General features: G+C 51.1%; 55 protein-coding genes, 2 tRNA genes and 1 pseudogene (2 of these 58 running past the window's edge). 38 read left to right on the top strand and 20 right to left on the bottom strand.

Annotated features, from left to right (window positions below; genetic code table 11):
• Positions 1-414, top strand: partial view of a DUF4230 domain-containing protein gene (locus IPG80_RS21325; RefSeq protein ID WP_345111617.1) — the 3' portion only. Its footprint begins 258 nt before the window's first position; 414 of the gene's 672 nt are visible here — the last part of the coding sequence; the start codon falls outside the window, past its left edge; the stop codon is at positions 412-414.
• A gap of 60 nt (positions 415-474) precedes the next feature.
• Here the strand turns inward: IPG80_RS21325 and IPG80_RS21320 are convergent, their stop codons facing one another.
• A complete protein-coding gene (locus IPG80_RS21320; protein WP_345111614.1) occupies positions 475-627 on the bottom strand; it encodes a hypothetical protein in 153 nt (50 codons plus the stop codon).
• A gap of 8 nt (positions 628-635) precedes the next feature.
• Positions 636-1175, bottom strand: a complete 540-nt coding sequence (locus tag IPG80_RS21315) for a membrane lipoprotein lipid attachment site-containing protein (protein WP_345111611.1) — start codon at positions 1173-1175, stop codon at positions 636-638.
• A 228-nt stretch (positions 1176-1403) separates the two neighbouring features.
• On the opposite strand from IPG80_RS21315, the gene IPG80_RS21310 reads away from it, so the two are divergent.
• The 6 genes from IPG80_RS21310 to IPG80_RS21285 all read left to right on the top strand — a co-directional run bounded on the left by IPG80_RS21310 (position 1404) and on the right by IPG80_RS21285 (position 5630).
• Positions 1404-1973, top strand: a complete 570-nt coding sequence (locus tag IPG80_RS21310) for a DUF5655 domain-containing protein (protein ID WP_345111608.1) — start codon at positions 1404-1406, stop codon at positions 1971-1973.
• Positions 1974-2432: a hypothetical protein gene (locus IPG80_RS21305; RefSeq protein ID WP_345111606.1), complete on the top strand. Its 459-nt coding sequence runs from the start codon at positions 1974-1976 to the stop codon at positions 2430-2432.
• 58 nt (positions 2433-2490) lie between these two features.
• Positions 2491-2853 carry a hypothetical protein gene (locus tag IPG80_RS21300; protein ID WP_345111603.1) on the top strand — a complete coding sequence of 121 codons (363 nt, stop codon included), beginning with the start codon at positions 2491-2493 and terminating at the stop codon, positions 2851-2853.
• A gap of 115 nt (positions 2854-2968) precedes the next feature.
• Entirely contained in the window at positions 2969-3391 is a 423-nt protein-coding gene (locus tag IPG80_RS21295; protein ID WP_345111601.1) for a TIGR03667 family PPOX class F420-dependent oxidoreductase, read from the top strand.
• 4 nt (positions 3392-3395) lie between these two features.
• Entirely contained in the window at positions 3396-4049 is a 654-nt protein-coding gene (locus IPG80_RS21290; protein WP_345111599.1) for an HD domain-containing protein, read from the top strand.
• Positions 4050-4127: 78 nt separating this feature from the next.
• On the top strand, positions 4128-5630 hold the full coding sequence (locus IPG80_RS21285; protein ID WP_345111596.1) for a M1 family metallopeptidase: 1503 nt from the start codon (positions 4128-4130) through the stop codon (positions 5628-5630).
• Between the two features lie 89 nt (positions 5631-5719).
• Here IPG80_RS21285 and IPG80_RS21280 read toward each other — a convergent pair whose 3' ends face one another.
• The gene (locus IPG80_RS21280) at positions 5720-6364 is read right to left on the bottom strand and encodes a MarC family protein (RefSeq protein WP_345111593.1); all 645 of its coding nucleotides are present in this window, start codon (positions 6362-6364) and stop codon (positions 5720-5722) included.
• A 270-nt stretch (positions 6365-6634) separates the two neighbouring features.
• On the opposite strand from IPG80_RS21280, the gene IPG80_RS21275 reads away from it, so the two are divergent.
• The 4 genes from IPG80_RS21275 (at position 6635) to IPG80_RS21260 (ending at position 11907) form a co-directional block, all read left to right on the top strand.
• A complete protein-coding gene (locus tag IPG80_RS21275) occupies positions 6635-7249 on the top strand; it encodes a GGDEF domain-containing protein (protein ID WP_345111590.1) in 615 nt (204 codons plus the stop codon).
• A gap of 363 nt (positions 7250-7612) precedes the next feature.
• On the top strand, positions 7613-8671 hold the full coding sequence (pheS, locus tag IPG80_RS21270) for a phenylalanine--tRNA ligase subunit alpha (protein ID WP_345111587.1): 1059 nt from the start codon (positions 7613-7615) through the stop codon (positions 8669-8671).
• Between the two features lie 328 nt (positions 8672-8999).
• Positions 9000-11525 (top strand): phenylalanine--tRNA ligase subunit beta, encoded by a 2526-nt coding sequence (pheT, locus tag IPG80_RS21265; RefSeq protein ID WP_345111585.1) that lies wholly within the window; start codon positions 9000-9002, stop codon positions 11523-11525.
• An 88-nt stretch (positions 11526-11613) separates the two neighbouring features.
• Entirely contained in the window at positions 11614-11907 is a 294-nt protein-coding gene (locus IPG80_RS21260; RefSeq protein ID WP_345111583.1) for a hypothetical protein, read from the top strand.
• 40 nt (positions 11908-11947) lie between these two features.
• Here IPG80_RS21260 and IPG80_RS21255 read toward each other — a convergent pair whose 3' ends face one another.
• The 3 genes from IPG80_RS21255 to ablA all read right to left on the bottom strand — a co-directional run bounded on the left by IPG80_RS21255 (position 11948) and on the right by ablA (position 14615).
• On the bottom strand, positions 11948-12577 hold the full coding sequence (locus IPG80_RS21255) for an NBR1-Ig-like domain-containing protein (protein ID WP_345111580.1): 630 nt from the start codon (positions 12575-12577) through the stop codon (positions 11948-11950).
• Between the two features lie 12 nt (positions 12578-12589).
• Positions 12590-13207 (bottom strand): NBR1-Ig-like domain-containing protein, encoded by a 618-nt coding sequence (locus IPG80_RS21250; RefSeq protein ID WP_345111577.1) that lies wholly within the window; start codon positions 13205-13207, stop codon positions 12590-12592.
• A gap of 79 nt (positions 13208-13286) precedes the next feature.
• Positions 13287-14615, bottom strand: a complete 1329-nt coding sequence (ablA, locus tag IPG80_RS21245; RefSeq protein WP_345111574.1) for a lysine 2,3-aminomutase — start codon at positions 14613-14615, stop codon at positions 13287-13289.
• Positions 14616-14802: 187 nt separating this feature from the next.
• On the opposite strand from ablA, the gene speB reads away from it, so the two are divergent.
• From speB to IPG80_RS21230, 3 genes are all read left to right on the top strand, one after another.
• The gene (gene speB / locus IPG80_RS21240) at positions 14803-15693 is read left to right on the top strand and encodes an agmatinase (RefSeq protein ID WP_345111571.1); all 891 of its coding nucleotides are present in this window, start codon (positions 14803-14805) and stop codon (positions 15691-15693) included.
• Positions 15694-15875: 182 nt separating this feature from the next.
• The gene (locus IPG80_RS21235) at positions 15876-16550 is read left to right on the top strand and encodes a CmcI family methyltransferase (protein WP_345111568.1); all 675 of its coding nucleotides are present in this window, start codon (positions 15876-15878) and stop codon (positions 16548-16550) included.
• A gap of 373 nt (positions 16551-16923) precedes the next feature.
• On the top strand, positions 16924-17610 hold the full coding sequence (locus IPG80_RS21230; RefSeq protein WP_345111566.1) for a class I SAM-dependent methyltransferase: 687 nt from the start codon (positions 16924-16926) through the stop codon (positions 17608-17610).
• Between the two features lie 194 nt (positions 17611-17804).
• Here the strand turns inward: IPG80_RS21230 and IPG80_RS21225 are convergent, their stop codons facing one another.
• Both IPG80_RS21225 and IPG80_RS21220 read right to left on the bottom strand, forming a co-directional pair.
• Entirely contained in the window at positions 17805-18281 is a 477-nt protein-coding gene (locus IPG80_RS21225) for a hydrogenase maturation protease (protein WP_345111563.1), read from the bottom strand.
• An 88-nt stretch (positions 18282-18369) separates the two neighbouring features.
• Entirely contained in the window at positions 18370-18624 is a 255-nt protein-coding gene (locus IPG80_RS21220) for a hypothetical protein (protein WP_345111560.1), read from the bottom strand.
• A 282-nt stretch (positions 18625-18906) separates the two neighbouring features.
• Here IPG80_RS21220 and IPG80_RS21215 point away from each other — a divergent pair, with 282 nt between their 5' ends.
• Entirely contained in the window at positions 18907-20598 is a 1692-nt protein-coding gene (locus IPG80_RS21215; RefSeq protein ID WP_345111557.1) for a fatty acid CoA ligase family protein, read from the top strand.
• Here IPG80_RS21215 and IPG80_RS21210 read toward each other — a convergent pair whose 3' ends face one another.
• Entirely contained in the window at positions 20599-21588 is a 990-nt protein-coding gene (locus IPG80_RS21210; RefSeq protein ID WP_345111554.1) for a LacI family DNA-binding transcriptional regulator, read from the bottom strand.
• A 296-nt stretch (positions 21589-21884) separates the two neighbouring features.
• Between IPG80_RS21210 and ptsP the strand changes: the two genes are divergently transcribed.
• From ptsP to IPG80_RS21145, 13 genes are all read left to right on the top strand, one after another.
• Positions 21885-24338: a phosphoenolpyruvate--protein phosphotransferase gene (gene ptsP / locus IPG80_RS21205; protein ID WP_345111551.1), complete on the top strand. Its 2454-nt coding sequence runs from the start codon at positions 21885-21887 to the stop codon at positions 24336-24338.
• A complete protein-coding gene (gene pfkB / locus IPG80_RS21200) occupies positions 24335-25288 on the top strand; it encodes a 1-phosphofructokinase (RefSeq protein WP_345111549.1) in 954 nt (317 codons plus the stop codon). Before ptsP ends, pfkB begins: the two co-directional genes overlap by 4 nt.
• Positions 25289-25318: 30 nt before the next feature.
• A complete protein-coding gene (locus IPG80_RS21195) occupies positions 25319-25618 on the top strand; it encodes a PTS fructose transporter subunit IIB (RefSeq protein ID WP_345111546.1) in 300 nt (99 codons plus the stop codon).
• 17 nt (positions 25619-25635) lie between these two features.
• Positions 25636-26718 carry a PTS fructose transporter subunit IIC gene (locus IPG80_RS21190; RefSeq protein WP_345111543.1) on the top strand — a complete coding sequence of 361 codons (1083 nt, stop codon included), beginning with the start codon at positions 25636-25638 and terminating at the stop codon, positions 26716-26718.
• Positions 26719-26780: 62 nt separating this feature from the next.
• Positions 26781-27767 carry an NAD-dependent epimerase/dehydratase family protein gene (locus tag IPG80_RS21185; protein WP_345111540.1) on the top strand — a complete coding sequence of 329 codons (987 nt, stop codon included), beginning with the start codon at positions 26781-26783 and terminating at the stop codon, positions 27765-27767.
• Between the two features lie 72 nt (positions 27768-27839).
• A complete protein-coding gene (locus tag IPG80_RS21180) occupies positions 27840-28679 on the top strand; it encodes an MBL fold metallo-hydrolase (RefSeq protein WP_345111537.1) in 840 nt (279 codons plus the stop codon).
• The gene (locus IPG80_RS21175; protein ID WP_345111534.1) at positions 28676-29164 is read left to right on the top strand and encodes a carboxypeptidase-like regulatory domain-containing protein; all 489 of its coding nucleotides are present in this window, start codon (positions 28676-28678) and stop codon (positions 29162-29164) included. The genes IPG80_RS21180 and IPG80_RS21175 overlap by 4 nt, the downstream gene beginning before the upstream one ends.
• Positions 29155-30294, top strand: coding sequence for a GNAT family N-acetyltransferase (locus IPG80_RS21170; protein WP_345111532.1), 1140 nt, complete (start codon positions 29155-29157; stop codon positions 30292-30294). Before IPG80_RS21175 ends, IPG80_RS21170 begins: the two co-directional genes overlap by 10 nt.
• Before the next feature lie 95 nt (positions 30295-30389).
• Positions 30390-31385, top strand: coding sequence for a 3-oxoacyl-[acyl-carrier-protein] synthase III C-terminal domain-containing protein (locus tag IPG80_RS21165; protein WP_345111530.1), 996 nt, complete (start codon positions 30390-30392; stop codon positions 31383-31385).
• Positions 31386-31426: 41 nt separating this feature from the next.
• Positions 31427-32569, top strand: a complete 1143-nt coding sequence (locus IPG80_RS21160; RefSeq protein WP_345111527.1) for a carbamoylphosphate synthase large subunit — start codon at positions 31427-31429, stop codon at positions 32567-32569.
• Positions 32570-32619: 50 nt separating this feature from the next.
• Positions 32620-33459, top strand: a complete 840-nt coding sequence (locus IPG80_RS21155) for an alpha/beta hydrolase (RefSeq protein WP_345111524.1) — start codon at positions 32620-32622, stop codon at positions 33457-33459.
• A gap of 82 nt (positions 33460-33541) precedes the next feature.
• Positions 33542-34552, top strand: coding sequence for a uroporphyrinogen decarboxylase family protein (locus IPG80_RS21150; protein WP_345111521.1), 1011 nt, complete (start codon positions 33542-33544; stop codon positions 34550-34552).
• Positions 34549-34680 (top strand): hypothetical protein, encoded by a 132-nt coding sequence (locus IPG80_RS21145; RefSeq protein ID WP_345111518.1) that lies wholly within the window; start codon positions 34549-34551, stop codon positions 34678-34680. Before IPG80_RS21150 ends, IPG80_RS21145 begins: the two co-directional genes overlap by 4 nt.
• Positions 34681-34824: 144 nt before the next feature.
• Here the strand turns inward: IPG80_RS21145 and IPG80_RS21140 are convergent, their stop codons facing one another.
• The 4 genes from IPG80_RS21140 to IPG80_RS21125 form a co-directional block, all read right to left on the bottom strand.
• Complete coding sequence (locus tag IPG80_RS21140; RefSeq protein ID WP_345111515.1) at positions 34825-35589, bottom strand: tryptophan-rich sensory protein; 765 nt, start codon at positions 35587-35589, stop codon at positions 34825-34827.
• 106 nt (positions 35590-35695) lie between these two features.
• On the bottom strand, positions 35696-37669 hold the full coding sequence (locus IPG80_RS21135) for a serine/threonine-protein kinase (RefSeq protein ID WP_345111512.1): 1974 nt from the start codon (positions 37667-37669) through the stop codon (positions 35696-35698).
• A gap of 436 nt (positions 37670-38105) precedes the next feature.
• Positions 38106-38194 (bottom strand) — tRNA-Ser (locus tag IPG80_RS21130).
• A gap of 100 nt (positions 38195-38294) precedes the next feature.
• Positions 38295-38379 (bottom strand) — tRNA-Ser (locus IPG80_RS21125).
• A gap of 154 nt (positions 38380-38533) precedes the next feature.
• Between IPG80_RS21125 and IPG80_RS21120 the strand changes: the two genes are divergently transcribed.
• Entirely contained in the window at positions 38534-40048 is a 1515-nt protein-coding gene (locus IPG80_RS21120) for an FAD-dependent oxidoreductase (RefSeq protein ID WP_345111509.1), read from the top strand.
• A 184-nt stretch (positions 40049-40232) separates the two neighbouring features.
• Here the strand turns inward: IPG80_RS21120 and IPG80_RS21115 are convergent.
• Positions 40233-41412: pseudogene (locus IPG80_RS21115) on the bottom strand (glycine C-acetyltransferase).
• Positions 41413-41502: 90 nt separating this feature from the next.
• Positions 41503-43116 carry a helicase-associated domain-containing protein gene (locus tag IPG80_RS21110; RefSeq protein ID WP_345111506.1) on the bottom strand — a complete coding sequence of 538 codons (1614 nt, stop codon included), beginning with the start codon at positions 43114-43116 and terminating at the stop codon, positions 41503-41505.
• A gap of 115 nt (positions 43117-43231) precedes the next feature.
• Here IPG80_RS21110 and IPG80_RS21105 point away from each other — a divergent pair, with 115 nt between their 5' ends.
• The gene (locus tag IPG80_RS21105; protein WP_345111503.1) at positions 43232-43747 is read left to right on the top strand and encodes a hypothetical protein; all 516 of its coding nucleotides are present in this window, start codon (positions 43232-43234) and stop codon (positions 43745-43747) included.
• Positions 43748-43786: 39 nt separating this feature from the next.
• Here the strand turns inward: IPG80_RS21105 and IPG80_RS21100 are convergent, their stop codons facing one another.
• Complete coding sequence (locus IPG80_RS21100) at positions 43787-44710, bottom strand: diacylglycerol kinase family protein (RefSeq protein ID WP_345111500.1); 924 nt, start codon at positions 44708-44710, stop codon at positions 43787-43789.
• A 60-nt stretch (positions 44711-44770) separates the two neighbouring features.
• On the bottom strand, positions 44771-46027 hold the full coding sequence (locus IPG80_RS21095) for a sensor domain-containing diguanylate cyclase (protein ID WP_345111497.1): 1257 nt from the start codon (positions 46025-46027) through the stop codon (positions 44771-44773).
• Positions 46028-46136: 109 nt separating this feature from the next.
• Here IPG80_RS21095 and IPG80_RS21090 point away from each other — a divergent pair, with 109 nt between their 5' ends.
• From IPG80_RS21090 to lipB, 3 genes are read left to right on the top strand one after another with little or no spacing between them, the layout of a single operon-like run.
• On the top strand, positions 46137-46958 hold the full coding sequence (locus tag IPG80_RS21090) for an SDR family NAD(P)-dependent oxidoreductase (protein ID WP_345111494.1): 822 nt from the start codon (positions 46137-46139) through the stop codon (positions 46956-46958).
• Positions 46959-46995: 37 nt separating this feature from the next.
• Entirely contained in the window at positions 46996-48390 is a 1395-nt protein-coding gene (locus tag IPG80_RS21085) for an FAD-binding oxidoreductase (RefSeq protein ID WP_345111491.1), read from the top strand.
• 45 nt (positions 48391-48435) lie between these two features.
• Positions 48436-49161, top strand: coding sequence for a lipoyl(octanoyl) transferase LipB (lipB, locus tag IPG80_RS21080; RefSeq protein ID WP_345111488.1), 726 nt, complete (start codon positions 48436-48438; stop codon positions 49159-49161).
• Positions 49162-49197: 36 nt separating this feature from the next.
• Here the strand turns inward: lipB and IPG80_RS21075 are convergent, their stop codons facing one another.
• Together IPG80_RS21075 and mutL are read right to left on the bottom strand one after the other, a co-directional pair.
• Positions 49198-50163, bottom strand: a complete 966-nt coding sequence (locus IPG80_RS21075; RefSeq protein WP_345111485.1) for a sensor domain-containing diguanylate cyclase — start codon at positions 50161-50163, stop codon at positions 49198-49200.
• Positions 50164-50226: 63 nt separating this feature from the next.
• Positions 50227-52032, bottom strand: coding sequence for a DNA mismatch repair endonuclease MutL (mutL, locus tag IPG80_RS21070; RefSeq protein ID WP_345111482.1), 1806 nt, complete (start codon positions 52030-52032; stop codon positions 50227-50229).
• Between the two features lie 21 nt (positions 52033-52053).
• Here mutL and IPG80_RS21065 point away from each other — a divergent pair, with 21 nt between their 5' ends.
• From IPG80_RS21065 to IPG80_RS21045, 5 genes are all read left to right on the top strand, one after another.
• On the top strand, positions 52054-52701 hold the full coding sequence (locus IPG80_RS21065; RefSeq protein ID WP_345111478.1) for a pyrimidine 5'-nucleotidase: 648 nt from the start codon (positions 52054-52056) through the stop codon (positions 52699-52701).
• Positions 52688-52930, top strand: a complete 243-nt coding sequence (locus IPG80_RS21060) for a hypothetical protein (RefSeq protein ID WP_345111475.1) — start codon at positions 52688-52690, stop codon at positions 52928-52930. Before IPG80_RS21065 ends, IPG80_RS21060 begins: the two co-directional genes overlap by 14 nt.
• A 148-nt stretch (positions 52931-53078) precedes the next feature.
• A complete protein-coding gene (locus IPG80_RS21055; RefSeq protein ID WP_345111472.1) occupies positions 53079-54341 on the top strand; it encodes a S41 family peptidase in 1263 nt (420 codons plus the stop codon).
• 16 nt (positions 54342-54357) lie between these two features.
• Positions 54358-55050 carry a zinc metallopeptidase gene (locus tag IPG80_RS21050; RefSeq protein WP_345111469.1) on the top strand — a complete coding sequence of 231 codons (693 nt, stop codon included), beginning with the start codon at positions 54358-54360 and terminating at the stop codon, positions 55048-55050.
• Positions 55051-55220: 170 nt separating this feature from the next.
• A complete protein-coding gene (locus tag IPG80_RS21045) occupies positions 55221-55979 on the top strand; it encodes a hypothetical protein (RefSeq protein ID WP_345111466.1) in 759 nt (252 codons plus the stop codon).
• Between the two features lie 200 nt (positions 55980-56179).
• Here the strand turns inward: IPG80_RS21045 and IPG80_RS21040 are convergent, their stop codons facing one another.
• Positions 56180-56985, bottom strand: the 3' portion of a protein-coding gene (locus IPG80_RS21040) for a GNAT family N-acetyltransferase (RefSeq protein WP_345111465.1). It continues 73 nt past the right edge of the window; the window shows 806 of its 879 coding nt (coding positions 74-879); its start codon lies beyond the right edge, outside the window — the gene reads right to left on this strand; the stop codon is at positions 56180-56182.

Genomic DNA, 56985 nt, shown 5'->3' with positions numbered 1-56985 from the left:
ATTGAGAAGGTCATCACTGCCGAAGTAGGGCAGGGTACCTTTGGTTTTGCCTTTGGCGACAAGTTATTGTTTGTGGCGCATGGCATCGTGATCGCGGGCATTGACATGGAAAAACTTCAGCCAACCGACATGACCTTTGATGGCAAGGTATTGTATGTAAATTTACCGCCTTCCGAGATCTTTATTGCCACCCTTGATAATGAAAAATCCTATGTGTATGACCGTGATACCGGGTTGCTTACCCAGGGGCAGGTAGACTTGGAGACTCTGGCGCGTCAATCGGCGGAGGATGAGATCCGCAAAGCTGCGTTGGAGGATGGCATCCTTGTTCAGGCACAAACGAATGCCGAGGCATACCTGATCAAGTTCTTTAGTGCGCTTGGTTTCAGCACCGTCATTTTCCCTGTGGAATAACCATATTAAACGTTCCCCGAAACTAGAGTTTCGGGGAACGTTTGCTTTTAAGTATGGAGTTTATGGTGTGCAACTCACGGGGAAGGTGACCTGTTCCACAAGCTCGTTGGGGGTCAATATTTTTAGTTTGACCCAATATTCGTTGGGGGCATTGATTCGGTAAAACTCGTTGATGACTTGTGTCCCTGCCTCTTCGTAAATAAGCGTTCCCACATCCGAGACTACACCCGTGCTGGCTTCCCATTGCCAGGTGAGGAGAGTGGGTCCGTTTGCGTCGATGGCTGCTTCAAAAAAGACTGTCTGTGGGAATTGGTCACAGCCGACGGAGATGCGGTTCGGTTCGACGCGCAGATCTGCCTTGGTGATGGTAACCAGGGGGCAGCCGCGACGGGCAGTTGTTGCATATCACCGCCTTCCTCTGTAACTTCAGCGGAAATCCAACAGAAGCCGCCTGGGTTGATGGGATCTTCAACCTGCCACCAGGTGGCAGTGTTGTCACGTCCGACGGCAATGAGAGATCGTCCATTGCGGATCTCGCTCAGGCTCAAGTAGACCGTGCCAGGACCAAAACGGCAATTGGCTGTCTCCGAAGTCACCTGCACTGGTATCTCAACCGGGGTGGCGGTTGGAGTGACAGGCAGCAGGGTAGGGGAAGGCATGGTCGTGGGGAATGCTGTTGGTTCGGGGGGAGGCGGGGTGTTGCGATTCGTGCATCCCGCAAGGACAAGTATGAGTCCTGCGAGTAGAACAAGGCGTTTCATCTTTCCTCTTTTCTTGGTTTGATATTTAACTCTCCATCGGCGTTGGAGAAGCAGGGCAACCGGTTCGATCACCCACCATATCTATTTTACTGTAACAAGGAAATCGTCAATTCGGTACGGAAAATGGTACTGGAGGGTGGTTGATTTATTAGAAAATATGTTCTATAATTATAACATTACCCTTATCTATGGAAGCTTTAGCAAACAAACAGTAAAAGGAGTTTTGAAATGAACAGTGTGGATAAAGCGATTCAAACCCAACTTGACAACATCCAAAAGAAGACCGGCAAGTCACTGGCGGAACTGGCGGTGATCGCCCGAAAAAGCGGGTTGACCAAACATGGCGAGCTTCGTGAGATGTTCAAAACGGAACTTGGGCTGGGGCATGGCGATGCGAATATGCTCGTCCATCATGTCTTTCAGTCCGATGGAGCCAGCGTTGCTGAAGGGAAAGATACGGATGCCATTCTGAATGAAATTTATACCGGTGCAAAAGCCGCTCAGCGATCCATTCATGAGGCATTGATGAAGCATATCAATGCCTTCGGGGAGTTTGAGGTCGCGCCGAAGAAAGGTTATGTGAGCCTGCGGCGCAAGAAACAATTTGCCATGCTCGGACCCAAAACCAATACACGCTTCGAAGTGGGCATCAATGCCAAAAACCTCAAGAAAAACGTGCGCCTCGTCGAACAACCCACGGGCAGTATGTGCAATTACATCGTTGCCCTGACCGACGCGAAGGAAGTGGATGCCGAGTTGATCGCGTGGATCAAATCTGCTTATGAAGGAGCGGGGTAAATGTCTGAAGATTTTAGAAAAAACTTATTGCAATTAATGACCGAAACCTTCGAAAAGCCCATGGGGATTTACCTCGACCCAGGCACATCACTTTTTCAAACGCTGGAAACGGTCTCAGCGGCAGAGGCGTCCATTCCTGTTGGTAATAAATGTGCCTCGCTTGCCGCCCAGGTGGCACATGCTACGTTCTTTATTGAGTCCTTCGAACGCTTTGCCCTGCAAGGTGATGCCAGCCCAAGAGATTGGGGCGAGATCTGGCGCACTGTAGAAAAAGTAACACCAGAAGAATGGGAGACATACAAAACAAAACTCCGCGACGCCTATAACCGTATGATCAACCTTTTCACTCAAAACCCAACCTGGAATGAAGACACAATGGGCGGCGCTTTATCGATTGTCGTCCATTCTGCCTATCATCTCGGCGAGATTCGACAAGCGTTGTGTACCTTGCAAAAATAAAGGAGAGCGGCATGACCTTCAAAACTGCCAAAGACCTGAGCGAAGATCAAAGTAACCCATGAAGTGGATCATCACCCTCCTTGTTATTTTGACTGCCGGGTACATGTTCTTCGACGGTGCGCATGCCTTGGTCGTTGGCGATTACATCACGCCAACAGATGGCGAGTACGCCGGTCAGCTCGGACCGTGGGCTGGGCTTGTGGCTTCCATTGGCATTGATCCACGCTCAACCTTTATGAAAGTTATCTTTGTGGTGTATGGATTTTCCACATTGGCTGTGCTGGCGGGGTTCGTCACTCAGCAACCGTGGGGACGGAGTGCATTGCTCGTTATGGTTGTGCTTGGGTTGTGGTATCTGCCGTTCGGTACAGCCATAAATATTATTGTGATGATGCTTTTGTTCTTGAAAAGAAATGGATAAGCATGAAAAAATATTTTCTCCGTAAGAACAGGCTGGGCAGCTTGCCCAGCCTGTTCGTTTATAATGACGAAGATAAGCCGCAACAATGATGACATGAATTTTATGGAGGAAGAGCATGATCGATTTCAAATCCAAACTTGGGCGCAAAGCCTTGCGCCACCTCAAACAGGAATACTTTATCTGGTTCACTACGGTCGATGCGCACGGCACACCCCAGCCGCGCCCGGTGTGGTTCGTGTTGGAAGGCGATACGCTCGTGCTGTATAGCAAGCCGGATGCATTCAAACTCAAGCATATCGTGAACAATCCGCAGGTCTCACTGCATTTCAATACACCCGACCCCAAAGGGGAAGAAGATGTTATTGTCTTTGGCGGGGTTGCGAAGATCGACCCCAAAGCCGAAGCGGTCAATAAGAACAACGCCTATGTACGCAAATACCGCAGCGGTATCAAAGGATTGTCCTCTTCACCGCAGAAATTCGCAGAGGAGTATTCCACTGCGGTTCGCATTAAACTCACATCGCTGCGCGGCTGGTGATATGATGAACGCAGAGATCGTTCAGAAAACAGCTGAGTACATCCGCAAGGAATTCTCGGACGATTCTTCCGGGCATGATTGGTGGCATATTTACCGCGTCTGGAAGAATGCCATTGCCATCTGTGAGATCGAAAAAGCAAATTCTTTTATTGTGCAGCTCGCCGCACTCTTGCACGACCTCGACGATTGGAAGTTTAACGAATCTGGCGATGAAACCCCGCATCGCGCTAAAGCCTGGCTTGACGCTTGCTCCGTAGACTCGGTCACTGCCGAAAGCGTATGCAAGATCATCATGCACATCTCCTATAAAGGCGCAGGCGTCGAAAACAAAATGGACTCGCTCGAAGGCTTCATCGTCCAAGACGCCGACCGTTTAGATGCCATCGGCGCCATCGGCATCGGACGTGCCTTCGCCTATGGCGGCTACAAGAATCGCATGATGTACGACCCGGACTCTCCACCTCAAATGCACGCCAGCTTTGAAGAATACAAGAACAGTAAGAGTGCCACCATCAATCACTTTTATGAAAAGCTCCTTTTATTAAAAGACAGAATGAACACCCAGACCGCCAAACGGATCGCGGAAGAACGTCATCAGGTTATGACGAAATTTTTGGATCAGTTCATGCTCGAGTGGGAAGGCGCAGATATTCAATAGGCGAATCCCTCCGGGAGAGGGTTGCCGTCTGCGTGTGATGTGCTAAAAATAGATATACCCAAGCGTAAAGGAAATTTCATGAACCGTTCCACCCCAAAACTTGCCCTGCTTTTATTTGTGCTCCTTGTGTTTGTGATGCTTGCCTGTCAGACACTTGCGCCAACACCAGCACCATCTACGGCAACAACGATCCCTTCCACACCGCCCACGGAACAAGCCACTGAAGCTGCCATAGACCTGCCCCCCGACCCACTTGCCGGGACGGATGGGATGGGCGACTCGCTTTACCCTGATTTTGGCAACGGCGGCTACGACACTCTGACGTATACCCTCGATATCACCATCAATAATGTCGATACGAGCGAACTCGAAGCGACAACCACCATCGAAGCCATCGCCACACAGGATTTGAGCCGCTTCAACCTGGATTTTGCCGGGTTCGAGATCACCAGCCTCACGGTCAATGAAGAAGCGGCTGAGTTTGAAAGAAATGGTCAGGAGTTAACCGTCATCCCCGCCCAAGCCTTGTCAAAAGATGAAACCTTCACGGTCGCAGTCTCTTATCAAGGCGTTCCTACACCCATGACTTCGCAAGCCCTGCCTTTCCCCACCGGTTGGATCGCTTACGACGGCGGCATTTTTGTGTTGAGTGAACCCGATGGCTCGGCAAGTTTTTATCCCGTAAATGACCATCCGCTTGATAAAGCAACCTATACCATGATCGTCACCGCGCCCAAGCCCTATGAAGTGGCAGCCAATGGTGTACTTGCAGAAACAAAAGATAACGGTGAATCCACTACGTATACATTTACCGTCCGCGACCCGATGGCGAGTTATCTCACTACCATCAACATCAACGATTTCAATATCGAAACAATGGAATCTGATGGCGGTATCCCCATCCGTAATTACTACGCTGCCAGCCTGCCCGACGATATCAACAAACCGTTCGCGCGCCAGGGTGAAATGATCGATTACTTCAGCGAACTGTTTGGACCTTATCCCTTTGAGGTTTATGGCGCACTTGTTATGGATACTGAGTTCGGCGCCGCGCTCGAGAATCAAACCATGTCCATTTTTGGTATCGATATGGTGGATCTTGAGGATATTGAAGGTTCCGAAGCAGTCGTTGCTCATGAACTCGCCCACCAATGGTTCGGTGATAGTGTCAGCGTCGCCGATTGGGGCGACATCTGGCTCAATGAAGGCTTTGCATCGTATAGCGAAGGGTTATGGGTCGAATATGATTATGGAAAAGATGGGCTCGATGAATGGGTCACTGCTGTTTACAATGAAGTAAAAGAATACCCCGATTTCTATCCTCCGCCCGGCGACCCTGCCGCGAACGATCTCTTCAACGGCGGCGTGTACTTGCGCGGCGGGTTGACCTTGCATGCCCTGCGTCTTGAAGTCGGCGACGATGCCTTCTTCGAGATCATCCAAACGTATTACGACCGCTACAAATTTGGCAACGCCACCACCGAAAATTTTATTCAGATTGCGGAAGAGGTCAGTGGTGAAGACCTTGGCGATTTTTTCGATGCCTGGTTGTTCGATGAACAACTTCCGCCCATGCCATAGGATTAAACGAATGACGGTCACATAAAAGGTGACCGTCATTCGTTTAACGCATCTAACTTAACTCGCGCCTGATCCAGCGCTTCTATCTTTTAGCCGCCTGAAAGCATCCTCTGTACGATGGGTGTCAGCCCGGCAAAGAAAAACTCCACGGCGATGACCATTACGATCAAGCCCATTAATCGCAGCATAACTTTATTCCCATTTTCGCCAATGATGTGAGTAACTTGTTTTGCACCAAGCAACAACAAATAGGTGAACAGCATAATGCCGACGATGATGCCCAACACAATGCCCTGCTCCATTGCAGACTTGGACTCGTTCATCAGCAGGATCGAAGTGGTAATAGCGCCCGGTCCACAGATGATGGGGATACCCAATGGTGTAATAGAAATATCGTTGATATATTCGTGATTGGTCTCATCGTCAAACTGGGTTCGGGTGAGGCGGGCTTGCAACATTTCATAGCCCATGAAGAAAAAGATCACTCCGCCTACCACCCGCAGGCTATCCACTGAAATGGAGAAGAAACGGAATATCCACTGTCCAGTCAGTGCAAAAGAAAGCAAAATAGCCGCCCCAGTGAATGTTGCTTTGCGTGCCACCCGGTGAGACTCCTGAGGAGACAGTTTGGCGGTCATGGCTGTGAAAACGGGCACGACACCGATGGGGTTGACCATGGTGAACATTGAAATAAAGCTCAATAATGCAAACTCAAATAAGGGTGAAACGGTCATAATTCTCCTGGGACATTTGGGTGGTGTGATTTTATTCAATTAGGTGTAAGATGATAACCCGTTCATCGAAATTCCACCGACAAATATACCAAATAGCTATGAAACCATCTGTTGGCACACTTCCAAGAAAGAACACATTGCTCACCCTGCTCCGCCGGTTCGGGGTTTGGCGCATGACCGTTGCTGCCACCTTTCTGGCAGTTTTTGCGTCGATTTTTATAGCCGGAGCAACCCTCCTGGTATTTGAGAGGGAACTTTTCTTTAATTGGCATGCTACTTGCCGTAATAATCCCGCTTCTGCTTGCACCAATTTCCTTATATAACAACTTCTCGTTGGTTCATCGCTTGGATAGTGCAGAAGAACAACTCCGGATGCTGTCTCATATGGATGAACTTACCGGCGTTTTTAATCGGCGTTATTTCTTTGAGCAGGCTTCGCGTGAATTAGAGCGTGCCAAGCGACATAAAAATCAGTTTTCGGTCGCTATTTTAGATTTTGATAATTTCAAAGACATCAATGATGTATACAGTCATTTGGCTGGCGATGCAGTTCTAAAGCATGTGGCGCAGATCTGTGTTGCGGGGCTTCGTCAGATGGATACATTTGCCCGTTATGGCGGCGATGAGTTCATTTTCCTCCTGCCAGATACCAATGCCCAGCAGGCAAAGGAATGCCTTGACCGTATTTTGGAGCAGATCGGCGCTTCGGGTTTCCAATTTGCCGGGCATAATATCTCGATCCGTGTTAGCGTTGGGGTTTCGGTGTTTCGCGGGAATATGTCAGATTTCAATGCCCTGATGCGTGAAGCGGACTTTGCTTTATACGCTGCCAAACATCAGGGCGGGATGCGCGTCATTGCGCATCGCACCTTGACAGAAGTCTGATTCCGCAGATAATAACCGCATCAAGGCTGTGACAGAGGAAAGTAGGCTGACGGAAGCCGCCAGAGATGTGCAAAGTAGTTGGTGAAATTGCACTCGACCGAACCCAGTTGAAGTTCCCTCTTGAGCCGTGAAGGTGAAGAGCGTGTCAGGTGTCAAGTTCCACGTGTCACGTTTGGTAGTCTGAACCGCAATCCCAGCGTTATCAGGGAAGCCGATGTTAGTCGGCACAAAGTGGCACGCAGAGCGTGCAATTTGGGTGGTACCACGGGAATCTTCCTCCCGTCCCATTGTGGACGGGAGGTTTTTGTTTGTATATAAGTAGGGGCGACTCGCGAGTCGCCCCTACCAAAAACGGAGGCATGTATGCAGGACAAATTAAACGAGATCGAAAAAACTGCGCTCGCTTCGCTGGCGGAGGTCAATGACCCCGCCGCGGTGGAAGCCTGGCGTGTGACCCACCTGGGGCGCAGTTCGGAATTGATGGGAGTCTTTTCCGGCTTGGGCAAACTCTCGAAAGAGGAGCGACCCGTTGTCGGTCAGGCTGCGAACCGTGTCAAGGTGGCGCTTGAGGCTGCGTTGGAAGAAAAAGCCGCAGCGGTGAAACAAGCCGCGTTGGCGAAATCCCTCGCCGAAGAAAAATTGGATGTGACCCTGCCCGGGCGTAACAAACACGTTGGGCGTTTGCATCCGTCCACGCAGCAGTTGCGCCGCGTGTTAAGCATTTTGGCGGAGATGGGTTTTCAGGTGTTCACCTCGCGCGAAGTGGAAACGGACGAGTTCAACTTTCAGCATTTGAACTTCCCGCCGCATCACCCCGCGCGCGATATGCAGGATACGTTTTTTATTGAAGCTGAAAATCGCGGTGACAATCCGATCCTGATGCGCACGCATACCTCGCCGGGACAGATTCACGCGATGCGATATTTCGCAGCGACTGACCCGAACAACCCGCCTCCTATTCGTATCGCTTTGCCGGGCATGTGCTTCCGCTATGAGCAGATTACGGCGCGTTCAGAAGTGCAGTTCAATCAGGTGGAAGGGCTCGCGGTTGGCAAGAACATCACCTTCGCGGACTTGAAAGGCACCATCGCAGATTTCGTCCGCCGCATGTTCGGTGAAGGCGCGCGTTTGCGCTTCCGCGCTTCGTACTTCCCGTTCACGGAACCGTCTGCCGAAGTGGACGTGGAATGTTTCGTGTGCGGCGGCAAGGGCTGCCAGGTCTGCAAGAACTCGGGCTGGCTCGAAATTCTCGGCTGCGGCATGGTTCATCCCAATGTGTTGATCGCAGGCGGCTACGACCCGAAGGTCTACTCTGGCTACGCCTGGGGCATGGGACCTGAACGTCAGCTCATGCTGCGCAACAAAGTCGGCGACATCCGTTACTTCTGGGGTAACGATGTGAGGTTCTTGGAGCAGTTTTAGGAAGAGCCGATATTAGATAAATCGATATTCGATAATTAGATAACTCGAATATCGTAAACGAAAGGGTGCAAGGCAAGGATTTTGTGTGCGCGCCTGAGAACGCTTGGCTCTGAAACGCTTAACTTTGTGATGGACGGGGGGGGGGGACTCCCCCCCCCCCATCCCGGGGGGGGGTTTTTTTTTGGGGGGGGGGGCCACCCGGCCCCCCCCCCCCCCGGCGCGAATCGCGCCCCCCGCGGGGGCCCCCCCCCCTCCCTGGGGGGGAAAACCTTAAGCCCCCCCCCCCCGATTTCCAAAAACCGAATCCCGCCCCCCGAAGGAGTAAATTATGAAAATACCTCTCTCATGGCTAAAAGATTTCATTGATCTCGATGGACTTTCCGTCGAAGATATTGCACGCAAACTCACCCTCGCTGGTATGGAAGTGGACGAGATTCTTTACGTCGGTCTGCCCATGCCTGTGTACAAAGAAGGCGAGAAGCACGAGTTCAAGACCAACGGCATCGGCTGGGACAAGGAAAAACTTGTCGTGGCGGAGATCCGTGAAGTGAAAGCGCATCCCAATGCCGACAAGTTGACTTTGCTTGACCTGTACGATGGTCAGCAAGATCAAGTCGTGCTGACGGGCGCGCCGAACATCTTCCACCTCAAAGGCACTGGTAAACTCGAAAAGCCCATCAAGGTGGCGTACGCAAAAGAAGGCACCACGCTCTATGATGGTCATGCCGAAGGACAGGTCTTGATGACGCTCAAGCGCGCCAAGATCCGCGGCGTGGACTCGTACTCGATGGTCTGCTCTGAAAAAGAATTGGGCATCACCGAAGAAAGCGACGGCATCATCATCCTCGACGATGATGCGCCCGTGGGCATGCCGCTTGCAGATTACATCGGGGATGCTGTGCTGGATATTTCCATCCTGCCGAACATGGCGAGAAATGCGAATGTTGTTGGAATTGCGCGTGAACTCGCTGCCATGCTCGGTAGAGATTTACGAGTTACCAATAACCAATTACCAAAAGCCAGTGGACAGTCGGTGAAAGAACTCGTTGAGATCGAAATTGGCGACCCTGAACTCAATCCGCGTTTTGTGGTTGGATTAATTCGCAACATTGAGATCAAGCCCAGCCCGTACCAAATTCAACGCCGACTCAAACTGGCGGGTGTTCGTGCCATCAGCAATATTGTCGATGCGACCAACTACGCCATGCTCGAATATGGTGAGCCGTTGCACGCCTTTGATTATGATGTTTTGAAGCAACGCGCAGGCAATAAGAAAATCAAGATCATCACTCGCGCCGCGAAGGATGGCGAGAAACTCAAGACTCTCGATGGCAACGAGCGCACACTCACCCCAATGAACGTGCTTGTCTGTGATGAAAAAGGCTCGCTTTCTCTCGCAGGTGTGATGGGTGGCGCTGAGTCCGAAGTGAGTGATACCACAAAGAACATCTTGCTCGAAGGCGCGGCGTGGAACTTCATCAACATCCGCCGCACGGCGAAGCAGCACAATCTGCCCTCCGAAGCCTCGTTCCGTTTTTCGCGCGGCGTACATCCTGCCATGGCAGAAGGCGGCGTGAGCCTCGGCTTGAAATACATGGCGGAATGGGCTGGCGGCGCCATCGCTCCCGACCTCGTCGATGCGTATCCGCTTCCGCCGAAAGATGCGGTGGTCGAGATCACCGTCAACGATGTGAAGCGCTGGCTCGGCATTGATCTCACGCTCGAAGAAATCTCCAATCTCTTATCTCGTTTGGAATTCAAGAGCACAATTACCAATAACCAATTACAAGTTACTTCTCCAAATCACCGCATGGACATTGGCGAAGGTGTCGTCGGTGTTGCCGATGTGCTCGAAGAAGTTGCCCGCAGTTACGGCTACGACAACATCCCAACCACCACCATGGCAGATGCGCTCCCGCCGCAGGTTGGCAACCCCATCCACGAGTGGGAAGAACATCTGCGTGACCTGCTCGTGGCGCTTGGCTTGCAGGAAGTCGTGTCCTATCGCATGACCTCGCCCGAAAAAGAAGGTCGCATCGCCAAGCATGATGAATACGTCCGCCTTGCGAATCCCATCGCGCCCGAAAAGAGTGTCCTGCGCCGCAGCCTCGTCGCCTCCGTGATCGACTCGCTTGAGAAGAACATCCGCTACAGCGAAGCCTTCTCGTTCTTCGAGATCGGCTCTGTCTTCGTGCCGCACAAAAATGAACTTCCCGACGAGCCGCGCAAACTCGCCATTGCGATGACCGGTCTGCGTGAAGCAACCGCATGGGATGTGAAGGATTCCCCCGCACTGGACTTCTTCGATCTGAAGGGACGCATCGAACTCATGTTGAGCGGGTTGCGCCTCACAAACATCACCTACACTGCCACCGACTCCTACTCTCACCTGCACCCAGGCAAAGCCGCCGAAGTCAAAGCGGGTGACAAGGTCATTGGCGCGTTCGGTGAAATGCATCCGCTGGTGAAGGAGCAATACGAGTTGGGTGACTCGCCTGTCCTCGTCGCCGAGTTCGACCTCGACATCATGCGCGCCATATCCCCGACTTACGGCATCAAGACCATCCCTGAGACTCCGCCCATTTATGAAGACATTGCCCTCATTGTGGATGAATCAGTGAAGGCTGAAACCGTCGAAGCGCTGATCAGGCAAACAGGCGGAAGAAGCGTGACCAACGTCCGCTTATTTGATTTGTATCGTGATGAAAAGATCGGCGAAGGCAAAAAGTCTCTGGCGTACGCGTTGACCTATCAAGCCGAAGACAAAACCATGACCGACGCCGATGCCGCCGCCATCCGCAACAAGATCGTCAAACGGCTGGAAAAAGAAGTCGGCGCGAAGCTGAGAAGTTGATGTAGTACTAACGGGATGCAGGCTTTTGCTTGCATCCCGTTTTTGTTGAGCGTATACTGAAAGAAATCAATTTTAAAAAGGAGAGATTATGAACAATAAGAATAAAGGTCTGATCGCCACTATTGCCACAGTTGTGCTCTGTGGATGTCCAGGTTTGTTCATGTGTTTCATGGGTGCAATGTATACCGGCATCAGCTTTATGCCAGGCGCGGATATCGATATAAATGGCAGCAGTGACCCCGCTTCTGCAACTGCATTAGGGGTAACGTTGTTGTGTGTGTCCATTGTTTTTATCGTGATCCCAATTGTGGTCGGGTTCTTCACCATGCGTAAAAAGCCGGAAGGTTCTGTTGAGGAAGTGCCTCCTCCCCCTGCTGCCTAACAAAAAAATCCTCCGAGAATTTCTCGGAGGATTTTTTTGTTTACACTACAGTAATGGTGATTTCCAGCGGGCAAAAATCGTTTTTTCCGATCCGTATGCGCCAGTGGCTGGTATATGTACCCGGCGTTGAGGGTGCCTGCATATCCACAGGCAATTCGACGGTGACCCCCGGCGCAACAGAAACTGAAAAGTCATACGCAGATTGCAGGTGGAATTTGTCGCCCTCGAGATAATGATAGTCTGCATTGTTGCCATCCCATTCGGAGGTTCCAATGTTGGCGATAAGCCACTTCCCAATGAATGCTTGCGATACGGGGATCGCAAAACCAGGCTCGGTCTTTAGAACCTGACACTCATATTTCCTGCCAGAAACACCAAGCGGGATCTGTGTGGGTGGCAGCGAAGGGGTAGGTAGGGCAAACAGAAAAGTGGGCGTTGCCGTCAGAGTTGGAAGCGGTGTGTTCGTGCTAGGGATGAGTGTGGCGGTCGGAGGCTGATTGGCTGCTGTTTGTGTAGCTGCAGCACCTGCGGTCAACACGATCGCAGTTAATGGGGCGTTTGCGTCAAAGGTGGGGATGGGCGCAGAAGCGGGACCGAGCGTGGGGAGGCACGCCAGCATTAAGCCCATCGCTGCTAACAGGGAGATAGTTCTGTGTCTACGCCAAAACATGGGAAAGCTCTTTTATTTTACAACGATCGACAGGTACGCATAACAAATGGGACCATCTGCCGCCCATGCCATGACATAGGTGCCGGGCTCGGTTGGGGCGTTGGCATCGATCTCGAGGTCGTAGCTTTCACCTGGCTTCAGCGCCTTGTTTATTTCGACACGCTTGGCACCCGTTGTTGCCGGTCCACTGATCATCTTAACGTCCACCCCGTCCACCCATGTGGCGGAGCCGGTGTTGGTGATTCTCCACTTAATATCGAACGCGTCGCCGCGGGAGAAGGTGGAGTTGTTTCTCGGCTTGATATTCATGATCGTGCAGGCATACTTCGGCGGGACGACAGTGAATTTTGCCGTAGGGGAAGGCAGGACGAAGGGCGTTTCAGTTGGGGTTGGAGTGTCAGCTGCCTGCAAGGCAACCGCGGAGTCTGAATTGGTTGGGGTGGCTTCGGATTTGGCAAGTTCTAATGCGGCAACAGTTCCTTCCACCGATTGATCGATCTGCCTCTGGACCTGCATGGTACCAGCAATGGCAGTGTTGACCTGATCCTGGATGTCGGCAGGCTGCTGTGAAGGCATACATGCCGCAAGCAAGGCGGCGAAGGTAATGAGTATGAGTGATTTTTTGAGCATGACATTCTCCTTATTTGAATAGACCTGACGGATTTTCACCCGTCAGGTCTAAGTATATCAGCCCCTGTATTTTGCCGTGTTAGTCTGTTGTCTCACCAGAACCGATTCCCAGCGGTTTCCACTTGCTTTCGTCTTTGAGGCGGTGCTGGATGCCGTTACGGTTGTGGAGTTCGTCGAAGCCATCAGGTTTGATGAACATTTCTTCGCCTTCAAGTAGACCGGTTAGACCCTCTTGACCGGGTTCGGGGCGTTTCAGCCCTTTGACCTTTGCAGCGTCTGAATAGACATAGTCTGTGGGCTCTTCGTAGGTTGTGATATAGCCTTCGTAGTTGCGCAGCACAACCTTATGGTCAGACATGCTGATCATGTAATTCGGCAGGACGGGAATCTTACCTCCGCCGCCGGGCGCGTCTACGATATATTGCGGCACAGCATAACCGGACGTATGTCCGCGCAGACCTTCCATGATCTCAATGCCTTTTCCGACCGGAGTACGGAAGTGTCCGGCACCTTCAACCAGATCACATTGGTACAGGTAATACGGGCGCACACGGATGCGGACGAGGTCATGCACCAACTGACGCTGAATGTGGACATTGTCGTTCACGCCTGCCAGCAGCACAGACTGATTCCCGACCGGGATGCCTGCGCGGGTGAGGCGGTCACAGGCTTCGGCGAGTTCCTTGCTGATCTCGTTCGAGTGGTTGACATGGATATTCAGCCACAACGGGTGATACTTGGCGAGCATATCCACTAATTCTTGCGTGACGCGCATCGGCATGAAGACGGGGACACGTGATCCGATGCGGATGATCTCGATATGTGGGATCTCCCGCAGGCGCGAGAGTAATTCCTCGAGAATTTTAGGCGCAAGCACCAAAGGGTCACCACCGGAGAGGAGTACATCGCGGACTTGCGGGGTGCGCTTGAGGTACTCGATCTGCATTTCAAACTCTTCACGTTTGAAGGTTTGCCCCGGGTCACCAACAATACGTGAACGGGTGCAATACCGGCAGTACGAGGCGCACTGAGTCGTGACCAGCATGAGGACTCTGTCGGGGTACCGATGAACCAGCCCTGGCACGGGGGAGTGGCGGTCTTCCGCCAGAGAATCCTCCATCATGGCAGTGAAGGCTTGCATCTCCTCCGCGCGCGGAATGATCTGCAAACGGGTTGGGTCGTTGGGGTCTTCAGGATCGATCAGAGAAATGAAGTAGGGCGTTACATCCACACGGAATAAGCCTTGGGTTTGTAAGGCTTTGCGTTCACTGTCTGTCAGCGGCAGGACTTTTTCAATGTCTTCCACCGTATTTAGGCGGTTGCTGAGTTGCCAGCGCCAATCGTTCCACTTTTCGTCAGGAACATCGGCGTAAATTTTCGCGCGTTTGGAAACAAACTCGGTTTTCATGGTTCCTCCATATTTATTCGTATGAGATCAATGATTAAATGATAAGAGAGCCGCTCACACTGGAGGGTCATGGTCAGGAAGGTAAAAACCTGAGATCTTCGGCATGGTCTGCATTGTACGGGCAAACGAAAAGCGGGTCAACCTTGCCTGTTTAAACGGTACAATTGGCAAAATAAGGAGAGCAAGCATGGCAGAGGAAGGCACTCACGGACTCTGGGGCGACCTGCATCGTCCCGATCTCACCCCCGAACAGACTGATTTTAGTGTCATTGGCATTCCATTCGATGGACTTGCCAGCGCTCGTAAGGGAGCGGCACGCGCGCCCGAGCGTCTACGCTATTGGTCGCGACACCTGACGCCTTTTAGTGAAGACCGCACCCGCTTAAAGGATATGACCATCTGTGATTTGGGCGACATTCCCATCACGGCTCCCGAATCGGACTTTGTGCTGGTTCGCCAAAAAGTGGCTTCTCTGCCCAATATGCCAATCATTCTCGGTGGTGACCATTCGGTCAGCATTCCCGTTCTGCAGGCACAGCGCGAGCGGTTCAAAAACCAGCGCCTCGGCATTCTTTGGGTGGACGCTCACCCCGACCTGTGTGACTTCTTCGACGGTTCGCGCATATCCCATGCCAACACCATGCGTCGTGCACTGGAATTCGGCATCGAACCGCATGATGTATGCATGGTAGGACTGCGTTCGTGGGAAGAACAGGAAATTGATCTCATTGAGAACGGTGGTATTCATGTCTACACCGCTGCGGATGTTGCCGAGCGTGGCATGCGTAAAATTGCCGACAGCGTTTACAACATCCTGAACGATTGCGATGTCGTACATATTTCGCTGGATATCGATTGCCTTGACCCATCTGTGGCGCCGGGAACGGGCATCCCCGAATTTGGCGGACTCACTTCACGGGATGTACTGACCCTGATCAAATCCATGCAGGATTTACCCCTGGCAGGCTTGGATGTTGTTGAGATCGCCCCATCACTCGACCCGTCCGAATCGACAGTCTTTGCTGGTTTGAAGATCATCATGGAATATATTGCTGTGGTGGCAAGAAAGAAACATTAAAAACATAATAAAAGTTACCTTCATGTATAGAACTATTTGGATTATCAGTACTGCTGAAATCAAAATATAACTTTCTTGATATTGATGCAAAGATGAATGGCACACAGGATTTTTTGGGTATACTTAAAAACTTAAGAATAATGGAACTGTATTTCAATAAAATACAATAAAAGGATTGCAAAATGAACTATTTTAGATGGCTTGTCAAATGGATAATAGAGCCTGTGTTTAATGTGGGTTTCCATCTTCTATGGTATTACTCACCGTATACTTGGCAGTTTAATACCTTCCTTGGTTATAAAGTCAAACAGCTTCCTTTCGACTTGCATCTTTATCAGGAGCTGATTTTTCGACTCAAACCAAATTTTATTCTTCAAACCGGCGTGGCAGATGGCGGGTCAATTATGTACTTCGCTTCAATTCTTGATCTTATGAAAATGCCATCAGATGTTTTAGTGGTTGGTGTCGATATTCAGTTATCTGATAATTCTAAGAAAATTGACAATCCTCGAGTTCGTCTTTTTGAGGGCGACTCAACAGATGATAATTTGGTTGCAGAAATAAGAAAAATACTTCCCTCCGGGGGAGGGATGGTTATCCTGGACTCAGACCATAGTAAACAGCATGTTTTAAAGGAGATGCATATTTATAAAAACTTTGTTGCTTCTGATTCTTATATGATCGTGGAAGATACAAATGTAAATGGGCACCCTGTAAAACCTTTTTTTGGGCCTGATCCATATGAGGCTGTGAAAGATTTTATGAAAGGGAACACCGTGTTTCTTCAGGACGACAATTTGTGGAGACGAAATAAGATTTCGTTTCATCAACGTGGATGGTTGAGAAAAATAAACTAATTTTTATGCCGGTTTATATATATTTTTTCGTGGTGTGTCGATACTGAGTAATTAAAGTTATCTTGTAGCTCTACGCAGAAAATACGAATTGATTGTTTAAATTTATGGTTAGTCAAGAATCTGGATTTAGTGCTATCAAATGCTCAAGCGTATTTTGTGGATTTATTGCAGATTTTCAGTCGACCACAATAAATAAAATGGTCAACCTCCTCTGAAATATTTTTGATGGTTGCAATATGTGTTTATCTTGATATCAATAGTTTTGAATCGTTTGTATGTGGCGGCTGTAATCGAAACAAGTCGGCGTGAAGATCCGTTTTTGATTCGAGTTGTAAATTTAAATTAATTTAAATGATTAGGAGAAATTTGTTGTATGCTCAGAACAGATGTTATCCAGGCTTTTTTGAATTCAAGAAAAAAACCAGCCTATCTTGAAATTGGTGTAAAAGATGGGGAGAATTTCTTTCCAATCAAGGCTGATAGCAAGACAGCTGTAGACCCTCATTTTGCCTTTTCTTTCAAGAACAGGCTTCGATGGGTTTATAAAAATCCCTCTAATCTTACAGCCAAATATTTTGAAGTTACCAGCGATCAATATTTTGAAACAGCTGGGAATAAAAAAATGGATGTTGTATTTATTGATGGGCTTCATACGTACCAACAGACATTGAAGGATGTTATTAATTCCTTGAAACTCTTAAAAGATAACGGCGTGATCGTTATGCATGACTGTAACCCACCGCATAAAGCAGCAGCCCATCCTTCTAATTCTCCCGCCGAAGCTGCCTTAGCTGGTCTTCCTGGCTGGACTGGCGAATGGTGTGGGGATGTTTGGAAAACAATTTGTTATCTTCGTAGTACTAGATCGGATCTTCGGGCGTTTGTTTTAGATACAGATTATGGATTAGGGATTGTTACCAAAGGTGATGCAGGTGATTTGCTGAATATTTCAGAAGAATCTATCAATGCAATGACCTATGATGATCTTGTAAAAGACCGTGAAAAACTAATTGGTTTAAGAAACAAGGAATATCTTTTTGAATTCATGAAAACGTTATAAATTCCGGATAATAGTCAACCTGCAGGTCTTGAATGTGTATGAAATAATATTAACTTTTATATGCGTTGGTATTTCCATGTTTTCGTACGTCTCGGCGTATCTCCGTCGTAACCCGCAATATATGGAATTGACAAAATAAAGCACTGATATGTTCCAATAGCAAAAGAGGCGTTCGAAAGAGCGCCTCTTTTGCTTTAGATATTTATCTTTTCTTTTATTAAGTTCAGCGCGATATGCGCGGTAGGCAGTACGGTTTCTGCCACAGAGGGCGAAAGCTCCTCTCCAAACTCTGTGATGTGTTGAATCGCAACCCCGATGACGACAACTTCCACCGGCAAGTATGCGCCCATTTCTCTGCCGAGTTGGATCGCGTTTTGCAGCGACGTGTCGTAAGCGCTTGTGATATGGAATGCAGAATAATTTGGCAGATCATTTAGCTTGCGGATCAGGATCGAACCGACGTCTTCCTTGTCTACGATGAACGAATCGACGATGATGGCACGGTCATATCCGATAAGATGTTCCATCAATGCCAGCCCGCCCACCGACAGGCATTCGATGCCAATGGATGTTTCTCTTGGTAAATGCTGGCTGATCTCTTCGATCACCTTCCACCCAACCCCATCGTCTCCCAGGATCGGATTACCGAGTCCGATAATGATCGTTTTCATGGTGACGCTCCGCTTCTTTTTAAAATGTAAAATAAAATATTGCGATATGCTTTGGGCATTAATAGCTCATTATTTTACATTTTGCCTTTTACTTCTCCAGCGCCGTCGCATCGTCATGTAGTTCTTTCACCAGATGAGCGCGCGCTTGCACTTCCTCCATTTTGAGGGAGGCATATTGCGAGGCTTCTTTCATTAGCTTTTCAACAAGTTCGTTTGGAAGTTTCTTGAGATCCTCATGGGTGTAGCCCTTTTGTTTGAGGAATTCTGCGATCAAAGCATTCTCCATCAACGCGCTGGGATCTTCAATTGGATCAGCACTTTCGAACGGTTTGGTTGTATTCATCTTATGCTCCTTTTCAAGTTGGAACGATTTTTCGTCTCATTTATATTGACTTCATTGAAAGAGAAAGTTTTTGGCGGTAATTCGTGACCGTGCTCATTTGCCACACACCTCCATGTGAAACTCATCCAACCAGTTACTGCTCGGTAAGACCTTCGCCATCCATTCGCAGTGAAAAGGAATTCCCCCACTTTTATTATTGAACTTGTTCAGACACAATCACAGTACTAAACATAACTGCGAAAGCCTGACAAACATCCAGACAAAAGGGATACAATTTTGACCATGAATCTCTTTGATCGATTTGAACAAAATACCCACAATCACCCCGACAAGCCTGCCTATATTTATTTTGATAAGGGACTCTGGAAAACGCTTACTTACAAAGACGTACTGGACAAAACCCAACGCTTCCTTCGTGGACTTGAAGCTGAGTGCTACACCCCAGGCATGACCGCCGCCTTATTAACTCCCCCCAGCGCGGACTTCTTCCCCTTTGCCCTCGCTTTGCTTAAACTCGGCATTGTTCCCATCCTCGTGGAGCCTGCACTGGGAATCAAAAAGATCCGCGAGATCTACGCAGAATCCAAGCCTGATATTTTCGTGGGGAACACACTCACACATACTCTGCGACTGATTTTTGGCTGGGGAAAGGAATCGGTGAAATACAACTTGAGCATTGCAGGAATGGAAAGTGGAAAGCCTGCACTGAGTAATGCCAAAGTGTGGAAGCCCAATCTCCAATCTCCAATTCCCAATTACCACTTACCACTCACTACCCCCGCCGCCATCATCTACACCTCTGGCTCGACCGGTCTGCCCAAAGGCGCGATCTACACCCAGGAGAATCTTGCCGCTCAACTCGAATTGCTGAAAAATACCTTCAACATCGCACCAGACGAAGTTGACCTGCCCGCCTTCCCCCTCTACGCGTTGATCGATCTCCTGCTCGGCGTCACCTCTGTCATCCCGGATATCAGCTTCCCCGTCCCAGGCAAAACCGATGCCGCCAAAGTGATCGGCGCGATCCAAAAATTCAATGTCACCAACATGTTCGCCTCGCCCGTAGTGCTCGACCTTCTTTCTTCTTTTGCTGAAAACAACAATTCCTCATCCCATCCTATTGTTCTTTCTTCCCTCAAACGCATCATCACCGCGGGCGCACCAGCAACCATTGACCTGCAGAAGCGTTTCCGCCACCTGCTCGCGGATCACACTTCCCTGTACGGAATCTATGGCGCGACAGAGACTCTGCCGATTGCCAAGGTCGAGAGCCGCGAAGTGTTTGCCTTGGAAGAGAAGACAAAGAACGGAGCAGGCATCTTCCTCGGAAAGCCGATCGAAGGTGTGACTGTACACATTATTCCCATCACCGATGAGCCGATCGAAGAATGGCGGGATTCGCTTACGGTGAAACCAAATGTTGTTGGGGAAATAACAGTTCAGAGCGGGGCCACGACGCGTGAGTATTTGAATCGTCCAACGTCGAATCGAATATCGAAAATTTTCCGTCATCGCGAGGAGGGTGCTCTTCCCGACGAAGCGATCTCCGAGATTGCTTCGGGCTATCACCCTCGCAATGACGAGAAAGTAGACATCATCCACCGCATGGGCGATGTGGGCTATTTCGATGAGGATGGCAGGCTGTGGTATTGCGGGCGGAAGTCTCACCGTGTGCAGACAAAGGACGATGTGCTGTTCACCGAACAGATCGAGAATATTTTCAACGCGCATCCACAGGTTTATAGAACCGCACTCGTGGGCGTGGATAGGGAACCTGTGTTGTGGGTTGAATTGGAAAAGGGAGTGAAAACAGACAAAGAGAAGATCATCGCCGACCTCAAAACCCTTGCCGCCGCTCACCCCCAAGCCTCGCGGATTCGAATCTTTCTTTTCTTAAAAAAATTTCCCACCGATGTCCGTCACAATTCCAAGATCATCCGTGAGAAATTAACTGAACTGGCAACTGCTTACTGATCACTTGCTCTTCATGCTCGACCCTCTTGCGATCAGTGAACCTTTCAGTATCACTGTTTTGGGTGAGCGGCTTGGTTCTTGAATGCGCTGGAAGAGCAGTTCCGTCGCAGTGCGACCGATCTCCTCGGTGGGCTGCTCAATGACCGTGATAGGCGGGTCGACCAATGCGCCCCAGGTGGTGTCATCGAACCCGACCACTGCCACATCTCGAGGGACATTTAATTTGCTGTCGCGTGCGGCTTTGTATGCGCCTGCTGTGAGCATGCTGTTACTGGTGAAGATCGCGTCGGGGCGATTGGGTTGGCTGAGCAAATTCATCGCAGTTTCGTAGCCCTGCTGAATGCGCGGAGAAATGAAATGCGCCGCGGCAGGATTCAAATGATGATCTTTGAGTGCCTTGTGAAATCCGCGGCTGCGTTCCTGACCCGTGGTACTGGCGTCACCGAACAAGCCTGCCAGATTTTTGTAGCCATTGCTGATGAGGTGTTCGGTCAGTTCGTATGCCGCAGCGACGTTATCCAGCAAGACCATGTCCACGTCATTTGACTCGATCGCACGGTCGATGATCACGAAAGGCATCTTCTGGTTGTAGGTTTGCGAATGGATATCGAATTGATGGGTGGGGGAAAAGATCACACCTGCCACATTTTCATCGTATAAAAGATTCAAGTACAGTTCTTCTTTATCAGGGTCTTCATCTGTGTTGCACATCAGCACCGAGTAGCCCTGCTCGTAGGCGGCATCTTCCACGGCGCGACCGATGGCAGTGAAGAACGGGTTGCGAATGTCAGAAACGACCAAGCCGATCTTGGCGCTTTTTTGCACGCGTAAACTTCGTGCGATCAAATTCGGGCGGTAGTTCAAGTCCGCTACGGCTTTGAGCACGCGGTCTCTGGTTTCAGGTTTGATGGGGGCGTTCTTGGCTAATACACGCGATACGGTGGCAGTGGATACCCCCGCGGCTTTGGCGACGTCTTTAATGCTGGTCATAGGCGGATTATACCATTTTGGTGTAACGAAAATGAAAACGATTACTCAATATCGGTGTTGTAATGGTCAGTAGTGTAACATAATCTTCCGAAAACGACGAAAAATAGCCTGTATTTGCAATTATTCGGTCAATTTTATAGACTGACCTTGCAAAAGTCTTGACATGAATAATGTAATCGTTTACACTACTGCACGCAGTAGTTCCTTGGTACTAGTTTTCTCCTTGGCGTAGGGCTTCCCTTCAGGCAATAGCAGGGTTTGAAGGGCGCCCTACCAAATAAATCCCCCGAGGTTCCATGCTCGAACTCAACCCCACACAAGTTGAACTGGGCGCTTCGCCAAAAACGAAGCAGGAAGCGATCCAACAGGTCGCAAACTTGTTGATTCAAAATGGAAACATCGCTCCAGGATATGTGGATAGCATGTTCGACCGCGAGAGGGTTGCCAATACCTTTCTCGCCAATGGCATCGCCATTCCACATGGCATGCCCGAGAACCGCGAACTCGTCCTCAAGACAGGCATCGCCGTTCTACAAGTCCCCGAAGGCGTTACATGGAACGAAGGCGAAACCGTCCACCTTGTAGTGGGCATTGGCGCCGCCTCTGGCGAACACCTCGGCATTTTGCGCAAACTCACACATGTCGTCTCCGACGAAGAACTCGCCGCCAAACTCGCTATCACCACTGATAAGAACGACATCATCGAAGCCCTCACGGGTGAACGACCCGCTCCAGCCCCCACCTCCAACACAACCGATTTTGCAAATTTTTTTGAAACTGTCATCATCAACCCGACGGGTCTGCATGCGCGCCCTGCCACAGAGTTGGTGAATCTCGCGAAGCAGTATCAAGCCCAGGTACGGGTGCGAAGCGGTGACCTCGTCGTGGATGCGAAGAGTCTGGTCAATCTGTTGAAACTCGGCGCAGGCAAAGGCACCGTCGTGCGCGTCTCCGCTGAAGGCGTGGATGCAGATGAAGCGCTGGCAACGTTGAAGGCAGGAATCGAAAGCGGGCTGGGCGAAGAGGAAGAAACCCACGCGCCTCAACTTGACCGAGTGAACTGGTCGCCAACTTCAACCGTTTCCTACGCCGACGGCGTGCCCGCCTCAGACGGCATTGTGGTGGGAGTTGTTTTTCAACACGCACACAAAGCCATTGTGGTCGAAGACTCGGTTACCAGTCCTTCCTTTGGCAAGAAACAATTCAAGAGCGCCATTGATTCGGCGCAAAAAGAATTGAACAAACTGTATGACGAAGTGAAGGTGCGCCTCGGCTCGAATCAGGCTTCCATCTTTTTGGTGCATGCCGAATTCTTGAACGATGATGACCTTTTGAAAGAAACCGAAGATCTGATTTCAAAGAAACACAACCCCGCCTGGGCTTGGCAGCAGACCGTTCATTCGCGCATTGACCAGTTGAAGAATCTGGATGACCCCATCCTCGCGGGTCGCGCCGTGGATCTGAGCGATGTCTGTCAGCGTGTGCTGCGTCACATGCTCGGCATTGCCGACGAATCCCCTGCGGCGTCGCGCAATCCTTCTGTTTTGGTTGCCGATGACCTCACCCCCTCTGACACTGCCAACCTCGACCCCGATCTGATCTTGGGCTTTGTCACCGCCAAAGGCGGACCGACCTCGCACACCGCCATCATTGCGCGCGCGATGGGCATCCCTGCCATTGTTGCGGCTGGTGACTCGGTCTTGGAAATTTCGAACGGCACGAACTGCATTCTCGACGGCTTCAACGGCAAGTTGTATCTCAACCCGCAGCCCGAAGACATTGAAAGCGCCGAGCAGTTGCACGAAGAAATTAAACGTCAACTCAGCGCCGACTATGCCGAAAGACTTCTGCCTGCCAAAACGCAGGATGAGCATGTCATTGAAATCTTTGCCAACGTCAACCGCGTGGCAGATGCCGTGAAAGCGGTGGAATACGGCGCGGAAGGCGTGGGCTTAATGCGTACCGAATTCCTCTTTTTGGAAAGCGGCAAAACTCCCACTGAAGATGAACAATACGAAGTGTATGTAGAAATGGGCAAGGCGCTCGGTGGGCGTCCGCTCACCATTCGCACACTCGATATCGGCGGCGATAAGCAGGTGCTACACCTCAACCTGCCCAAAGAAGATAACTCCTTCCTCGGCATTCGCGGCATTCGTCTGTGCTTTGCCCGCCCTGACCTGTTCCTGCCGCAGCTCCGCGCCATTTATCGCGCCGCCAAAGAGACCAACATCCGTATCATGTTCCCGATGATTACCACGCTTGAAGATGTGGAGCAGGTCATTGAGATCACCGAAAAAGTCCGCGTTGAAGTGGGCGCGCCGAAGATCGAACTCGGCATCATGGTGGAAGTTCCCTCCGCTGCCATCCTCGCCGATCAATTCGCCAAACTGGTGGACTTCTTCTCCATCGGCACAAATGACCTGACCCAATACACCCTCGCGATGGATCGCGTCCACCCGCAGTTGGCAAAGCAAGCCGACGCATTGAACCCCGCCGTCCTGCGCATGGTGGAGATGACCGTGCGCGCCGCGACCAAAGAAGGCAAGTGGGTGGCGGTCTGTGGCGGCGCCGCCAGCGACATCAAGGGTGCATCCATTCTGGTGGGCTTGGGCGTGAAAGAATTGAGCATCACCGTGCCGACCATCCCGACCATCAAATCGCATTTACGCAAGGCATCTTTGAAAGACTTGCAGGCATTGGCGCAGTCCGCGTTGAATTGCCGAACCGCTGCCGAGGTGCGAGCTTTATGAAAGTTGCCACCATCACCGTCAACCCTGCTGTGGATGAAACCATCTCAGTAGATCACTTCAAACTGGGAACCGTGAACCGCAGTCAGGGCTATCGCTACGACGCAGGCGGCAAAGGTGTGAACGTCGCTTCGTTCCTAGCCGACTACGGCATCCCCGTGGCGGTGACGGGTTTTCTCGGCGAAGAGAACGCGGACGTGTTCGAACGTCACTTCGAGCGCAAGGGAATCGAAGACCGCTTCGTGCGTGTGCCAGGCGAGACCCGCATCAACATCAAGATCATGGACGAGGTCAACCAAGTCACCACTGACTTGAATATGCCCGGGCAAGCTCCAGGCGAGTATGCCATCTCCAAGTTGATGGAACAGGTCGAGACAATGTCTGAAGCGTGTGAGTGTTTCGTGCTTTCGGGCAACATCCAATCGGGTCTGCCCTCCGATTTTTATGCAGACATTATCCAGTTGTTGAAATCCAAAAACCGTCGAGTCGTTTTGGATACGAGCGGTGATGCGTTGGTTGAGGCGGTCAAGGTCAAACCGAACATCATTAAACCGAACATCCACGAGTTGAGTGCTTTGGTGAATCGATCATTGGATGGAATTCAAAGTGTGTACTCATCGGCTATTTCGCTCATCAATGAAGATACGACCGTGGTTGTAATTTCGATGGGCAAAGATGGCGCATTATTCGTTGAGAAAGATCAAGCATTTGTAGCCAAGCCGCCTGAAGTGACCGTGAAATCCACCGTCGGTGCGGGCGATGCAATGGTGGCGGGACTGGTGGCTGGCTTGAGCAAGGACATGTCACTGCGAGAATGTGCCCGCCTTGCCACAGCTTTTTCGCTCAGCATGATAACTCGCCTTGGTCGTGACCTGCCCGAGATGAAGGTCATCAACGACTTTCAAAAGCAGGTGGAGATCATCCCTGTTGTGTTCGAACAGTTGAAAAACTGATTGTTGGAAAGAAATACGAAAGGAGAATGAATGAAGATCGTTGCAATTACCTCATGCCCCACAGGGATCGCCCATACCTACATGGCTGCCGAAGGTCTTGAAAAAGGCGCCAAAAAACTGGGTCACATCATCAAGGTGGAAACCCAGGGCTCGATCGGCGTGGAGAACCGCCTAACCGAGCAAGAGATTGCCGAAGCGGAATTGGTCGTCATCGCCGCTGATGTCAAAGTGGATTTAAGTCGCTTTACTGGCAAGAAGGTCTATGAGACCGCCAGCAATGCGGCTATCAAAGATGGTGCTGGTGTGATCACCGCCGCCATTAATTCATAATTCCAAGGAGAGAGCAAATGTCAACAAGCAAGAGCAATTTATCTGGTGCCTATAAGCACCTCATGACGGGCGTGTCGTACATGATCCCGTTCGTCGTAGCGGGCGGTCTTTTGATCGCCATCGGTTTCGCTGCCCGTGGTATCTATGCCTATGATGCCACCCTCGCCCTCGATGGCTCCACCATGGAAGCCACCGGTTGGACGACCTTCTGGGCGAACATCTTTGCCATTGGTGCCAAGGGTGGTTTCGGACTTATGGTGCCGATCCTCGCTGGCTACATTGCTTACTCGATCGCTGACCGCCCTGGCCTTGCCCCCGGTATGATCGGCGGTATCCTTGCGGGCGTTACTGGTTCCGGCTTCCTCGGCGGTATCATCGCCGGTTTTCTCGCTGGTTACTTCACCCAGTGGCTCAACGGCGCGATCAAACTGCCGCGCAACCTTGCCGGTCTCAAGCCAGTGCTCATCCTGCCCCTCATCAGCTCACTCGTCGTTGGTTTGATCATGTTCTATGTCGTTGGTGTGCCGGTTAGTGCCGCGCTCAACGCCCTCACCAGTTTCCTGACCGGTATGCAAGCTGGCAGTGCTGCTGTGCTAGGCTTGATCCTCGGCTTGATGATGGCGTTCGATATGGGTGGTCCCGTCAACAAAGCGGCTTACACCTTCTCGGTTGGTTTGCTCAGCAGTGAAGTGACTGCCCCCATGGCGGCTGTGATGGCGGCTGGTATGACCCCTCCGCTCGGCTTGGCTCTCGCTGCCTATCTCTTCAAGAACCGCTTCACCGAAGATGAGCGTGAGTCTGCATCTTCCACTGCCATCCTTGGAATTTCCTTCATCACAGAAGGCGCAATTCCTTACGCCGCCCGCGATCCGTTCCGCGTTATTCCTTCCATCATGGTCGGTTCAGCAGTTGCCGGTGCGCTTTCCATGGCGTTCGGATGCCAGCTCCATGTTCCTCATGGCGGCATCTTCGTTCTGCCCATCCCCAACGCAGTGGATAACCTCGGCATGTACATCGTTGCCCTGCTCGTCGGCACCGCTGTCACCGCTGGTATGCTTTATGTTCTGAAGAAACCTGTTGAAGAAACAGCCGCTGCCTAAAGAACCATGACCTTTTATCCCCCGTCAGCAATGGCGGGGGATTTTTGTTTTACAATCAGTCAATGAAAACTCTTGTCACCGGCGCAACCGGATTCCTAGGCGGAGCCCTCACCCGCAGATTACATAGCATGGGCTGGCAGGTCACTGCACTCGGACGCAACCCTGAAAAATTAAATCAACTGGAAGATGACGGCATCCAGACGGTTCGAGCAGACATTTCCAAAAAAGATGAAGTAACCGCTTCATTCTCTGACGTTGAGTTGGTCTTTCACTGCGCAGCTTTACCTTCGCCTTGGGGCGGGTTTGAGAAGTTCTACCAAGCCAATGTGATCGGCACACGCAACGTCGTGCAGGCGTGTATGGAAAAAAAGGTTAAGCGCTTGGTGTATGTTTCCACCCCCAGCCTATATTTCGATTACTCTTCGCGCATGGGTGTAAAAGAAAACGACCCATTACCCGAACCCATCAGTCATTATGCCCATACCAAACGTTTAGCCGAAGAAGAAGTGGACAAAGGCTTTGCGAACGGGCTCGCCGTGGTCTCCATTCGTCCGCGGGCGTTGTTCGGCGAAGGGGATACGGTCATCTTCCCCAGATTGATCCCGCGATTGCAGAGCGGTAGGCTGCCCATCCTTGGGGACGGCGAAAACGTGGTCGACCTGACCTACATCCAAAACGTAGTGGACGCCCTGCTGTTGTGCGCAGAATCTCCCATAAATACGCTCGGCAAAACATACAACATCACCAATGATGAACCTGTCAAACTATGGAAACTGATCGAACGTATCTGTGATGAATTGGGTTACCCACATCCGTCGCGAAGGATATCTTATAAAACCGCCAACACTGCCGCCAGTACCCTTGAATTTTTGTATTCCCTCATTCCCTACAGCCCTGAACCGCCGCTGACTCGAGTATCCGTCAGCATGATGGCGAATAACACCACGCTTGATATCTCCGCCGCAAAGGCGGAACTTGGCTACCAGCCCAAGGTTTCGGTGGAAGAAGGCGTGCAGCGGTTTTTGAAATGGTGGAAGGAAAAGAATTAACCACAAAGGTCACAAAGTACACCAAGGTTTTTCCTTTGAGACCTTTGTGTACTTTGTGGTTAAAAGGCTCTTATGAAAATCGATATTCTTCATGCAGGCTACTGTACTTCTCCCGAGCATCTCGCCATTCAAGGCGGACGTTGGCGCGCGATCCATTTTCCCGCCATGTTCGCGCTTTTTCGCCATCCCAAATATGGCGCAATGCTTTTCGACACCGGCTATTCCTATCGCTTCTTCGATGAGACGAAAAAATTCCCCAAGCGCTTCTATCGTTGGATGACCCCTGTCCATTTGAAAGAAGAAGACCTGGTTGTTAACCAACTCGCGACCTTTAACCTTCGTCCTGAAGATATCTCGCATGTTTTCATCTCCCATTTTCATGCTGACCATGTTGGTTCGCTTTGTGACTTGCCAAAGTCGCGTTATGTGTATCTTCCGCATGCCTATTCACATTTACGCCATCTTTCCCCAGAGGAAGATATGAAACACGCTTTCCTGCGTGGACAGATCCCCTCAGACATTGATGCCCGTTCGCAAGAAGTGGATTTGAGCAGATCGATTCTGCTTTCTGAAGAATATGCGCCCTTCAAGACCGGTTATGACTTGCTCGGTGACGGCTCTATCATTGGTGTGGAACTTCCCGGTCATGCGCATGGACAAATGGGCATCTTCGCGCGGAATGATGATGACAAGGTTTTCTTTTTCGTGGCAGATGCCGCCTGGCTCAAGCGCTCCATCGTTGAGAACCGTCCGCCGCATAAAATTGCTAACTTGCTTTTCCCCGATCTGATTGCGTATCGTGAAACGCTGGGAAAATTGCAAACCTATACGCTAACCCATCCCGATACGATTGTTGTCCCGTCGCATTGTGATGAGACGATCTCTCAAGTCAGTGCATCAGGTCATAAATGAATACAAAAAATAAAATAGTTGTTATTGGCGTTGTAAGTCTTTTAATACTTGGATGTAACCTTGGGCTTCAACCTGCAACGCCTACGCCTTTGCCCGAAGCCACTCAAACATCCATTCCGCTTGATGAGTCCAAAGTGTTTATTGAAGGGAAGCTTTCGTGGGGAGAGCCGCTGGCGAATGCTCCCATTGACTTGGTTGTCCTTGAGAACGCAGACCCATACGCTTCTACTGTGACTGATGCAGAAGGTAATTTTTCATTTTCAGGGCTTGAGCCATTTAACCCAGTATTTGGTTTAGGGATTGATATTCCCGTCGCGGAATGGAAGTGTCAGAAACCTGATTTGTTAGATGAATCCTGGTTCTGGACAGCACGCGCCTACCAATATGAGGAAAATAAAGTTCGGATCTGGTTACAAAGTTACGAAGAACTCACAGTACCAAGCGGCATATTGATCCAGATGAGTATTGATTTGAAATGCCCATAGCAGAACTCTTTACCCGCGAGAACATCCACTCCCTGCCTTTCCCATCTACGGAGGATGGGGAGTACGCGCGCCGTTATCTCCTCCCGCTGATGGGCGACGATCCGCAGAAATATATTCGCAACGTATATAACACGCAGTTGATGGCGGTCAAAGTTGGCGAGACGATCATTCCCATCACAGCCTCAGATTTTCATCCGCAGAATACATATACGGTTTCGCCATACAGTCATTATGTTTCGTATGGCGCATTTGAAGAAGTGAAGCATCTCAATAATAAATTTGCTGAAATTGCAGTGAAGTTTGTAATGACGCCGGTCTCGTGGTATTTCCGTTTTGCCGAGCTGGATAAGGTTGTTTTCGTCAACAATTACCTGCTATCGACGAATCTGTATCCGTCAGTAAACAGCGACCAGTTATCGGCGTTGAGTGAGGCGCTCATCCGCTGGTACCCAGATCGGGCAATCGTTTTCCGTTCGGTAGACCAGAAAAAGAATCCACATATTTACGAAACGCTTGAAGGGCTTGGGTATGATCTAGTCTTGAGCCGTCAGGTCTGGTACATGGACCCGGTTGCGGCGTTGAAGACGCGGCAATGCAAAGAAGATGTGCGCGTACTGAAAAAAGCAGGTTATGACGTGGTCAGTGGCAGGGATTTATCAGACGAAGAACTTCACCGTGCAGTGGAGTTGTATAACCTGTTGTACCTGCAAAAGTATTCGTACTACAACCCGCAATTTACATTTGACTTGCTAAAGCTCGCCCGCGAACAGGATATTCTGCACATGTACGGACTTAAGAAGAATGGCAAGTTGAACGCTATTATGGGTTTCTTTGTCCGCAATGGCGCTATGACCCAGCCCCTTTTCGGTTACGACACATCGCTTCCAATGGAAGAGGGTTTATATCGTTTATTGACGTTGGTCACTTTGCAGGAAGGCGTGAAGCGCGGGTTGCTTGTTCATGCCAGCGGCGGAGTTGGGAAGTTCAAGAAAGTGCGCGGCGGCGAGTCGGTGACGGAGTACAATGCTGTGTTTACGAAGCATCTGCCACGAAGAAGACAACTGCCGTGGAAGTTGATCGGTAGAGTTTCCGATGCAGCCATACCGTATTTTAAGAAGATGGATTTTTAGACGTTGGACGGCGGACAATAGACTATGGACGATGGAAAGTTTGTCCGCCGTCTATTGTCCATGGTCTATCGTCAATTTTAATAGGAGCCTCTTTTATGCAAGTCAACATCCCCCTCAAAATTATAGGTCTTGGACGATATTTACCAAAACGAGTTGTACCCAGTTCTGAACTGGAAGTCATGTGCGGCGTGCCTGCGGGTTGGGTGGAGCGGCGTAATGGGGTGCGTGAGCGCCGCTGGGTGACGGATGAAACTTCATCGTTCATGTCGGCGGAGGCGGGGCGTGAGGCATTGGAAGAGGCGAAGCTCAAGCCAAATCAACTTGACTTGATCATCAACGCATCAGGAACGGGTGAGCAGGCGATTCCGGATACGGGGGTGCTCATTCAACGTCAGTTGGGGTTGGGCGCTTCTGGCATTCCGGCGATGACAGTTCATACCACTTGTTTGAGCTTTGTGGCGGCAATGGATGTGGCTTCAAACTTCATCAGCAGCGGACGTTACAAGAACATCCTCATTTGCAGCGCAGATGTGGCTTCGTGCGGCATTAATCCCAAAGAACCCGAGTCTGCTTCGTTGGTGGGGGATGCGGCAGCGGCGGTGGTCGTTACACGCGCAAATGAAGGCGATGCATCAAGAATCCATCATTCGCATTTCAAGTCGTTTGGTGATGGCGCGTATCTCACCACCATTATGGGCGGCGGCTCGCGGTTACATCCGCGTTTTGCGGGGCACAACCCGGAGGATGATCTCTTTCATATGGATGGACCGGCTGTGTTGCGCATGGTGCGCGGGATTGCACATGAATTTCTTGAAGAGTTGTACCCCGGTCTATCCAAGAGCATGGTGGACGTAGATGTGGTCGTGCCGCATCAGGCGAGCAAAGTCGGTTTAATGATGTTGGAGCGTTTTGGTTGGAAGGAAGAGAAGATTGTCCGAACGATCGAAACGCTTGGCAACTGTGTTGCGGCTTCGATCCCGGTTACCCTGTATCAAGGTGTACGCGATGGACGTATTGAGCGCGGCAATAAGGTGCTGTTGGTGGGCACCGGCGCGGGCTTGTCCATTGGCGGCATGGTATTGACGTTTTGATTCACCGTAGGGGCGGGGTAACCCAGCCTCTACATAATGTTATGAACATTCTCCTCACCGGCGGGCGCGCGCCCGTTACTCTCGATCTGGCTCGTGCGTTTCATCGCGCAGGGCACACCGTCTTTATGGCGGAGTCGCTGCGCGGGCATGTGAGTCAGCCGTCAAATACGATCAAGGCTAATTTTGTGGTGCCAGCTCCGCGTCAGGCGACTGAGGCGTTTTTGGCGGCGTTGAAAAAAATCATTGTGGAGAATCAGATCGAGTTGTTGATCCCGACCTGTGAGGAAGTTTTTCATGTCGCAAAAGGGTTGGGGGATCTGCCATGTCCTGTGTTCACAGAACCGCTACATAGATTGGATGTGTATCACAACAAATGGAAGTTTGTGATCGCAGCGGGGGAATGTGATCTGCGTACGCCTGAGTCTATGTTGGTGATGCGTGAAGATGACTTGTTGTTTGCGTACACTCATTGGCGCGGGCTGGTGTTGAAGCCGGTCTATTCGCGCTTCGCCTCGCGGACTTTGATCCTGCCTACACTCAAAGAAGCTTTATCTACACTGGCGCTTTATCCACAGCAGCCGTGGATCGCGCAGGAATATATTGCCGGGCATCAGTTTTGCAGTTATTCAGTTTGCCAGAACGGACGTGTTACGGCTCATGCTGTATACCCAACGATTTACACGGCAGGGCAAGGCGCTACGATCGCATTTCAACCGGTGGAGCATGCAGCGATCTATGACTGGGTGCAGACGTTCGTCAAACACTTCGGTGTAACCGGACAGATGGCGTTCGATTTTATTCAGACCCCTGAAGGTGATGTGGTGGCGTTGGAATGTAACCCGCGTGCCACGAGTGGCTTGCATTTGCTGACCGGGAATCCGCGGTTCGTAGAATCTTTCTTTCAAACAGAATCGCCCTGCATTACACCTGATGCGTCTGTATCACGCATGCTGGGAATGGCGATGTTGGTGTATGGCATGCCTGCTTCATTAAAACATGGGAATTTTGGCGCGTGGCTGAAAACTTTTTTGCATAGCGATGATGTCTTGTTGGATTTCCATGACCCGCTGCCTTTCTTGATGCAGATGCGCAGTATTTTCTCTTATTTGCGTTTGGGGCGGCGGGAGGGTATCTCTGCACTGGCGGCATCCACCTATGATATCGAGTGGAATGGGGAAGGTTGATCTCTTAGAGATACGGGGGATGATCTGTTTGACTTGGAGTTTTTTTATTGATGGCAAATGATCCATTCTGGCATGTATTTGATGCAGGGGCTGGACGTCCACTCGTTTTTTTGCATAATGGCGGTGGAACTTTCCTGAACTGGGCGTATCAACTCGAGTATTTTTTACCCAATTACCGTGTGATCGCTCCTGACCTGCCTGGCTTTGGGCGGTCTGCCCGGCTGGGTTTACCGCTAACCTTGGATCTTTATGTGCAGGGGTTAAAGGACCAACTGGACAGGTTGGATATTTCCAAACCGATCTTGATCGGGAATTGCATCGGCTCGTCGATCGCGCTGGAGTTTGCGCTGCGTGAGCCAGAGCGTGTGGCAGCCTTGGCGCTGTTCAATGTCTGTGGCGGGTTGCCCATGCTTTCTCCACGATTACAGTTCTGGGCGGGTCTGCGTCCTGTTACGGCTTTGGGCAAAAGGTTTCATCAATTGATGGTGGATACAGCCAGTCATCCGGTTTTGTATCCTTTGAATGCGCCCTTGTTATATGCAGGGGCGTTACCAGAATTACCCCCGGCTCTGTTGGAGTTCTCGGTGCAACAACGCCGCGAGCCTGCTTTGCGTGCGTCATTGTACTGGCTGGCAATGGGGTTGGGCAGTTTTGGTGTTTTTACCCAGACCCGCCAAAAGCCGAAAGGCTTTCCGCCTGTTCTTTTAGGGTGGGGAAGGCAGAATCAAGTTTTGGATGTAAGTTGGGCGGAGATGATCGCACACTGGTTAAAGCCCGAACGTCTTTGGCTGATGGAGAACACGGGGCACATGCCGATGCATGAGCACCCGGCACTCGTCAATGTAACACTGAGTGAATTCTTTCAGGCGGCAAATGACAGGGGTATATAATTTCGGGAATATCATATTTATACAGTAGGGTTTATATAAAACATAATTGACTGACAATATCTAAACATACAAAGGTGATTTTATGAATTCTCTGCAACGCATAAAAAATGTTATCGCTGGCGAGCCGGTAGATCGCACACCCAACCTCGATATTTTCATGATCCGAGCCGTACATCACCTCGGCATCCCGTTATCCAAATATTATCTTGATTATCGCGTGTTATGTGAAGTGAACATGGCGGCCTTGCGAGATTTCGAGCTGGATGTTGTGCAAGCCATTTCTGACCCCTATCGCGAAGCCTGCGATATCGGGCTGGAAGTGGAATTTCCATACGACCAAATGCCAATGCACAGAAGCCTGGTTATCCGTGAGCCGGAAGATCTCGCCAAGGTCAAATTCCCGGTGCAAAATTTTGGTCCACGCATGACAGACCGCTTGGAAGGCGTTCGCGCAATGCGGGAACAAGTCGGGGACGAAGTTGCCGTGATGGGTTGGGTCGAAGGTGCTTTTGCAGAAGCCGCAGATTTGCGAGGCATGACCGAGATCATGAAGGATGTATATAAGCGTCCCGACTGGTTGAAAGAATTGCTTGAAAAATGTGCAGAAGTGGAGATCGCTTTCGCCTCCGCCCAAATCGACGCCGGTGCGCATATGATCGGGCTGGGTGACGCCGCTGCCTCTCTCATCTCACCGCGCATGTATCGCGAATTCGCCCTCCCCTATCAACAACGCATCTTTGAAGCTGTCAAAGCCAAGGGAGCGATTCCACGCCTGCACATCTGCGGCAAGACCTCTCACATCCACAAAGAAATGGCACAAAGTGGTGCAGAAATCATTGACGTGGATTGGATGAATGACCTGCAACGCGCAAAAGAAGAGATGGAAGGTCTGGTCATATGCGGCAATCTGGACCCTGTCACCGTCTTTTTGCAAGGAACGCCAGAGGATGTCTACCAAGGTGTGCTCGCCAATGCCAAAGCAGGCGGCTCTCGCTGGATATCCGCGGGCGGTTGCGAGATCCCAGATGAAACGCCCATCGAAAATCTAAAAGCACAAAGTCAGGCATTGCGCGATCTGGGAGCCAAGGCATGACCAACCCTTACAAAAAGATATCGATGAAACCGCAAGCCTATCAATGGCTGCGCTTTGGTGAAATAAAACCCACAGGCTGGATTCTGTCGAATGGCTTGAGCTTTCTGATAATGGGAAGGAAATTTTAGAGATGCAAAATGAAATAGAAATAATGTTGATGAATAATGTTGTTATTATATAAGTTGGTTCAAACAGCTGCTTACTCAAAAGCAAGAAAAAAACAGCCACGATATTTGCGCCTATACTGAAAAAACGCGCTGTAGCGCTGGTGATTATTGGATCAGCTTTCGGCGGCGTGCGGCAATGGAATACATTGCCAGCCCTAGTGAAAATAGGACCGCGCCTGAAGCCGCATTTGCCACCAGCGGAACCCCTGCTTGTTTGAGTGCGATTCCCGCGAAGGACCAAACCAATACGAAGACGTAGCCGCTATCCCTGCGGATGACCGTCATGAGCACACCAAGCATGGTGGCGATCACGATCATGGTCACTGCCCATGTCTGCGGCGCAATGCCGAATCCGCTCCAGTTAACGAAATACAACCAATCAGAAATATTTGCCACAGTGGCGACCGTGATCCAGCCGAGGTACACGCTGAACGGAATATCCACACTCCATTTTTCAGCAATACTTACAGGTGTACGCCCGATGTTGAGTTTGAGGTAACTGGCGATGAGCAAGCCAAGCAAAGTCAGCATGACCAGCACGCTCAAGCCGAAGAGGTTGTAATGCCAGCACACCAGCCAGGCGGCATTGAAGATGCCGCTGATGGCAAAGAGATAGCCGAGGTTACGTAAACGCGGACTTTCTTTTTGTGCCGGTTGGAATTGATAGATGGTGAAGGCGATCCAGCCAATGTAGATGATGCCCCAAATGGCGAAGACGTACCCAGCGGGGACGAAGTACACGAGGAAGCGGTCTGAGATCTCGCCGGTGTTCTGTCCGTTGAGAGGCAAAGTGCTGGCAAGGATGTTGACCGTCAGCGCGAGGGCAACTGAAAGCGCATTGGCAAGTTGGCGTGCGGTGTCTTTGGACATGGTTTTCTCCGTGTATATGTAGTGGTGAATGGATAGGTCTGAACCGGGGCTTCTTACTTTCAAAGACGATCAGGCAAAATAAAAAACACGCCCGCTCGCGTGTTTTTTATGCGATCATCTGTGCATTTTCTAGCGCAGTGATGAACTCTCGGGCAGAAGAAAAACGTTCATTTATATCTTTTGCCATTGCCTGTTGAATGGCGCGGGCGGTGTGGCGTGGAATATCGTGCTCAAGTTCGCGTGCATCGGGTGGCGGTGCATTCAAATGTGCAAGCAGAACGGCGCCTGTATCAGGGCGCTCAAATGGCAGGTGACCAGTCAACATTTGGTAGGTCATGACGCCCAACGCGTAAATGTCCGCGCGCCCATCCACATCTGCCGAGGCTTGAATTTGCTCCGGCGCCATGTAGTCGAAGGTACCAAGCATTCCGGCGGTATTGGTGATGCGGGTGTGGGCATCGACCATTTTGGCAATGCCGAAATCTGTCAGCACGGAACGCGAAGGGATGGTGGAAGAATCAAGCATCACGTTGGATGGCTTAATGTCACGGTGGACGAGTCCGTTCAGGTGGGCGTAGTCCAACGCATCGGCGATCCCTCGCAAAATGCCAATGGTATTTGGGACGGTAATGCGTTTTTCCTGTTTGATCAAACTGTTGAGATCCGGACCTGAAAGCAATTCCATGACAATGTAATATGAACTATGCTCCTGCCCAAAATCTGTGACGCGCACAATATTGGGATGTTCCAGCCGCGATACGATCTCCGCTTCGCGCATGAACCGTTTTTGGAATTGCTCATCACCAGCCAATGCGGCACGTAGCACTTTGACTGCCACAGCCCCGCGCCCAGTCGAATCGGTGGCGCGATAGACTTCCGCCATGCCGCCATGACCGATCAGCTTTAGATTACGATACGAGGACAGTGAGATTCCCCCAACGTTTGTTTCCGCCTCTGAACGGATCTCAAGCGGGGTCTTCTGATAATCGATCTGGATGTGATAGAAGGCACGGTCTACAAAGCGCTGCAGTTTTTTGCGTAAAGGCTGGAAGCCCGCTCCCGCCATGACGGAGAAGACGAGGGCAACAAAGAAAAATTGATCGCTGGCGTGCATACTTTTGAAGACTGCCGAAGCGAGTACGAATACCAGCCCAAGGGTCAAACCCAGCCCGATCGTGAGAATGCCGTAGACCAGTGACCGGTTGATGAGCAAGTCAATGTCGAACAGGCGGGTGCGCACAATGGAAATGGCGACGAAAAGCGGCAACATGAGAAATAAGAATATGCCAGCCAAACGCGATACGGCTTGGAACCCGATTGCGGCGATCTCCGACTTGGTCAATATTGGGAAAAGATAGGACAGCACCTGGAAAATAAGGAACCACAGGAAAGGTCCCATGGTGCCGATGAAGATCCAGCGGATCTGTTGTTTTTGAGCAAGGGTGGAGGAGCGATAGTAACGATATATTCCGTTGACAAGCCCGACCGAATACCAACTGATGGTGATCAGGAAGTAATATCCCTTGTGGCTCATTTTGTCCCAGTAGAAGGGTGCTTCGGGAAATATATAAATGCCCAGCATGGTAACGACCAGAAGCGGAACCAGAAATTTCATCCAGCGCGGCGTAAACTTCCCATTTGGGAACAACATGGAAAACAGAACGATGCTAATATCGCCCAGCGCCAGAATAAGCCCGCCCTGTGTTTGATACCCCGGTGTGACGGCGATATTGTTTGCCAGGTTGGTAATGCGAACCCCGAAAATGATCAGAAAAAGCGACGTGAAAATGGCAAACCAGTCATCAGAGCGGTTAACGATCAGTACCACGCCAATAACGGAGAAACCGAACATTAGCAGCAGATCCACACCGTAATCAATAAACGTCTGAACCAGTGCGGGGAGCCCCAATAGCAGGCGGGTCATACTGCTATTTTTGAATGCCATGAACTGCGGAGAAAGGACTGCCCCCAAAACCATGACCGTGTATAGGACAACCAGCCCCCAAACCCCAAGCAACACCCAACGCAATGCAGGGCGATTTTTTAAAGAGGTTTCTTGTGTAATAGGGCTTGTTGACATGGGTCAATATTTTTTTCAATAATAACGCCAAAACCTGCTAAATTCATATCATCCAGTTGTTAGTTTTGGAAGGTGAAAGGTTGCAGCGTTAGTCAACTTACGTTGGGGAGATGGAAAGGTTTCACCCGAAAATCGAGTGTGTTTTGTAGCGGAGAGGGCGGGATTCGAAAGTCTTCCCCTCAATGGGGGCACGCGACCGGAAAACAAAAACACACCCTTGCGGATGTGTTTTGTAGCGGAGAGGGCGGGATTCGAAAGTCTTCCCCTCAATGGGGGCACGCGACCGGAAAACAAAAACACACCCTTGCGGATGTGTTTTGTAGCGGAGAGGGCGGGATGTGTTTTGTAGCGGAGAGGGCGGGATTCGAAAGTCTTCCCCTTAATGGGGGCACGCGACCGGAAAACAAAAACACACCCTTGCGGATGTGTTTTGTAGCGGAGAGGGCGGGATTCGAACCCGCGACCGGTTTTAAAGCCGGCACTCACTTAGCAGGCGAGCCCATTCAGCCACTCTGGCACCTCCCCAACAATGTACAACTGCTCGTCTGACGCTTGATATTGTAATCGCAAATCAAAAATCGTCAACACGTGCGCCGGGCACAGGGCTTATACCCGAATTGTAAGGCGGAGGGAGTGGGATTCGAACCCACGTTGGCTTTCACCAAACATGTTTTCAAGACATGCGCCTTCAGCCGCTCGGCCATCCCTCCATGGGAACCGACTTTCGTCGGAGGCGGAAGCGATTTTACCATATGAACGATGTCATGCTGAGCGTAGCGCGAAGCATCTCTACCGAAAACGTAGAGACCTTCAGTCGCGAAGAACGCTCCTTCAGGGGTGACACAAAGTTTATAATTACCCTCAATGGATAAACACCACGACGTCATCATCATTGGCGGGGGAGTTGCCGGACTCACCGCCGCCCTGCACCTCGCCGAGCGCGGACTGAAACCGCTCATCCTCGAGTCAAACGAACACATTGGCGGGCGCTTGGCGGGTTTGCCAGAAACAGATGTGAAAGGCAGAAAATTCCCAGCCGAACATGGCGTGCATGGAATTTGGTCTTCCTATCGCAATCTCAAATCCATGCTTCGGCGGCACGGCGTTGTCGATCAATTCACACCCGCCACCGACGAGCAATGGATCTACCGCGTGGGCGACCACGTCCGACGCGCGAACATTGGCAGTGCCATTCGCAACAGCATCATCCCTGCGCCGTTTCATTACATTCAACTTTTTCTCTCGCCGCGTTTCTGGGGCATGCTCACCCTGCGCGACATGCTCTCCATTTTCAACGTCTGGTCGGTGCTGGTGATGGCGCTGGGCATTGATCCCTTCGTCGAGGATCAGCCGATGGAGGGTTTCACTTTCGGCGGTGCGCTCAAGAAATGGGGACCCGCCTTCCGCTCGCTCTTTTTTGGTCTCACCCGCAACGGGCTTGCCACCGACCCCGACCAAGTTCCGCTGGCGGGCTTCCTCGCCTTCTTGCGTTTTTACACCCTCATGCGACGCGATGCCTGGGCGTTCGAGTATCTTCCCAACGGCGGCGGCGAGGTCTGCGAAAAACTATCGGCGAAGGTTCAAAGCTTGGGCGGTGAGATTCGATTCAAGTCACGAGTGAAGCGCGTAGAAAAGGATGAGGCGTGGACTGTGCATTGGGAGCAGGATGGAGTCAACGGTGTGGATACGGCTCCCTTTGTCATCCTCGCTTCAGACTCACCCGGAGCTGAATCTATTATCAAAAGCAGTTTCCCCGCTGACGATTTGTTCTTCCCGCATGGGCTTGGTCATGCAGTCATCCGTTTGTGGTTCAGTAAATCGCCGCGCCGTGGACCCGAAGCGGGCATGTTCAGCGGTGACTTTGTGATGCACAATTTTTTCTGGCTCGAGCGCATTTATGACTCGTACAAAACGTGGCATGCCGAAACTGGCGGCGCATGCATCGAAGCGCATGTCTACGGACCGCCCAGTGTGCTGGCTCAACCCGACGCGGTTTTGTTGGCGAACGTGATCACGGATGTGAACCGTGCCTTCCCCGAGTTGAAGGGACATCTCATCGCGCCGTATTTGCAGCGCAACGCAGGCACGCATACGCTGCCGTCGCTGGGCAAACGCGGAACGCATTTGGGAATTGAAACGCCGTGGGAGAATCTATTTTGCGCAGGCGACTGGGTGCGCCACGAAACGCCCGCCTTCTTCTTGGAACGCGCCTGTGTCACCGGACTCGAAGCCGCCAACCGTGTACTGCGTGCAAAAGGCTTGGAAGAGTTTGAAATTGAAAGTTACCCGCCGCCCGAACCGATGGCTGCCTGGATAGAAAGTTTGATGATGAAGGGGAGGAAAAGGAGGAAAGAGAAGAGAGCGGGGAATAGTAAATAGTAAATAGGCTGGTTTGCTTATTTACGGTAATGGTCGTAGATGGCGATTGCAATGAGAAGACCAACGACTACTGGTATGATAATTAAAATGAGAATCATGTTTTTCCTTATTGTTTCAATTGATAAGTAAATAATGCGGAATGCAATTTTTATTCTGCATTCCGCATTCTGATTTCTGCATTTATTTAGATCACACCCAACTTCTTCCCCACACTCTTGAACGCCTCCAAGTCCTTTATCGAGGTCATCCTTCGCATGCGCGGCGGAGATCATCACGCGGATTCTCGCCTTGCCTTGTGGCACGGTTGGGAAGCCGAGGGACATGGCGAACACGCCTGCTTCAAATAACTCACGGCTGAACTGCTGTGCCAGCGGAGCCTCACCGAGCATGACCGGGGTGATGGGCGTCTCGCTCACGCCCGTGTTGAAACCGAGGTTCTTCATTTCAGCTTTGAAGTATTTGGCGTTGTCCCAAAGTTTATCCACTAATTGAGTCGAGTCTTCGAGCAAGTCCACAGCCGCCAAACATGCCGCTGCATCAGGGACAGTCACCGCCGAGGAGAACAGGAAGGGACGCCCGCGCTGGCGCAGCCATTCGATGATGACCGCTTTGCCCGCGACGATTCCGCCCACCACGCCGAACGCCTTCGACATCGTGCCCACTTCCACGTCCACTTTGCCGTGCAAGCCGAAGTGATCGACGATGCCGCGTCCGCCCTTGCCGAGCACACCTTCGCCGTGAGCATCATCCACCATTAAGAGAATGTCGTATTTCTTTGCCACTTCGTAAATATCGGGCAGGGGCGCAATGTCCCCATCCATGCTAAAGACGCCATCCGTGATGATGAGCGCGCGGCGGAAATCTTTCAAATTGGCTTTGATCTGTTCTTCGAGCGACTTCACATCGTTATGTTCATAGGCGATGATCTTTGCACCGGAGAGACGGCATCCGTCGATGATGGATGCGTGGTTGAGTCTGTCAGAGAAGATCACATCTTCTTTTCCAACCAGCGCAGGGACGGTCGCTAAATTGGCGGTGAATCCGCTTTGGAAGGTGATCGCCGCTTCCACACCTTTGAATTGCGCCAGGCGTTTTTCGAGTTCAACATGCAGAGACATCGTCCCTGCAATCGAACGGACTGCGGCAGGACCGACCCCCATCTCATCGGTCGCTTTCTTTGAAGCCGCAACCAAGGCGGGATGATTGGCGAGCCCCAGATAATTGTTCGAACAAAAGTTCAGAACTTTCTTGCCGTCCACGGTCAGCCATGCGCCCTGCGGCGAACTGATGGTACGGATGTTGTTATATAGCCCCTGCGATTTCAAATTGTCGATCTCTTGCTGGATCCAATCGATCTTTGACATATTTTCTCCTTTTGGAAACCTGTCCGCATTATAGCGACTTAATAAAAAATGGACATCACACTTTCATTGTGACATCCACTTTATTCTTTTTTACTCTTTCACTTCCGCCAACAGCCCCAACTCAGCTAGCTCTGCCAACACTTTTTGGATGGCTCCGCCTTTGACGATCACTGCCGTCGGGCTTAACATTTCGCCGAAGTATTTTCCTGCCCTCGACCTGCGCATCTCTTCCATGATCTCGGGCTTGCTCACTCGCAGCACAAGCAGACTCTCCACTCGGGCTTCCGCTCCGTTCGCATCCCAGCGTTTGAGCGCTTTCACCGTTGCAGGCGGAACAGCCTCCTTTGTGTACTTGACCAGCATCGCCAGCAACTGCTCGGCTTTCAGTCCCTGTTCCGTAGCACGTTTCAGCGATTCTGCAGTGACGCGGTAAAAATAATCATCGCCTTTGGGTTCATCCCATTCACAGAAGCGTGCCAATTGATAGCGGACCGTGCGCGAGAATGTTCGCGGAACAGTGATCCTCCCGTTGGAGGAGACGATAATTTTTGTATCGAAGGTCGAAGGTTGAGGGGTATCTGACTTTTGACCTTTGGCTTTTGACAATACCTTGACTGCAGTTGCTTCCTTGCCTTGCTCCGGTGCCGCCAGATCCACCTTGCCAAGCGTATGCAGGGTTTGGATCACGTATTTGATCAGTGCGCCATCGACCAGATCCCAATAGGCAAAGCCGCGCAAAAACTGACCGTCTGCTGAGCGCTTGATGAACCAGGAGTCGTAATCGCCTGCGGGGCGTTGATAATCGGGAAATTTTTCTTTGACGGCTTTCACGAACGCTGGAATGCTCCACCACTTATCCTGTGGAAGGTCATGGATGAGGTTCATCAAAAATTCGCGTGTCACCTGTGGCTGATTCTTCCATTCCCCCTCACAGAGGATGCTGGGAATTAAGCGCAGTTCATCGAATGTTATCGAGTTGAGCCATGCCTGGTAAAGCATGCCCAATGCCTCGGGGCGGGGAATTTCAAGGAATTTCTTTACCGCTTCCGGGTGCAGCCCGTCATTTTTGATGATGCCTGCAGTGGTTAGCAGAGCAGACAGGTCGCGCTTGAAGTGAGATTTACTTTCGTGACCAATGCGTAAGGCAGCCAGGTAGGTGGTGGCGTCATCCAATATAAAATCGGTGGCGGGAATCTCAAAAGCCTTTTCAACAGGGGTGGCAAGACGCCCCAATGCTTCGGCTGAAGGGGCGGGGGGCACATCATCTGCGTTGACCTCGTTGATGATTTCAAGGAGGTCTTCAGGAATATATGCAAATTCCTGTGAACCTTTATCTGATTCAAAGAATGCTTTGCCGATCAAGGCACGATAAAAGAGGAATTCAGAAGTTGAAGCGGGTTTGAGGTAAGGGCGTTCGCGGTCCCTTTTGCCTGCTCCCATTTCGCGGATGTCACCGTATTTGCGGGCGAAGCTCGCCCATTCGATCTTTCCGTCGGCAATGGTAAGTGCGTTGAGCGCGGAGCGGGCTTCGGCGGGGAGAACTTCCAGGGTTTCAGAAACAGCTTCAAGGTCCAGTAAAGAGGCGCAGAGTTCTTCCAGAGCGGATTGGGTCTCAGTAGATTCCAATTCCAAGCCCCAGAATTCGGCGACGATGCGGAAATGTCCCAGATCTTGTTTATGGAGTGAGGCAGACAGGTCGGGCATGGGTTTATTCTACATGATGGGGCGGGACTTTAGAAGGATACTTTTTGGAACAAAAATGAATAGGCGGTGTTCTTACTAGTGGTCAGCTTTATAAATTTTATCAAGGAGATGAAACATGTTAATACTATTTTCGGTTTTGAGATTTCTCCACATTGTTGCCGGGATTCTTTGGGCAGGCGGCGCAATTGCGCTGAGCTTATTCATTGCTCCGACCATGGGCGCCATTGGGGATGCCGGGAAGCAATTTGCCGGTCACTTGATGGGGAAGACGAAATTCACCATGTATATGACGGTTACTGCTGCGACCACGGTGCTGGCAGGTTCGATCCTGTATGGGATCGATTCGAATTGGTTTCAGTCTAACTGGATGATGACACCCACAGGCATCGGCTTTGGCATTGGGTCAACTGCCGGGTTGGTTGCGTTCGTTTTTGGGTTTATGCTTGGTAAATGTAAACCAAAAACTTGCAGTGTTTGGGGCGCAGATCCAGGGGAAGCCCACGGCAGAACAGATGGTTATCCTGCAGGCGCTTGTGAAACGTCAAACCATGGCGGCTCACGGAAACTTGTTCTTCATGTTCATTGCCATATCCATGATGGCTACTGCGCGTTTGTTCGGTTAGTTCTTTAGAAATGAACAGCGGCTGATATTCATCAGCCGCTGTTTTGTTTAACCGTGAACCACTTTTAATGCGTGGGGCAGGATCTCGAAAGTTACTTTCTTTAGGTTACTGCCGAAGCTGGTAAATATTTCTCCATCGGCGTGGATATAAAGGGGGGAGTCGGAAGATAAGGAGAATTTTTTGTATTCTCCCATGCGGATCTGTTTGAAGCGCATGTGTGTACCCTTCATGAATTCGGGTACAAGGCGGAACATCATGGCACGTGAGACTTTATTGACGATGAGGAATTCCATGATGCCGTCGTCGTTTTTGGAATTAGGGGAAAGCATAAATCCACCGCCTTCGCGCGGACCGTTGCAGACGGTGACCATGAGCGCGCTGGTGTCCCATTTTTCTTTTTCAGTTTCAATATATAGTTTGGCTGGGTTGTGATTCAAAATGATGGTCTGGATGACCGCCGTTAGATACATCAGGAACCCTTTGACGATCGGCAGTTTATGTGACCGAATGGTGACGACCGCGTCGAATCCAATACCAAGGGTATTATCGAAGTATTCCTTGCGCCCATGTTCGTCGGTCATCAAGCCGATGTCGACGGGTTTGACCACCTCGGCGTTGAGCGCATGCGCAAGGGCGTGGTCTGGTTTTTGGGTAATTCCCACCGCATAGGCAAAGTCGTTGCCGGAGCCAATGGGCACAATTCCCATGATCGGTCGTTTTTCAGCAGGGACCTGCATTAACCCGCTCATGACTTCATGGACGGTGCCATCTCCGCCCATGGCAATGACCATGTCGTAACCTTCTTCGGCAGCTTGCCGGGCAAGCTCAATGGCATGAGAAGGATAAACGGTTCCGCTCCAGGAGAGCTCACCTTTGAATTCCTGTGCGATCGGGCGTAGATTGTTTGCGGTTTTCCAGGCGCGTCCCATATCTGCCATGGGGTTAAGGATGAGTTTGACTTTGCGGGGCATGGTTTCTCCTGAGCTTATTAATAAATATGATCCCGGCTTTGCAACACGGTTTCCCCCGTTTTATGTTTCTTTTACCTGTATGGGGTCCAGTCTTCCTGTAGCACCTTTGGCGGTGACGAACTGACCGCGATAATGTTTCTTTGCATGGTATAGCGCTGAGTCTGCGGCGCGGATCATGTCGCTGGGGTTGCTGGCATGTGTCGGGTAAACGGCTATGCCTGCTGTGATTCCGAGCTTCATATCCTTCCCCTTCGGAAAGGTAAAGCTGTACTCTTCCATTAATTCGATCACTTTTTTTGTGACTGCCTGTGCCGCATCGAGGTCTGTGTTGCGCATGACCAGAGTGAGTTCATCGCCGCCATATCTGGCGAGGAAGTCGGAACTGCGCATACGTTGTGCAAGGAAGTTGAAAAGGGAGTACAGCAACTCATCGCCCACGTTATGACCGAAGGTGTCATTCACGGCTTTGAAACCATCCAGATCCATCATAACTACGGAAAAGGAAGTCTTTGTTTGGTCAGCAAGACGCCATTCTTCCTGTAAGCGCTCATCCAGTGCCCGGCGGTTCGGCAGCCCTGTGACGCTGTCGGTGTTTGCCATTTGTGCCAGCTGTTTATATAAACGGGCGTTAAAGATCGCCACAGCAGCCTGATCTGCCAGCAGGCTCATGAGGCGCAGTTCAGAACGGGAGAATTTACCCGTAATGGTTCTGGAAAGGTTCATCACCCCCAGGATCTCGTCTTTGAACTTTAGCGGGATCCCAATAATGGAGCCTTCCCAGGGAATGTTTGTATTCTTATAAAGCGGGTGGGTTGAAAAATCATCGACAATGATCTCACTGCCAGATTTTGCCACGGAATACGTTAACCCATCTTTACGGGGCAGGGAGACTGGTTTGTTTCGTTCTCCAGCGCTGTTCAATGCTGCACCAAATTCCAGGGTGCCGCGCTCGTATAAAAAGATATGCACCGCGCGCGCATGTTTAACCAGATTGATGGCTTCCGTTACCAATACATCCAATACCTTTTGAAGTTCAAGGTTCGAGGTCAGGTTGAGGCTGATGCGCTTCAACGCATCCAATTCGTCTGCCTGGTGCTTGACAGTAGCCATCAGAGAATGCCTTGAGATGATTTCCTGGGTAATGGATTTTTCTTCGCTATCGCCCACCCTTTTATCCGACTGTTCACGAGCTTCGAGGAGAACCTGAATCAATTTCAGGATCGCTTTTTTCTCATCGGGTGGGAGAGCATTATCGTTCGAGATAATATCCCACGCACGCGAGAAGACCGTTCCGGACTTGTCTTTATTGCTGCTCATTCTTATTTTTTGCCATTTTTTTCATCGAACAGAACAATATTAATATTACGATCGTAATATTATACACTTTCAATCGTGTTGGGAAAGGCACCAAATAGATTGTGTTAGAATGACACCATATCATTTTCTTGAGGTTTATGTGAACGATTCATCCAAGCTTGTACCTGTAACGCCGTTGAATCCGCGCCGTCATGCGATCTTGGTCGGCGCTTCCGTGGGGATGGGGGCAGCACTTGCTCGTAAGTTAGCCAAAGAGGGGTATGCAGTTGCTCTGGTTGCCCGACAGAAAGATAAATTGGATGCTTTGTGCGCTGAGATCAATCAGTCGGCGGGGGAGGTTCGCGCGCTGGCATACCCTCACGACGTGAAAGAATATAAAGAAGTTCCCGGATTACTGCGGAAGATTGTTGCCGATCTTGGCGGGCTGGATACGCTCATCTTTATGGCGGGGGTCAACTACCCGCCCGGCGGCATGGAAAAATACAACTTCAAGCAAGACCGCGAGATGGTGGAGATCAACCTTATCGGTGCCATGGCATGGTTGACGCCTGTTGCTGAAATGTTTCAGACTGCCAAAGCCGGGCAGATCGTGGGCATTGGCTCGGTAGCCGGTGATCGCGGACGGGTGGGCAACCCCGGGTACAACACATCCAAAGCCGGGTTGCATACCTATCTCGAAGCGCTTCGCAACCGACTTACCCGGCATGGCGTGAATGTCTTAACGGTCAAACCGGGCTTTGTAAAAACTGAAATGCTCAAATCTGCTGTAGGTCCTACACCTTTTGCCGTCCCCGTTGAAAAGGCAGTGGACGATATTTTCAACGCCATGCAAAAACGCAGGCAGACCGTATACACGCCCTTCTTCTGGGCGCATATCATGTTCATTATCCGGCACATTCCTTCCTTTATTTTTCGAAGACTATCTTTTTAGCGGATCGACCGTCCGTATTTCGGAAAGCAAGACGCCCATGCGAACTACATTCAAACAGCTTGAAAACTTTGGTCATTCACTGCGCGCACCCGGTTATTTGATCCAGCCGCGAGTCGTGGAAGACATTCATTCCGCATTTAAGCTTGCCAAAAAACGTGAGCTCACGATCACTGCGCGCGGCGCAGGACGCAGTTATAACGATGCTGCACTCAACGGTGGGGGCATCGTGCTCGATATGTCAGCGATGAATCTGATCCTGGCGTGGAATCCAACTACCGGTGTGATACGAGCCGAGCCGGGCGTCACACTTGAACAACTATGGCAGAAGGTTGAGCCGGATGGTTGGTGGCCCCCTGTTGTTTCCGGTACGATGAAAACTACTTTGGGGGGCTGTCTTTCAGCAAATATTCACGGCAAAAACAATTTCAAAATGGGGACATTCGGCGAGCATGTGATTGAGTTCACCGCCATTTTGCCCACCGGCGCAGAAGTGACCTGTTCACCCAAAGAAAACGGTGACTTGTTCCATGCGATGATCAGCGGATATGGAATGCTCGGCATCTTTACTTCAGTAACGCTGCAAATGAAACGCCTCCACTCCGGACTTTTGACGGTGGATGCCTTCCCTGTGCGTACCCTCAACCAGCATCTTTCCGCTCTGCATGACGGCGCGCCGCATAACGACTATATCGTTGGCTGGATGGATACCATGGCTGGCGGCAAGAGCCTCGGGCGTGGGCAGATCCACGCTGCGCGTTACCTGCATGAGGGTGAAGACCCCAACCCGCAAGAGACAATGAAACTTGCCAACCAGATCCTGCCTCCGATGATCTTTGGCGTATTCCCGAAATCTTTGTTGTATCAATTCATGAAGCCCTTTGCCAATAACCTGGGATGGTGGGGGGTGAACAACGCAAAGTACATCGCTTCTCTGCGGAAACATACCTTCAGGCAGGCACATGCGGCGTTCCATTTCCTTTTGGATTATGTTCCCAACTGGGAGCTGTCCTACGGCAGCGGCGGGTTGATCCAATATCAGTCCTTTATGCCCAAAGAGAGCGCTGAAACAGCCTGGACGGAAATGATCACCCTATCGAAAAAGCGCGGCATCCCCTCCTATCTCGGTGTGACCAAACGCCACCGCCCCGATAAATTTCTGCTCACGCATGCGGTAGACGGTTTCTCGCTCGCTCTGGATTTCAAAGTGACCCGCTCCAACCGTGCCGGACTCCGCTCCATGCTTCAAGACTTCGATACCATTGTCGTTGCCAATGGCGGGCGCTTTTACTTTGCCAAGAATAGCGAGACCACAGCCGAAACTGCGCTGGCATTCTATGGCGAAGAGGCAGTGAAGAAGTTCAAAAAGCTCAAAAAGCGCTGCGACCCGAACGGGTTGTTGGAATCGGATCTATATCGCAGGATATTCGGATAATACATGTAGGGGCGAGGTTTCCTCGCCCCTACGGAATTTAATGGTATGAACATCAAAATAATAGACCTGGGCTTGATCGATTATGAACGCGCCTGGAAATTGCAGGACGAATATGCGGCGGAGATCGCAGAGGGGATACGCCCGCCAACCCTGCTGTTGCTGGAACATCCGCATGTATATACGTTCGGGCGCAAGGGCAACGCCGAAAACCTTCTTTGGACCGAAACTCAACTAAAAGAAAAAGGGGTTTCCACCTACTGGGTGGATCGTGGTGGAGATGTTACTTACCATGGACCAGGTCAATTGGTGGGCTATCCATTGATTCCCCTTACTCCCTTGTCAGTATCTCAAAGCGAGGTGAGGCAGGGTGAGGAAAAGTCTGACTATGTTGGTTACATTCGTAAACTGGAAGAGATGTTGATCGGGGTATTGATGCAATACGGTATTGCATCGGGTCAACGTCCCGGCAAGACGGGTGTGTGGATCCAAGCCGATGTCCATTCACGCTGTATCCACTGCAGACCCGAAGACAAGCAGAAACCCGCCAAGGTCGCCGCCATTGGGGTTAAAGTGGATGTGCGCGGTGTGACCCGCCATGGCTTTGCATTGAATGTGAACCCGGATATGGAATACTGGAATGGCATCATTCCCTGCGGGCTGACCGAACCGGTCGTTTCATTGGCTGACTTGCTCGACCCGGTACCATCCATGCAAGAAGTAAAACAACATATTAAGGAAGCCTTTTGTACAATTTTTGAAAACTCTATATAAGAAATGAAAACTTTTTGTCCTTAGAACCGAAGAGATTTAATCTCCAACCACCCAGCGGTCACGTCCGCCGCTTTTGGCTTCGAACATGGCATTGTCTGCCCGTTTGAGCAGGCTGTGCCATGAATCCTCGCCGAGTCGAAATTGTGCGATTCCTATGCTGATGGTCACTTGCAGACTGTATTCTCTTGAGTGCATCACCTCATCGCGGATGCTTCGGCACAAGCGTGCGGCTTGTTCGGCGGCTGCATTTTTATCCGAATTTGGCAGCAGGATGATGAACTCCTCGCCGCCATAGCGCCCAACCACGTCCGGATGACGAATGCCGTCTCGCAGTTGGATCGCCACCTGCCGCAAGATCTCATCGCCAACCGGGTGACCATAGTTGTCGTTGATACTTTTAAAGTTATCAATATCCACTACGGAAATGGAGAACAGCGAGCGATAGCGTTCTGCACGCATCACTTCACTTTGCAGATCTTTGATGATCGTGCGGCGGTTGGGTAGGAAGGTAAGCGGATCCACATGCGCCACTTCCTCTGCCTGTGCAAGAACCGCTTCCATTTCGATCTGTTTGTTTCGTGCCAGTTTCTTCGAGAATTCACTTTCCACCCGGTACAAGTCCACCTGTTTGCGGAGTTTTTCCACCATTTTTTCGGCATCCGCTTCGGATTCGATGCGCTCAGCAATGAAGATAAAGTGATCGTGGACTGTGGGTACCAGCCAGAAATCACACAGGGAGGCGGCGTCTGTTTCGGTAATGGCGAACTCGCCTGCCCAATGTTCTTTTTCACCTTCCCGCAACTTCAGGTGAAGTGCATCCGCATCTTTTTGCAGGAAGAGATCTTTGAGGTTGTTGGCGTTGGGGAATTGACGTTTGCCAATATCGAAGGCCGAGTTCCACGAGATCAAATTCCCATCACGGTCCACGAGTGCTATGGCTGCCTGGATGTGATCAAATAAGACTTCAAGATCGCGCTTGGATAGATCCGTCAGACTGTACATTTGATAATTTTAGCGTATTCACCGGTAGTTTTCATAACGACCTTACAAAATTAGAAACTTGAATTAGCGTGCCCCTTTGCGTCCGAATTGACGTTCGAGCATATCCACCGTGAGGTGGATCATCGTTGGTCTGCCATGTGGACAAGTCCGCGGCGATTGGCAATTCTCCAGGTCGTTTAATAGACTCTTTTGTTCTTCAGATGTGAGTGCCTGCCCGCCTTTGACCGCCAGCCGTTTACAGACTCGTGCCGCCAGTCGCGCCTCCACCTCTGCCTGAAGCGGACTTTCGTCCTCTTCAAAATCCTCCACCAATGCTTTGAGCGCCATGGACGGGCTGCCGCCAGCGAACAACATCGGCATGGATCGCACCTGGAAGGTATTCGTGCCGAACTCTTCCACTTCAAAACCAAATTTGTTCAAGAACGGCAATTGTTCCAGCAATATCTTCGAAGATTGCGGTGGCAAGGTCACGATCTCTGGCGCGAGCAAAGACTGGGAAGGGATGCTTTTGTTCTCGCGTTGCGCCATCAACTTCTCGAACAACACCCGCTCATGTGCAGCATGCTGGTCAATGAGATATAAGCCATCGGGACCTTCCGCCACGATATACGTCGAGCCGATCTGACCGATGAGGCGCAGCAAAGGAACACCGGCAAAGGACGATTGACCATTGACCGCAGACGATAGGCGGTCACCTTCAACAGCCTGACTGCTGACCGCTGATCGCTGCTCTTCACTATCCCCAAACTCCTCACTACCAACCGTCAATCGTTCACCACCAACTGACTCATCATGCCCGATCGACCAATCGATACCCACTGTCCGCGGTTCAGAGGGCACGGAGCGCGAACCCCACAATTGCGGCGAAACCGCTGGGACGGGTGTGTACGCCAGCAACGCCTTTCTCACCGAGCGTTGCACAAAGCTGAAGACTTTATCCTGCGCTCGAAAACGCACTTCTGCTTTCGTCGGGTGGACGTTCACATCCACATCTTCGGGTGCCATATCCAGGAACAAAGCGGTGAGCGGATAGCGCCCCACCATCAAGAGCGTGTGATAGGCTTGCAACAAAGCGGAGTTCAGAGAAATTTCCTGCACCCAGCGACCATTGATAAAGAAGGTAATTTCTTTGCGATTCGAGCGAGTTAACGAAACCGGGCTGATGAAGCCGGTGAGCGTCATATTTTCTTCCGTCGCCATCACTTCCAACATCTGCTTGGCAACTTCAACACCATAGAGGGAAGCAAGGATAGAGCGGCGATCTCCATCGCCTGCCGTCTGTAGTGTGACTTGTTTCCCGTCGGTGATCTTGAAACGTACATTCGGGTACGCCAACGCATAACGTGTTACCAATGAATCAATGGCACGGCGTTCGGTTGTATCGGTTTTCAAAAATTTCAAACGCGCAGGCACGTTGTAAAAGAGATTTTCCACTCGCACGACCGTCCCCACCGGCGCGCCAATTTTCTCCACCTTGCTGGCAATGCCACCATCCACTTTGAGGCGTGCGCCTTCCTTGGCAGACTCCACCCGCGAGGTGATGCTCATGTGTGAAACGGAGCCGATGGAAGCCAGCGCTTCGCCGCGGAAGCCCAAGGTCTGGATGTGAAACAGGTCATCGGACTGAATCAACTTCGAGGTTGCGTGTCGAGCCGCCGCCAGTTCCAATTCCCCCGCCGGGATGCCATGTCCATCATCTGCCACTTCGATCAAAGTCCGCCCGGCATCGGCAACCGAGATCGAGATCGTCGTCGCACCTGCATCCAAAGAATTTTCGGTCAATTCTTTGACCACAGAAGCAGGGCGTTCCACCACTTCACCAGCGGCGATCTGTGACGAGACTTCAGAGGAGAGCAATCGAATGGGCATGGCAGGAATTATAATCTCGCAATGCGATTTACCACTATTTTCTTCGATCTCGACGATACGTTGTATCCATCCAATACAGGTCTGTGGAAAGCCATCAAAGAACGCATGAACACCTACATGCGCGAACGCATGGGGTTTCCCGAAGACCAGATCGCGCACATCCGCGAGAAATATTTTTTGCAATATGGCACCACCCTGCGCGGACTTCAAGCCCATCACGAAATTGATGTTCAGGATTTTCTCGCTTTCGTGCATGATCTGCCGCTCAGGGATTACCTGACTCCCAACCCGACTTTACGCTCGCTCATCGCCTCACTCCCGACCCGTAACCTGATCTTCACCAATGCGGACTCTGCCCATGCCGACAGAGTGTTGACGGTGCTGGGTCTGCGCGACCTCTTTGAGATCATCGTAGACGTGAATGCCATCGACCCATACTGCAAACCCATGCCCGAGTCTTTTCAAATAGCCATGCAAGCCGCTGGGGAAACTGACCCCTCCAAATGCGTGATGATCGACGATATCCACCGCACCACTCGCGCCGCGAAAGAAGCCGGCTTGTTCAGCATTCTATACAATGAGGAATTCCCCGCCGGTAGCGCCGACGCGCACCTAACGGACTGGAACCAATTCATCCCCATTTTGGAGAGTCAGCATGGAAATGAGTAAAACTGCCATTGCAGCTTTGATCTTTATTCTGATGATCGCGGGTATCAATGCCGTCATGTATGGCATAGTCCGCGGTGTGATGCGCGGCGGCAAGGATGATCCCCTTTTGAAAATGATGAAAGCCATGAATCCTGCCCAACAGAAAAAAGAAGACGAAATGGAAGAACTGCACCACACGGTGCAGGAACTGAGCAAGGGTAAGGATAATCGGACTGGAGACTCTGAATAACAGACGTGATACCCGGCAATGCATGAATTTCGACCGCTCTATCCGGTGGGTAAGACCCATTCTTATAAAAAACGAACAATTAATTCAGCAATCTCTAATAACCAAATGGTATCGTTTTTCGTAATTTAAGCCATAAACGGAGGCTATAGTGAATAAGACTTTAAAGGCAATACTGCTTATATTGGTTGTCCTGATTGTAGGGCTTGGCTCTTTCGCAGGTGGTTTCGTCACGGGGCATCTCGTGCCCTTTGGCGGGGTAAGTGGTTTTGAAGAAACTCCGCCAACGATCGTTTCTCCGACGACCTCTCCCGACCAGCAAGCTGCAACTCCCGGGGAGATGCAAGCGCTCTTTGCACCTTTCTGGGAAGCGTGGAATCTCGTCCATCAAAATTATGTCGACCAGCCCGTGGATGATACTGCGTTGATGCGCGGTGCCATTACCGGTATGATGCAGGCGCTTGGCGACCAGCATTCCACCTATATGGATCCGGAAGATTACAAGCAAGCCAATGAAAGCCTCGAAGGTTCCTATGAAGGCATTGGCGCTTATGTGGATACGACCACAGATTACCTAACCATCACCAGCCCCATCCCTGGTTCGCCAGCTGAAGCGGCGGGCTTGCTCCCCGGAGACAAGATCATCGCTATCGATGGCGAAGATATGACCGGCATTGATGCCGAGCTTGTGCGCCGCAAAGTACTGGGACCCGCCGGAACAACCATAGCCCTGACCATCCTGCGCGATGGGGAGGATGCCCCGCTCGAATTCTCGATCAAACGCGCGAAGATCACGATCGCTTCCGCTTCAGGCAAAATGCTTGAAGGCAACATCGCCTATTTCCAGGTGACAACCTTTGGCTCTAACACCATGCCGGAGTTGAACGCTGCCATACAGGAACTGATGCCTCAGGAACCCAAAGCCATCATCCTGGATTTGCGTAATAATGGCGGCGGATATTTACAGACCTCAGTGGAAGTGACTTCTCAATTCATCGGTGAGGGCGTTGTTCTGTATGAACAGTATGGCGATGGAACCCGCACCACATACGAAGTCATTCCCGGCGGAGCGGCAACGGATACAAAAATTCCGATGATCGTGCTGATTAACGAAGGCTCTGCTTCTGCTTCTGAGATCGTGGCTGGTGCCTTGCAAGATACCGGACGCGCCAAACTGCTTGGAACCGTATCGTATGGCAAAGGTTCAGTGCAGAACTGGATTCCTCTCACGGGTGATAACGGGGCCGTACGCATCACTATTGCCAAATGGCTCACCCCCAACGAAAAGACCATCCACAAGATCGGTCTCACGCCGGACTATCCAGTAGAACTTACTGAAGAAGATCGTAAAGCGGATAAAGACCCACAGTTAGACGAAGCTGTCAGACTCCTTTTGGAGATGAGCGGACAGTAAAAAAATAGGAGAACAAATGTATTTTTTGAGCCCAACCTACTTGATGTACATGATCCCCGCCTTCATTCTCATGGCGATCACGTCATGGTATGTGAAGTCGGCTTATAACAAATGGAGTCGTGTGGCGGCAGGCAGCCGCTTCAACGGGTATGAAGCTACACGACGTTTGATCGCATCCAGCGGTTTGCATGGTGTGAAGATCCAGGGCACGCCCGGTGAAATGACCGACCACTACGACCCGCGTGACAAAACTGTCTATCTTTCCAACGGCGTGGCGAATAGTGCCTCGGTGGCTGCCCTTGCCATTGCCGCACATGAATTGGGTCACGCCCAGCAGGATGCCGAGGAATACTTTCCGCTCAAGTTCCGTGCTGTGCTGGTGCCGCTGGTCAACATCGGTTCCAACCTTGGCTGGATCCTGATCATGATCGGATTGCTCCTGCAAATGACCCAGCTTGCATGGGTGGGGATACTCGTCTTTTCTGGCGGCGCGCTTTTTGCTCTCGTTACCCTGCCTGTGGAATTTGACGCCTCTGCCCGCGCCCGACGTATGCTTGCCGAAAGCGGCATTATCCAAACCGACGCTGAAATGCGCGGTGTGAGCAATGTCCTCAATGCCGCTGCATTGACGTATGTAGCGGGCTTGGTCACTGCCGTTTTACAATTGCTGTATTACGTTTCGCTTGTTAGCGGACGCAGCCGCGATTAAATTCACGCGATATCTGTAGGGGCGACTTGCAAGTCGCCCCTACTTTTTTTGGGGTAATAAATCATGCAATTCTCCTGCAATAAACGTTAACTTGACAATTTAGAACATGTGTTCTAATATTGAGGCATCGCAAGTTTGTCTCGTTGTCTGGTTCCTAAAAGGAGATCCCCATGAACCGTTCCTTCAACATCCAACTCATGCCATTCTTGAAAAACATCTCGCTTCGGCGCGGCGCGATCTTTGGCGGCATCATTTTCTGTGCCCTGTTGGCGTTCGAAGTGTTCAATTTTGGCACCACCTCTTTTGCATTGCGCGATGTGCTTGGTGATCTAAAATTTGCAGGCATGTATTGGTCATCGGTGCTGGCATTCGCTTTTTGCGGTATCGATTTTGCCGGTATCGCCCGCATCTTCACTCCAGAGCAGGGGCGTGATGAACCCGCCGAAGTTTGGTATCTATTCGGCGCGTGGCTGCTTGCCGCTGCCTTCAATGCCATGCTCACATGGTGGGGCGTTTCGGTTGCCATTCAAAATCACAATGCATTGGGCGGCTCTCTGGTTGGGCAGTCTGCCATGACCACCGTCGTTCCGATCTTTGTGGCATGCATGGTCTGGTTGATCCGGGTCCTTTTGATCGGCACTTTTTCCGTCGCTGGCGAACGCCTCTTTTCGATGGCGGATATTTATGACCGCAACTCGGCGTACCGCAGTACCCCGGCAACCACTTATTCTGCGCCTCAACCCCGCGCTGCCCAGCCTGCTCCACGCCAGGAAGTGAATCCGCCTTTGAACAATTACCCGCGACCTGCCCCCAAGCCGCGTCCCAACCCCATGCCGACCTATGGCGTCAACCGCCCCGAGCCGACCTATCACCCTGTGGGTATGGCTGCCATGAGCGATAGCAAGAACAACACTTCTGTACGGAGATAGTCCTTATCCCAGTGATAAGGTTTCTCGAAATCCTCTTCCCCATCCAACCGCTGAGCCACCCGAAAGGGTGGCTCATGCGTTAAAGAACCTTTTCGTCATTGCGAGGGCGCTCTTGTTCTTCGCCCGAAGCAATCCCATGACTTGAGGGCAAGATTGCTTCGTCGGGAACAACGCCCTCCTCGCAATGACGGAGTTAGTGTTTACTCGAAGTCTTCCAGCGTGCTTTCTCCATGTGTAAGGATATACAATCCGCGCGGGCTGCCTTCGTTGCTGTCGAATATAAAATCGGTGACAATGTAATTATGGGCGAAGGCGGTTTCAAATAGCTCGCGGCTGAAGAAGCGCCAATCGCGCGCCAATGGGAAATCTTTGTTTTTCATATCCATGAAATTAGTGGGGATCTCCACCAGCAGGAGGCGGTCGTCAAAGGCTGGCACATGCTCGGGAGCGATCATCAAGCCTGCGGCGGAGAATTGAGGCGTGTAGAAGGCGCGGAGTCCGCTGCGGGTGATGTGATCCAGTTTGAGCGTTGGGCGCGGACGTTTGCTGAGTCTTTTTTCTACGCGGCGGGAATTGATCCACCAATCCACTTGAAAACGGTCGGAAGGCAAACCTGCATTGAGCCCGTCACGCAGGTCTCCATATTCAGACTGGCGGTAGGTGCTGCACACCGCGCCGAGCTTGGCAATGTTGAGGTGCGCATTGCGGCTGAGCAGCGGGTCGAACGTCCAGGTGATGTGGTCGAGGCTTTGGTGCCGCACCATTTGCCATTGGGCTCGTTTGAGTTCGAAGCCAATGCCGCTGTCGCGGTGTTCAGGGTGAATACCCATTTGATGCGAGCAATGTTTGGGGCGTGGACCATCCGGTGTTTTCTCAAGACCCGGAAAGCCAAAGACAAAACCGATCAGTTTCTCTTCTTCGAATGCGCCCAGTACCAAGCCGCCGTTATGGACGACAGTAATGAGCACATGCTTTGGGACGACATCGGTTTCAGAACCGGGCCAGA

This window comes from Candidatus Villigracilis vicinus (genome assembly GCF_016702885.1).
GTDB classification, from domain to species: domain Bacteria; phylum Chloroflexota; class Anaerolineae; order Anaerolineales; family Villigracilaceae; genus Villigracilis; species Villigracilis vicinus.
This window is presented reverse-complemented; position numbering and strand designations above follow the sequence as displayed.

Bases quoted from the DNA above. Each gene is read 5' to 3' on its own strand.
- mutL (WP_345111482.1), bottom strand. From the start codon at position 52,032: ATGCCCATTCGATTGCTCTCCTCTGAAGTCTCGTCACAGATCGCCGCT.
- IPG80_RS21170 (WP_345111532.1), top strand. From the start codon at position 29,155: ATGCCCATAGCAGAACTCTTTACCCGCGAGAACATCCACTCCCTGCCT.
- IPG80_RS21285 (WP_345111596.1), top strand. From the start codon at position 4,128: ATGAACCGTTCCACCCCAAAACTTGCCCTGCTTTTATTTGTGCTCCTT.
- IPG80_RS21255 (WP_345111580.1), bottom strand. From the start codon at position 12,577: ATGTTTTGGCGTAGACACAGAACTATCTCCCTGTTAGCAGCGATGGGC.
- IPG80_RS21220 (WP_345111560.1), bottom strand. From the start codon at position 18,624: ATGAATACAACCAAACCGTTCGAAAGTGCTGATCCAATTGAAGATCCC.
- IPG80_RS21305 (WP_345111606.1), top strand. From the start codon at position 1,974: ATGTCTGAAGATTTTAGAAAAAACTTATTGCAATTAATGACCGAAACC.
- IPG80_RS21135 (WP_345111512.1), bottom strand. From the start codon at position 37,669: ATGTCAACAAGCCCTATTACACAAGAAACCTCTTTAAAAAATCGCCCT.
- IPG80_RS21275 (WP_345111590.1), top strand. From the start codon at position 6,635: ATGCTACTTGCCGTAATAATCCCGCTTCTGCTTGCACCAATTTCCTTA.
- IPG80_RS21045 (WP_345111466.1), top strand. From the start codon at position 55,221: ATGAACCGTTCCTTCAACATCCAACTCATGCCATTCTTGAAAAACATC.
- IPG80_RS21100 (WP_345111500.1), bottom strand. From the start codon at position 44,710: ATGCCCCGCAAAGTCAAACTCATCCTTAACCCCATGGCAGATATGGGA.
- IPG80_RS21155 (WP_345111524.1), top strand. From the start codon at position 32,620: ATGGCAAATGATCCATTCTGGCATGTATTTGATGCAGGGGCTGGACGT.
- IPG80_RS21290 (WP_345111599.1), top strand. From the start codon at position 3,396: ATGAACGCAGAGATCGTTCAGAAAACAGCTGAGTACATCCGCAAGGAA.
- IPG80_RS21180 (WP_345111537.1), top strand. From the start codon at position 27,840: ATGAAAATCGATATTCTTCATGCAGGCTACTGTACTTCTCCCGAGCAT.
- IPG80_RS21250 (WP_345111577.1), bottom strand. From the start codon at position 13,207: ATGCTCAAAAAATCACTCATACTCATTACCTTCGCCGCCTTGCTTGCG.
- IPG80_RS21215 (WP_345111557.1), top strand. From the start codon at position 18,907: ATGAATCTCTTTGATCGATTTGAACAAAATACCCACAATCACCCCGAC.
- IPG80_RS21095 (WP_345111497.1), bottom strand. From the start codon at position 46,027: ATGAGCAGCAATAAAGACAAGTCCGGAACGGTCTTCTCGCGTGCGTGG.
- IPG80_RS21110 (WP_345111506.1), bottom strand. From the start codon at position 43,116: ATGCCCGACCTGTCTGCCTCACTCCATAAACAAGATCTGGGACATTTC.
- IPG80_RS21235 (WP_345111568.1), top strand. From the start codon at position 15,876: ATGAACTATTTTAGATGGCTTGTCAAATGGATAATAGAGCCTGTGTTT.
- IPG80_RS21065 (WP_345111478.1), top strand. From the start codon at position 52,054: ATGCGATTTACCACTATTTTCTTCGATCTCGACGATACGTTGTATCCA.
- IPG80_RS21295 (WP_345111601.1), top strand. From the start codon at position 2,969: ATGATCGATTTCAAATCCAAACTTGGGCGCAAAGCCTTGCGCCACCTC.
- IPG80_RS21210 (WP_345111554.1), bottom strand. From the start codon at position 21,588: ATGACCAGCATTAAAGACGTCGCCAAAGCCGCGGGGGTATCCACTGCC.
- IPG80_RS21120 (WP_345111509.1), top strand. From the start codon at position 38,534: ATGGATAAACACCACGACGTCATCATCATTGGCGGGGGAGTTGCCGGA.
- IPG80_RS21165 (WP_345111530.1), top strand. From the start codon at position 30,390: ATGCAAGTCAACATCCCCCTCAAAATTATAGGTCTTGGACGATATTTA.
- IPG80_RS21175 (WP_345111534.1), top strand. From the start codon at position 28,676: ATGAATACAAAAAATAAAATAGTTGTTATTGGCGTTGTAAGTCTTTTA.
- IPG80_RS21105 (WP_345111503.1), top strand. From the start codon at position 43,232: ATGTTAATACTATTTTCGGTTTTGAGATTTCTCCACATTGTTGCCGGG.
- IPG80_RS21060 (WP_345111475.1), top strand. From the start codon at position 52,688: ATGGAAATGAGTAAAACTGCCATTGCAGCTTTGATCTTTATTCTGATG.
- IPG80_RS21145 (WP_345111518.1), top strand. From the start codon at position 34,549: ATGACCAACCCTTACAAAAAGATATCGATGAAACCGCAAGCCTATCAA.
- IPG80_RS21150 (WP_345111521.1), top strand. From the start codon at position 33,542: ATGAATTCTCTGCAACGCATAAAAAATGTTATCGCTGGCGAGCCGGTA.
- IPG80_RS21085 (WP_345111491.1), top strand. From the start codon at position 46,996: ATGCGAACTACATTCAAACAGCTTGAAAACTTTGGTCATTCACTGCGC.
- IPG80_RS21195 (WP_345111546.1), top strand. From the start codon at position 25,319: ATGAAGATCGTTGCAATTACCTCATGCCCCACAGGGATCGCCCATACC.
- IPG80_RS21185 (WP_345111540.1), top strand. From the start codon at position 26,781: ATGAAAACTCTTGTCACCGGCGCAACCGGATTCCTAGGCGGAGCCCTC.
- IPG80_RS21190 (WP_345111543.1), top strand. From the start codon at position 25,636: ATGTCAACAAGCAAGAGCAATTTATCTGGTGCCTATAAGCACCTCATG.
- pheT (WP_345111585.1), top strand. From the start codon at position 9,000: ATGAAAATACCTCTCTCATGGCTAAAAGATTTCATTGATCTCGATGGA.
- speB (WP_345111571.1), top strand. From the start codon at position 14,803: ATGGCAGAGGAAGGCACTCACGGACTCTGGGGCGACCTGCATCGTCCC.
- IPG80_RS21160 (WP_345111527.1), top strand. From the start codon at position 31,427: ATGAACATTCTCCTCACCGGCGGGCGCGCGCCCGTTACTCTCGATCTG.
- ptsP (WP_345111551.1), top strand. From the start codon at position 21,885: ATGCTCGAACTCAACCCCACACAAGTTGAACTGGGCGCTTCGCCAAAA.
- IPG80_RS21090 (WP_345111494.1), top strand. From the start codon at position 46,137: ATGACACCATATCATTTTCTTGAGGTTTATGTGAACGATTCATCCAAG.
- pheS (WP_345111587.1), top strand. From the start codon at position 7,613: ATGCAGGACAAATTAAACGAGATCGAAAAAACTGCGCTCGCTTCGCTG.
- IPG80_RS21225 (WP_345111563.1), bottom strand. From the start codon at position 18,281: ATGAAAACGATCATTATCGGACTCGGTAATCCGATCCTGGGAGACGAT.
- lipB (WP_345111488.1), top strand. From the start codon at position 48,436: ATGAACATCAAAATAATAGACCTGGGCTTGATCGATTATGAACGCGCC.
- IPG80_RS21050 (WP_345111469.1), top strand. From the start codon at position 54,358: ATGTATTTTTTGAGCCCAACCTACTTGATGTACATGATCCCCGCCTTC.
- pfkB (WP_345111549.1), top strand. From the start codon at position 24,335: ATGAAAGTTGCCACCATCACCGTCAACCCTGCTGTGGATGAAACCATC.
- IPG80_RS21300 (WP_345111603.1), top strand. From the start codon at position 2,491: ATGAAGTGGATCATCACCCTCCTTGTTATTTTGACTGCCGGGTACATG.
- IPG80_RS21230 (WP_345111566.1), top strand. From the start codon at position 16,924: ATGCTCAGAACAGATGTTATCCAGGCTTTTTTGAATTCAAGAAAAAAA.
- ablA (WP_345111574.1), bottom strand. From the start codon at position 14,615: ATGAAAACCGAGTTTGTTTCCAAACGCGCGAAAATTTACGCCGATGTT.
- IPG80_RS21075 (WP_345111485.1), bottom strand. From the start codon at position 50,163: ATGTACAGTCTGACGGATCTATCCAAGCGCGATCTTGAAGTCTTATTT.
- IPG80_RS21315 (WP_345111611.1), bottom strand. From the start codon at position 1,175: ATGAAACGCCTTGTTCTACTCGCAGGACTCATACTTGTCCTTGCGGGA.
- IPG80_RS21310 (WP_345111608.1), top strand. From the start codon at position 1,404: ATGAACAGTGTGGATAAAGCGATTCAAACCCAACTTGACAACATCCAA.
- IPG80_RS21260 (WP_345111583.1), top strand. From the start codon at position 11,614: ATGAACAATAAGAATAAAGGTCTGATCGCCACTATTGCCACAGTTGTG.
- IPG80_RS21280 (WP_345111593.1), bottom strand. From the start codon at position 6,364: ATGACCGTTTCACCCTTATTTGAGTTTGCATTATTGAGCTTTATTTCA.
- IPG80_RS21140 (WP_345111515.1), bottom strand. From the start codon at position 35,589: ATGTCCAAAGACACCGCACGCCAACTTGCCAATGCGCTTTCAGTTGCC.